The sequence below is a fragment of the Streptomyces sp. 2131.1 genome (assembly GCF_900105515.1).
Lineage (GTDB): Bacteria > Actinomycetota > Actinomycetes > Streptomycetales > Streptomycetaceae > Streptomyces > Streptomyces drozdowiczii.
Window position 1 is genome coordinate 3,470,336 of record NZ_FNSY01000001.1, and the last position, 56,659, is coordinate 3,526,994.

General features: G+C 70.3%; 52 protein-coding genes and 1 riboswitch (1 of these 53 only partly in view). Of the genes, 27 read left to right on the forward strand and 25 right to left on the reverse strand.

Annotated elements, in window-relative coordinates:
- On the forward strand, positions 1–1,144 hold the 3' portion of the coding sequence (locus tag BLW14_RS15450; protein ID WP_093707862.1) for an aminopeptidase P family protein. It extends 317 nt beyond the left edge of the window; only the last 1,144 of its 1,461 coding nucleotides appear in the window; its start codon lies beyond the left edge, outside the window; its stop codon occupies positions 1,142–1,144.
- 36 nt (positions 1,145–1,180) lie between these two features.
- Here the strand turns inward: BLW14_RS15450 and BLW14_RS15455 are convergent, their stop codons facing one another.
- Entirely contained in the window at positions 1,181–1,726 is a 546-nt protein-coding gene (locus BLW14_RS15455; protein WP_093707863.1) for an ATP-binding protein, read from the reverse strand.
- Between the two features lie 268 nt (positions 1,727–1,994).
- Here BLW14_RS15455 and BLW14_RS15460 point away from each other — a divergent pair, with 268 nt between their 5' ends.
- The 9 genes from BLW14_RS15460 (at position 1,995) to BLW14_RS15500 (ending at position 11,905) form a co-directional block, all read left to right on the forward strand.
- Complete coding sequence (locus tag BLW14_RS15460; protein ID WP_177153986.1) at positions 1,995–2,804, forward strand: hypothetical protein; 810 nt, start codon at positions 1,995–1,997, stop codon at positions 2,802–2,804.
- Positions 2,805–2,954: 150 nt separating this feature from the next.
- Complete coding sequence (locus tag BLW14_RS15465) at positions 2,955–3,680, forward strand: YcnI family copper-binding membrane protein (protein WP_093707865.1); 726 nt, start codon at positions 2,955–2,957, stop codon at positions 3,678–3,680.
- A gap of 68 nt (positions 3,681–3,748) precedes the next feature.
- On the forward strand, positions 3,749–4,402 hold the full coding sequence (locus BLW14_RS15470) for an SCO family protein (RefSeq protein WP_093707866.1): 654 nt from the start codon (positions 3,749–3,751) through the stop codon (positions 4,400–4,402).
- Positions 4,399–4,848, forward strand: a complete 450-nt coding sequence (locus BLW14_RS15475; RefSeq protein ID WP_093707867.1) for a copper chaperone PCu(A)C — start codon at positions 4,399–4,401, stop codon at positions 4,846–4,848. The genes BLW14_RS15470 and BLW14_RS15475 overlap by 4 nt, the downstream gene beginning before the upstream one ends.
- Before the next feature lie 14 nt (positions 4,849–4,862).
- On the forward strand, positions 4,863–6,809 hold the full coding sequence (locus BLW14_RS15480; protein ID WP_093707868.1) for a copper resistance CopC/CopD family protein: 1,947 nt from the start codon (positions 4,863–4,865) through the stop codon (positions 6,807–6,809).
- An 8-nt stretch (positions 6,810–6,817) separates the two neighbouring features.
- The gene (efeB, locus tag BLW14_RS15485; protein WP_093707869.1) at positions 6,818–8,113 is read left to right on the forward strand and encodes an iron uptake transporter deferrochelatase/peroxidase subunit; all 1,296 of its coding nucleotides are present in this window, start codon (positions 6,818–6,820) and stop codon (positions 8,111–8,113) included.
- Between the two features lie 160 nt (positions 8,114–8,273).
- Complete coding sequence (gene pheA / locus BLW14_RS15490; RefSeq protein WP_093707870.1) at positions 8,274–9,209, forward strand: prephenate dehydratase; 936 nt, start codon at positions 8,274–8,276, stop codon at positions 9,207–9,209.
- A 603-nt stretch (positions 9,210–9,812) separates the two neighbouring features.
- Positions 9,813–11,102: a serine--tRNA ligase gene (serS, locus tag BLW14_RS15495; protein ID WP_093707871.1), complete on the forward strand. Its 1,290-nt coding sequence runs from the start codon at positions 9,813–9,815 to the stop codon at positions 11,100–11,102.
- Positions 11,099–11,905 (forward strand): HAD family hydrolase, encoded by an 807-nt coding sequence (locus tag BLW14_RS15500; protein WP_093707872.1) that lies wholly within the window; start codon positions 11,099–11,101, stop codon positions 11,903–11,905. Before serS ends, BLW14_RS15500 begins: the two co-directional genes overlap by 4 nt.
- 80 nt (positions 11,906–11,985) lie before the next feature.
- Here the strand turns inward: BLW14_RS15500 and BLW14_RS15505 are convergent, their stop codons facing one another.
- The 5 genes from BLW14_RS15505 to BLW14_RS15525 all read right to left on the reverse strand — a co-directional run bounded on the left by BLW14_RS15505 (position 11,986) and on the right by BLW14_RS15525 (position 16,530).
- Positions 11,986–12,678, reverse strand: coding sequence for a hypothetical protein (locus BLW14_RS15505; protein ID WP_093707873.1), 693 nt, complete (start codon positions 12,676–12,678; stop codon positions 11,986–11,988).
- Positions 12,679–12,966: 288 nt separating this feature from the next.
- Positions 12,967–13,686: an ABC transporter permease gene (locus BLW14_RS15510; RefSeq protein WP_093707874.1), complete on the reverse strand. Its 720-nt coding sequence runs from the start codon at positions 13,684–13,686 to the stop codon at positions 12,967–12,969.
- Between the two features lie 23 nt (positions 13,687–13,709).
- Positions 13,710–14,621, reverse strand: coding sequence for an ABC transporter ATP-binding protein (locus BLW14_RS15515; protein WP_018522030.1), 912 nt, complete (start codon positions 14,619–14,621; stop codon positions 13,710–13,712).
- A complete protein-coding gene (locus BLW14_RS15520; protein ID WP_018522031.1) occupies positions 14,618–15,526 on the reverse strand; it encodes an ABC transporter permease in 909 nt (302 codons plus the stop codon). The genes BLW14_RS15515 and BLW14_RS15520 overlap by 4 nt, the downstream gene beginning before the upstream one ends.
- A complete protein-coding gene (locus BLW14_RS15525) occupies positions 15,523–16,530 on the reverse strand; it encodes an ABC transporter ATP-binding protein (protein WP_371128073.1) in 1,008 nt (335 codons plus the stop codon). Before BLW14_RS15525 ends, BLW14_RS15520 begins: the two co-directional genes overlap by 4 nt.
- A 325-nt stretch (positions 16,531–16,855) precedes the next feature.
- Between BLW14_RS15525 and BLW14_RS15530 the strand changes: the two genes are divergently transcribed.
- From BLW14_RS15530 to BLW14_RS15540, 3 genes are all read left to right on the forward strand, one after another.
- Entirely contained in the window at positions 16,856–18,628 is a 1,773-nt protein-coding gene (locus BLW14_RS15530) for an SDR family oxidoreductase (RefSeq protein ID WP_093710742.1), read from the forward strand.
- Positions 18,625–19,587 carry a MerR family transcriptional regulator gene (locus BLW14_RS15535; protein ID WP_093707875.1) on the forward strand — a complete coding sequence of 321 codons (963 nt, stop codon included), beginning with the start codon at positions 18,625–18,627 and terminating at the stop codon, positions 19,585–19,587. The genes BLW14_RS15530 and BLW14_RS15535 overlap by 4 nt, the downstream gene beginning before the upstream one ends.
- A 172-nt stretch (positions 19,588–19,759) precedes the next feature.
- The gene (locus BLW14_RS15540; protein ID WP_093707876.1) at positions 19,760–20,302 is read left to right on the forward strand and encodes an RNA 2'-phosphotransferase; all 543 of its coding nucleotides are present in this window, start codon (positions 19,760–19,762) and stop codon (positions 20,300–20,302) included.
- A gap of 101 nt (positions 20,303–20,403) precedes the next feature.
- Here BLW14_RS15540 and BLW14_RS15545 read toward each other — a convergent pair whose 3' ends face one another.
- Together BLW14_RS15545 and BLW14_RS15550 are read right to left on the reverse strand one after the other, a co-directional pair.
- Positions 20,404–21,354 (reverse strand): LLM class flavin-dependent oxidoreductase, encoded by a 951-nt coding sequence (locus BLW14_RS15545; protein WP_093707877.1) that lies wholly within the window; start codon positions 21,352–21,354, stop codon positions 20,404–20,406.
- Complete coding sequence (locus BLW14_RS15550; RefSeq protein WP_093707878.1) at positions 21,345–22,235, reverse strand: DUF72 domain-containing protein; 891 nt, start codon at positions 22,233–22,235, stop codon at positions 21,345–21,347. The genes BLW14_RS15545 and BLW14_RS15550 overlap by 10 nt, the downstream gene beginning before the upstream one ends.
- 185 nt (positions 22,236–22,420) lie before the next feature.
- Here BLW14_RS15550 and BLW14_RS15555 point away from each other — a divergent pair, with 185 nt between their 5' ends.
- Positions 22,421–23,287: a Cof-type HAD-IIB family hydrolase gene (locus tag BLW14_RS15555; RefSeq protein ID WP_093707879.1), complete on the forward strand. Its 867-nt coding sequence runs from the start codon at positions 22,421–22,423 to the stop codon at positions 23,285–23,287.
- Positions 23,288–23,334: 47 nt separating this feature from the next.
- Here BLW14_RS15555 and BLW14_RS15560 read toward each other — a convergent pair whose 3' ends face one another.
- The 5 genes from BLW14_RS15560 to hisC form a co-directional block, all read right to left on the reverse strand.
- On the reverse strand, positions 23,335–25,116 hold the full coding sequence (locus BLW14_RS15560) for a GAF domain-containing sensor histidine kinase (protein WP_256332797.1): 1,782 nt from the start codon (positions 25,114–25,116) through the stop codon (positions 23,335–23,337).
- Positions 25,117–25,197: 81 nt separating this feature from the next.
- A complete protein-coding gene (gene cydD, locus BLW14_RS15565; RefSeq protein ID WP_093707880.1) occupies positions 25,198–28,710 on the reverse strand; it encodes a thiol reductant ABC exporter subunit CydD in 3,513 nt (1,170 codons plus the stop codon).
- A 45-nt stretch (positions 28,711–28,755) separates the two neighbouring features.
- On the reverse strand, positions 28,756–29,757 hold the full coding sequence (gene cydB / locus BLW14_RS15570) for a cytochrome d ubiquinol oxidase subunit II (protein WP_093707881.1): 1,002 nt from the start codon (positions 29,755–29,757) through the stop codon (positions 28,756–28,758).
- A gap of 16 nt (positions 29,758–29,773) precedes the next feature.
- Positions 29,774–31,282, reverse strand: coding sequence for a cytochrome ubiquinol oxidase subunit I (locus tag BLW14_RS15575; RefSeq protein ID WP_093707882.1), 1,509 nt, complete (start codon positions 31,280–31,282; stop codon positions 29,774–29,776).
- A 237-nt stretch (positions 31,283–31,519) separates the two neighbouring features.
- Positions 31,520–32,599 (reverse strand): histidinol-phosphate transaminase, encoded by a 1,080-nt coding sequence (gene hisC / locus BLW14_RS15580; RefSeq protein WP_093707883.1) that lies wholly within the window; start codon positions 32,597–32,599, stop codon positions 31,520–31,522.
- Between the two features lie 371 nt (positions 32,600–32,970).
- On the opposite strand from hisC, the gene BLW14_RS15585 reads away from it, so the two are divergent.
- From BLW14_RS15585 to BLW14_RS15595, 3 genes are all read left to right on the forward strand, one after another.
- Entirely contained in the window at positions 32,971–34,083 is a 1,113-nt protein-coding gene (locus BLW14_RS15585) for a LacI family DNA-binding transcriptional regulator (protein ID WP_026242993.1), read from the forward strand.
- A gap of 175 nt (positions 34,084–34,258) precedes the next feature.
- Positions 34,259–35,317 (forward strand): metallophosphoesterase, encoded by a 1,059-nt coding sequence (locus BLW14_RS15590; protein ID WP_093707884.1) that lies wholly within the window; start codon positions 34,259–34,261, stop codon positions 35,315–35,317.
- 181 nt (positions 35,318–35,498) lie between these two features.
- Positions 35,499–36,311 (forward strand): hypothetical protein, encoded by an 813-nt coding sequence (locus BLW14_RS15595; RefSeq protein ID WP_093707885.1) that lies wholly within the window; start codon positions 35,499–35,501, stop codon positions 36,309–36,311.
- 73 nt (positions 36,312–36,384) lie between these two features.
- Here the strand turns inward: BLW14_RS15595 and thiC are convergent, their stop codons facing one another.
- Positions 36,385–38,178, reverse strand: a complete 1,794-nt coding sequence (gene thiC, locus BLW14_RS15600) for a phosphomethylpyrimidine synthase ThiC (RefSeq protein WP_093707886.1) — start codon at positions 38,176–38,178, stop codon at positions 36,385–36,387.
- Positions 38,171–38,306: riboswitch (TPP riboswitch) on the reverse strand. (Overlaps the previous gene by 8 nt.)
- Before the next feature lie 70 nt (positions 38,307–38,376).
- Here thiC and BLW14_RS15605 point away from each other — a divergent pair.
- Positions 38,377–39,708, forward strand: a complete 1,332-nt coding sequence (locus tag BLW14_RS15605; protein WP_177153987.1) for a YibE/F family protein — start codon at positions 38,377–38,379, stop codon at positions 39,706–39,708.
- Between the two features lie 80 nt (positions 39,709–39,788).
- On the opposite strand, the gene BLW14_RS15610 is transcribed toward BLW14_RS15605, so the two are convergent.
- The 4 genes from BLW14_RS15610 to BLW14_RS15625 all read right to left on the reverse strand — a co-directional run bounded on the left by BLW14_RS15610 (position 39,789) and on the right by BLW14_RS15625 (position 42,002).
- Positions 39,789–40,226, reverse strand: coding sequence for an SsgA family sporulation/cell division regulator (locus tag BLW14_RS15610; RefSeq protein WP_026242995.1), 438 nt, complete (start codon positions 40,224–40,226; stop codon positions 39,789–39,791).
- Positions 40,227–40,327: 101 nt separating this feature from the next.
- Positions 40,328–41,098, reverse strand: coding sequence for an IclR family transcriptional regulator (locus BLW14_RS15615; RefSeq protein WP_305614944.1), 771 nt, complete (start codon positions 41,096–41,098; stop codon positions 40,328–40,330).
- A gap of 241 nt (positions 41,099–41,339) precedes the next feature.
- Positions 41,340–41,555: a DUF5326 family protein gene (locus BLW14_RS15620; protein ID WP_026242996.1), complete on the reverse strand. Its 216-nt coding sequence runs from the start codon at positions 41,553–41,555 to the stop codon at positions 41,340–41,342.
- A 129-nt stretch (positions 41,556–41,684) separates the two neighbouring features.
- Positions 41,685–42,002: a cupin domain-containing protein gene (locus tag BLW14_RS15625; protein WP_093707888.1), complete on the reverse strand. Its 318-nt coding sequence runs from the start codon at positions 42,000–42,002 to the stop codon at positions 41,685–41,687.
- Between the two features lie 68 nt (positions 42,003–42,070).
- On the opposite strand from BLW14_RS15625, the gene BLW14_RS15630 reads away from it, so the two are divergent.
- From BLW14_RS15630 to BLW14_RS15650, 5 genes are all read left to right on the forward strand, one after another.
- On the forward strand, positions 42,071–42,448 hold the full coding sequence (locus BLW14_RS15630) for a phage holin family protein (protein WP_093707889.1): 378 nt from the start codon (positions 42,071–42,073) through the stop codon (positions 42,446–42,448).
- 86 nt (positions 42,449–42,534) lie between these two features.
- The gene (locus tag BLW14_RS15635) at positions 42,535–43,665 is read left to right on the forward strand and encodes a cystathionine gamma-lyase (RefSeq protein ID WP_093707890.1); all 1,131 of its coding nucleotides are present in this window, start codon (positions 42,535–42,537) and stop codon (positions 43,663–43,665) included.
- A 224-nt stretch (positions 43,666–43,889) separates the two neighbouring features.
- Positions 43,890–44,786 carry a LysR family transcriptional regulator gene (locus BLW14_RS15640; protein ID WP_093707891.1) on the forward strand — a complete coding sequence of 299 codons (897 nt, stop codon included), beginning with the start codon at positions 43,890–43,892 and terminating at the stop codon, positions 44,784–44,786.
- Positions 44,787–44,849: 63 nt separating this feature from the next.
- Positions 44,850–45,329, forward strand: coding sequence for an NUDIX domain-containing protein (locus BLW14_RS15645; protein WP_020572992.1), 480 nt, complete (start codon positions 44,850–44,852; stop codon positions 45,327–45,329).
- A gap of 159 nt (positions 45,330–45,488) precedes the next feature.
- A complete protein-coding gene (locus tag BLW14_RS15650; RefSeq protein ID WP_177153989.1) occupies positions 45,489–46,370 on the forward strand; it encodes a GNAT family N-acetyltransferase in 882 nt (293 codons plus the stop codon).
- Positions 46,371–46,453: 83 nt separating this feature from the next.
- Here BLW14_RS15650 and BLW14_RS15655 read toward each other — a convergent pair whose 3' ends face one another.
- Positions 46,454–47,665, reverse strand: a complete 1,212-nt coding sequence (locus tag BLW14_RS15655) for an MFS transporter (RefSeq protein ID WP_093707892.1) — start codon at positions 47,663–47,665, stop codon at positions 46,454–46,456.
- Between the two features lie 136 nt (positions 47,666–47,801).
- On the opposite strand from BLW14_RS15655, the gene BLW14_RS15660 reads away from it, so the two are divergent.
- Genes BLW14_RS15660 through BLW14_RS15670 form a run of 3 tightly spaced genes read left to right on the forward strand, consistent with a single transcriptional unit; the run spans position 47,802 to position 49,937 of the window.
- A complete protein-coding gene (locus BLW14_RS15660) occupies positions 47,802–48,263 on the forward strand; it encodes a MarR family winged helix-turn-helix transcriptional regulator (protein ID WP_093707893.1) in 462 nt (153 codons plus the stop codon).
- Positions 48,264–48,294: 31 nt separating this feature from the next.
- A complete protein-coding gene (locus tag BLW14_RS15665) occupies positions 48,295–48,747 on the forward strand; it encodes a GNAT family N-acetyltransferase (protein WP_093707894.1) in 453 nt (150 codons plus the stop codon).
- A 26-nt stretch (positions 48,748–48,773) separates the two neighbouring features.
- The gene (locus BLW14_RS15670; RefSeq protein WP_093707895.1) at positions 48,774–49,937 is read left to right on the forward strand and encodes a winged helix DNA-binding domain-containing protein; all 1,164 of its coding nucleotides are present in this window, start codon (positions 48,774–48,776) and stop codon (positions 49,935–49,937) included.
- Between the two features lie 75 nt (positions 49,938–50,012).
- Here the strand turns inward: BLW14_RS15670 and BLW14_RS15675 are convergent, their stop codons facing one another.
- Entirely contained in the window at positions 50,013–51,395 is a 1,383-nt protein-coding gene (locus BLW14_RS15675) for a serine hydrolase domain-containing protein (RefSeq protein ID WP_093707896.1), read from the reverse strand.
- Positions 51,396–51,454: 59 nt separating this feature from the next.
- Positions 51,455–52,933: a replicative DNA helicase gene (gene dnaB / locus BLW14_RS15680; RefSeq protein WP_018522062.1), complete on the reverse strand. Its 1,479-nt coding sequence runs from the start codon at positions 52,931–52,933 to the stop codon at positions 51,455–51,457.
- A gap of 459 nt (positions 52,934–53,392) precedes the next feature.
- On the opposite strand from dnaB, the gene BLW14_RS15685 reads away from it, so the two are divergent.
- Positions 53,393–54,730 carry an MATE family efflux transporter gene (locus tag BLW14_RS15685; RefSeq protein ID WP_093707897.1) on the forward strand — a complete coding sequence of 446 codons (1,338 nt, stop codon included), beginning with the start codon at positions 53,393–53,395 and terminating at the stop codon, positions 54,728–54,730.
- Positions 54,731–54,860: 130 nt separating this feature from the next.
- Here BLW14_RS15685 and rplI read toward each other — a convergent pair whose 3' ends face one another.
- The 4 genes from rplI to rpsF all read right to left on the reverse strand — a co-directional run bounded on the left by rplI (position 54,861) and on the right by rpsF (position 56,567).
- The gene (gene rplI / locus BLW14_RS15690) at positions 54,861–55,307 is read right to left on the reverse strand and encodes a 50S ribosomal protein L9 (protein WP_018101870.1); all 447 of its coding nucleotides are present in this window, start codon (positions 55,305–55,307) and stop codon (positions 54,861–54,863) included.
- A gap of 18 nt (positions 55,308–55,325) precedes the next feature.
- Positions 55,326–55,562 carry a 30S ribosomal protein S18 gene (gene rpsR, locus BLW14_RS15695; protein WP_003967857.1) on the reverse strand — a complete coding sequence of 79 codons (237 nt, stop codon included), beginning with the start codon at positions 55,560–55,562 and terminating at the stop codon, positions 55,326–55,328.
- A 43-nt stretch (positions 55,563–55,605) separates the two neighbouring features.
- A complete protein-coding gene (locus BLW14_RS15700) occupies positions 55,606–56,202 on the reverse strand; it encodes a single-stranded DNA-binding protein (RefSeq protein ID WP_018522065.1) in 597 nt (198 codons plus the stop codon).
- A gap of 74 nt (positions 56,203–56,276) precedes the next feature.
- On the reverse strand, positions 56,277–56,567 hold the full coding sequence (rpsF, locus tag BLW14_RS15705; RefSeq protein ID WP_018101872.1) for a 30S ribosomal protein S6: 291 nt from the start codon (positions 56,565–56,567) through the stop codon (positions 56,277–56,279).
- Between the last annotated feature and the right edge of the window lie 92 nt (positions 56,568–56,659).

Genomic DNA, 56,659 nt, shown 5'->3' on the forward strand with positions numbered 1-56,659 from the left:
GGACGGCGTCCTCGTCCTGGAGCCGACGGCCGACGGCCACGAGGCGACGATCTACCTGCTGCCCCGCTCGAACCGGGAGAACGGCGAGTTCTGGCTCGACGGCCAGGGCGAGCTGTGGGTCGGCCGCCGCCACTCCCTCACAGAGGCCGGGCAGCTGCTGGGCATCCCGGCCAAGGACGTGCGCGAGCTGCCCGCCGCGCTCACCGAGGCCACCGGCCCCGTCCGCAACGTGCGCGGTCACGACGCCGGCATCGAGGCCGCGCTCACCGACAAGGTCACCGCCGAGCGCGACGAGGAACTGCGGGTGTACCTCTCCGAGGCGCGCCTCGTGAAGGACGCCTTCGAGATCGCCGAACTCCAGAAGGCCTGCGACATCACCGCGCGCGGCTTCGAGGACGTCGTGAAGGTCCTCGACAAGGCCGAGGCCACCAGCGAGCGCTACATCGAGGGGACGTTCTTCCTGCGCGCCCGCGTCGAGGGCAACGACATCGGCTACGGCTCGATCTGCGCCGCGGGACCGCACGCGACCACCCTGCACTGGGTGCGCAACGACGGTGCCGTCCGCTCGGGCGAGCTGCTGCTGCTCGACGCCGGGGTGGAGACCAACGACCTCTACACCGCCGACGTGACCCGCACCCTTCCCATCAGCGGCACGTTCACACCGCTCCAGCGCAAGATCTATGACGCGGTGTACGAGGCGCAGGAGGCGGGTATCGCCGCGGTCAAGCCCGGCGCCGAGTTCCGCGACTTCCACGACGCCGCGCAGCGGGTGCTCACCGAGAAGCTCATCGAGTGGGGCCTGCTCGGCGACCTGTCGGTGGAGAAGGTCCTGGAGCTGGGCCTCCAGCGTCGCTGGACCCTGCACGGCACCGGCCACATGCTCGGCATGGACGTCCACGACTGCGCCGCCGCGCGGACCGAGACGTACGTGAACGGGACGCTGGAGCCGGGCGTCTGCCTCACCGTCGAGCCCGGTCTCTACTTCCAGGCCGACGACCTGACCGTGCCGGAGGAGTACCGCGGCATCGGCGTCCGGATCGAGGACGACATCCTGGTCACCGAGGACGGCAACCGGAACCTCTCGGACAAGCTGCCCCGGCAGGCCGACGAGGTCGAGGCGTGGATGGCCCGCCTCAAGGGCTGACTCCCCGCCCGCCGTACGTACGGGAGGGCGCCCCGCTCAGGACACCATGAGCAGGGCGCCCTCGCGCCGTTTCAGGACCTTGTCGAAGCTCACCACCGCGCCGGAGCACCCCGGGCGGTTGCCGAAGTGGACGTGGTCCGCGAGCTGTTCGATCAGGCACAAGCCCCGTCCCTCCTCGGCGGTGACGGGCGGATACGACGCGTACTGCGGGTCGGGGAGCCCGGTCCCGGGCTGCCGCTTCGACGTGTGCGGCCCACCCGCGGTGGGGAAACCGGGCCCCGAATCGGCGACTTCGATACGGCACTTCTCGCCGTCCAGATACGCGGTGACCCGGTACTGGCCACTGGCCGTGGCCGACGGCTCCTCCCAGACGTCCCGGCCCTCACCGGCGGAGCCCGAGGCGCAGTCGTACTTCCCACCGTGCTCGACCGCGTTCGCACAGGCTTCGCTGAGCGCGAGAGACAGGTCGAAGGAGATGTCCGGGTCCACGCCCGCGGATTCCATCGTGCCGAGCAGGAACCGGCGGGCGAGCGGGACACTCGCAGCATCGCGCCGCAAATGGAGTGACCACCAGATGCTCATGCTCCGGCCTCCTGGCTGCGGCTAGACATACCGATACGTATTGCCGCACCGGGGCGCTCGTAAGCACAGGTGCGCTGTGATACCGCTCAATCGGCGGATAGCCGGATGTGCCACACCGGTGTACCCCCGCTCCACCGGTCCGTTCCGCCTCACCCGCGCCCGTCCTGAATCCGCCCCAACAGCCCTGGTCACACCCAATCCGCACGGAAGACGACCTTCCGGACCTGCCGTACGGGGGCAGGGGGCCAGGTGCGATGATGGGCCCGCCATGTCTGTGTCTGTGGGACGCGCCGGAGCCGGTCTACGGCTACTGAGGGCCGCGGTGTTCGCCGCGGTCTGCGTCGCGTTGTCCGCGGCCGGGCACGCGCTGGCGGCCTGCGCGACGGTCCCCTGGTGGAGCCTGCTCGCCGCTTTCGCCGGCGTCCTCGCCGTCGCCGTCCCCCTCGCGGGGCGCGAACGCTCCCTGCCCTCCATCGCCGTGGCCCTGGCCGGCGGACAGCTCGCCCTGCACACCCTGTTCGGGATCGGCACGCACACCACCACCACGGCCTCCGCGGCCACGGGCGGCGAGGACGCGCTGATCCGGTTCGCGGCGAGCCTCGTCTGCGGCGCAGGACCCCACCAGCTGAACGCCGCCGACGCGCGGCACATCGTCGGCACCGCGGGCATCGACCCGGCGACGGTGACCGCCCAGGCGCACCAGCACCTGGCCGCCGCCCCGGCCGCCGGCATGTCCGGCTTCTCCGGCACGCTGCCCAGCCTGCCCATGCTGCTCGGACACCTGCTGGCCGCGCTGGCCACCGGCTGGCTGCTGCGGCGGGGCGAGGTCGCCCTGTTCCGCCTCGCCCGGCTGTCGGCCCACGGTGCCCAGCAGGTAGCGGCCGGGGCCAGGCTCCGGGCGCTGCGGGACGCCTTCCGTCTCGTCGCCGCCCTGCGCGCCGGACTGCCCGGCGGGCGGACGACCGGGCCGCTCATCCCCCGTACCGCCGTGGACGCGCCGCGCCCCGTCACCGGGGATCCGCTTCAGCACATGGTGATCAGGCGCGGCCCGCCCTTCGCGCTCGCTCTCGCAGCCTGACGCGACACCCTCCACGCGATGCGTACCGGCCTCCCCGTACAGCCACGGGCCCGGTACGCGTTCCGCTCGCACGGAAGTGGTGTCGCGATGTCGGCGCGCATCCGCGCGCCGGAGCACCTCCCTTCGTGTCTCTGTGGAGTGATCCCTGTCATGAACGTTTCCCGCATCGCCCTCGCCGGCGGCGTCGCCGCTTCCACCGTGCTGCTGCTCGCCGGTACGGCCTCCGCCCACGTCAGCGTCCAGCCGCAGGGCGAGGCCGCCAAGGGCGGCTACGCCGTCATCAACTTCAAGGTCCCCAACGAGCGTGACAACGCCTCGACGACCAAGCTGGAGGTCAGCTTCCCGACCGACCACCCGCTGGCGTCCGTCATGCCGCAGCCGGTGCCGGGCTGGAACATCGAGGTGACGACGAGCAAGCTCACCAAGCCGCTGGAGATGCACGGCAAGACGATCAACGAGGCCGTCTCCAAGGTCACCTGGACCGGCGGCAAGATCGAGCCCGGCCGCTTCCAGCAGTTCCCGCTCTCCGTCGGCCAGCTCCCCGAGGACGCCGACCAGCTGGTGTTCAAGGCCGTCCAGACGTACTCCAACAAGGAGGTCGTCCGCTGGATCGAGGAGCCGAAGGAAGGCGCCGAGGAGCCGGAGACCCCCGCCCCCGTCCTGAAGCTGACGGCCGCGGCCGGTGACGCGCACGGCGCGACCGCCGCGTCCGGCTCGGACTCCTCGAAGACCGAGGCCTCGTCCGAGAAGAGCGAAACGACTGCTTCGTCCTCCTCCCAGGACGGCACCGCCCGTGTGCTCGGCATCGTCGGCATCGTCATCGGTGTCGCCGGTGTGGCCTTCGGCGTCCTGGCGGGGCGCCGTCGTACGACCTGACCGGCTCCAAGGGGCCGGGACTCTTCCCGGCCCCACCCGCTCCACCGACCCACCAGGAAAAGTGCTCCATGGTTAAGAAGATCGTGCCGGCCGCGGCGCTCGTCGTCGCGGCCGCGCTCACCCTGTCCGCCTGCGGCGGCAGTGACAACGACAGCAAGAAGCCCATCGCCGACGTGTCGATGGAGGCGAAGACGCAGGCCGCGACGGTGCTCGACCAGCCGTTCACCAAGCCGGCCCTCGTCCTGACCGACACCCACGGCAAGAAGTACGACCTGCGCAAGGAGACCGAGGGCAAGCCGACGCTCATCTACTTCGGCTACACCAACTGCCCCGACGTCTGCCCGCTCATCATGAGCAACATCGCCGTCGCCAAGAAGTCCCTGCCCAAGGCCGACCAGGACAAGCTCCGCGTCGTCTTCGTCACCACCGACCCGGAGCGCGACACCCCCGCCTCCCTCGGCAGCTGGCTCAAGGCGCAGGACCCCTCCTTCATCGGGCTCACCGGCGACTTCCCTGCCATCCAGGCGGGCGCCCGGCAGATCGGCATCGGCATCGACGCGCCGAAGAAGGAGAAGGACGGCACCGTCGTCTCGATGCACGGCTCGCAGGTCATCGCGTTCTCCCCGAAGACCGACAAGGGATACGTGCTGTACAGCGAGGACACCACGCCCGACGACTACACCAAGGACCTCCCCAAGATCGTCAAGGGGGAGAACCCGTGAACCACCGCACGGCCCTCGCCGGCGTCCTGGCCCTGACCACGGGCCTGACGCTCGCGGGGTGCTCGTCCTCGTCGGACAAACCCGAGCTGAAGGTCGTCGGCGGGTTCATGCCGCAGCCCGTCAACGACATGGCGGCCGGCTTCCTCGTCGTGCGGAACAACGGCACCGGGAACGACCGCCTCACCTCGGTCACCAGTCCGCTCTCGGACGACGTCACGATCCACGAGACGAAGGACCAGGTCATGCGCGAGGTGACGTCGTTCGACGTACCCGCGGGCGGCGAGCTGGACCTCGAACGCGGTGGCAGCCACATCATGTTCATGAAGCTCAAGCGGCAGCCCAAGGAGGGCCAGAAGGTGTCCGTGGAACTGCACTTCGAGAAGGCCGGCGCCGTCAAGGTCGACCTTCCCGTGAAGGAGACCACCCACAACCCGAAGAAGCAGTGAGGGACTGACACGCCATGACCGCCACCGCGCCGCCCTCCGGACCGTCCCCGTCCGCCCTGCGACGGCCGCTCACCGCGGCCGGGCTCCTCACCGCCCTGCTCGGCGCGGTGTTCGGGCTGCTGCTGGCCGTCGCGGCCCCCGCGTCGGCCCATGCCGCACTCACCGGGAGCGATCCGCAGGACGGGGCGGTGGTCGCCACGGCACCCCAGCAGGTCACCCTCACCTTCTCCGAGCAGGTCGCCCTCGGCTCGGACTCCATCCGCGTCCTGGACCCGTCGGGCAAGCGCGCCGACACCGACGCAGCCCCGCGCGACCTGCACAGCGGCTCCACCGTGAAGTACGGCGTCGCCCTGCGCGGCGGCCTGCCCGACGGCACGTACACCGTGGCCTGGCAGGCGGTCTCCGCCGACAGCCACCCCGTCTCCGGCGCCTTCACCTTCTCGATCGGGGCGCCCTCCGAAACCAGCGTCGCCCTGCCCGGCAACGCGGCCGGCGGCGGAGTCGTCGGCACGCTCTACGACATCGCGCGCTACGCCGCGTACGCCGGGTTCATCGTCCTCGCGGGCGGCGCCGCCTTCGTCCTGGCCTGCTGGCAGCGCGGTGCGGGAGCGCGTCCGCTGCAGCGCCTGGTCGTACGCGGCTGGATGACGCTCACCGCGGCGACGATCGCGATGCTCCTCCTTCGCAGCTCGTACACCGGCTCCGGAAAGCTCGGGGACGTACTCGACCTCGATGGCCTCAAGGCGGTGCTCGACACCAAGCCCGGCGCGGCGCTGGTCTCCCGGCTCCTGCTGCTCGGCGCGAGCGCGCTGTTCGTCGCGGTGCTGTTCGGTACGTACGCCAAGCGCGAGGACCCGCGCGAGAAGAAGGACCTCACCTTCGGCCTCGTCATCGGCGGCGCGGTCATCGCCGCCGGAATCGCCGGCACCTGGGCGCTGGCCGAGCACGCGTCGACCGGCATCCAGCCCGGCATCGCCATGCCCGTCGACGTGCTACATCTGCTGGCCGTGGCCGCCTGGCTCGGCGGTCTCGCGGCGCTGCTGACCGCGCTGTACCGCACGCCCGACCTGCCCTCGGAAGCCGTACGCCGCTTCTCCGCGATCGCCTTCGTCAGCGTGGTCGTCCTCGTCGCGACGGGGATCTACCAGTCGTGGCGGCAGGTCGGCACGTGGTCGGCGCTGACCGGTACGGGTTACGGACAGCTGCTGCTGGTCAAGGTGGGGCTCGTCGCCGTCCTGGTGGGGATCGCGTCCATGTCCCGCCGGTGGACGGGGAGGCTCGCGGCGGGCGGCGGTGCCTCGGCCGTGGTGACAGCCGAAACCGACGAGGAACCCGGGGCCGGGACAAAGACCGAGGCCGGGGCGGAGACCGCCGAGGACCCGGAGCGCGCCGCCCAGCTCGCCCGGCAGCGGGCCGCCGTGGCCACCGCCGAGAAGAAGCGGATACGTGACGCCGACCCCGGCCGGTCGGGGCTGCGCCGCTCCGTGCTGACCGAGGTCGGCGTCGCGGTGGCCCTGCTGGCGGTGACCACGATCCTCACATCCACCGAGCCGGGCCGTACGGAGGAGGAGGCGGCGCGCTCGTCGTCGGCGGCGGCCGCGCCCGCGCCCGCGCAGGACGGTCCCGTCAATCTCGCCCTGCCCTTCGACACGGGCGGCGAGAACGGCCAGGGCACGGTACGGATGGACATCGACCCGGGACACACCGGCGCCAACGTGATCCACCTGTGGATCGAGGACGCGGACAAGAAACCCATGGACGTTCCCGAGGTGAAACTCGCCTTCACCCTGAAGTCCAAGGACATCGGCCCCCTCCCTGCCGTCCCGGTGCGGCTGACCGAGGGCCACTGGACCGCCACCGGCCTCCAGATCCCGATCGCGGGCGACTGGGACGTCGCGGTGACGGTGCGGACCTCGGACATCGACCAGACGACGGTCACCAAGAACGCGAAGATCGGCTGAGCAGGACCGTGAGCGGAAACAGCACACACAGCAAGGACAGCGGGAACAGTGCGGCCGGGGCCCTCACCCGGCGGCGGCTGCTCGGCACCGCCGGCGCGGCCGGGGCCACCGGCCTGGTGCTCGGCGCGGCGGGCGGCGCCACCGGCTATGCCGCGACCCGCGAGGAAGCGCCGACCGCCCGGTCCACGATCGGCTCCACCGAGGTGATGTTTCACGGGAAACATCAACCGGGGATCACCACTCCGCTTCAGGCCCGCGGCCATCTGATCGCGTTCGACCTCGCCCCCGGCGCCGGACGCAAGCAGGCCGCCGCCCTGATGCGCCGCTGGTCCGCGGTGGCCCAGCGGCTGATGGCCGGCGAAACCACCGACGGCACGGCGGACGGCCCCGGACACGACACCGGTGTCGCGCTGGACGCCGGCCCGTCCTCGCTGACCGTCACCTTCGGCTTCGGCGCCACCTTCTTCGAACGCACGGGCCTCACCGAGCACCGTCCGCCCGGGCTCGACCCGCTCCCGCCGTTCTCCTCCGACCACCTCGACACCGGCCGGTCCAACGGCGACCTGTGGGTCCAGATCGGTGCCGACGACGCGCTCGTCGCCTTCCACGCCCTGCGCGCCATCCAGAAGGAGGCGGCCTCGACGGCCACCGTGCGATGGCAGATGAACGGCTTCAACCGCACGCCCGGCGCCACCGCGAAGCCGATGACAGCCCGCAATCTGATGGGCCAGATCGACGGCACCGGCAACCCGAAGCCCACGGACGGCGACTTCGACAAGCGCGTGTTCGTCCCGGGCGGCCAGGACGCGGCGTACGACTGGCTCGCGGGCGGCTCCTACGCGGTGGTCCGGCGGATCAGGATGCTGCTCGACGACTGGGAGAAGCTGTCGGTGGACCGCCAGGAACGCGTCATCGGCCGGCGCAAGGCGGACGGCGCCCCGCTCAGCGGAGGCACCGAGACCACAGCGATGGACCTCGACAAGGCGGGCCCGGACGGCAAGCTGCTGATCCCGGAGAACGCGCACGCCCGGATCTCCTCCCCCGAGCGCAACAGCGGTGCCGCGATGCTGCGGCGGCCGTTCTCGTACCACGACGGGATCGCCCCGGACGGCACCCCGGACGCCGGATTGCTGTTCATCTGCTGGCAGGCGGACCCGCTGCGCGGCTTCGTCCCGGTGCAGCGCAAGCTCGACCGGGGGGACGCGCTCTCGCCCTTCCTGCGCCACGAGGCGAGCGGCCTGTTCGCGGTACCGGGCGGTGCACCGGCCGGGGAGTACGTGGGCCAGCGGCTGCTGGAGTCCTGAGCCGCGGCGGACGGGGCCGCGGGCCGTCGGAGCCGTCACCGCGCCCGCCCGCCCAGAGCTTCCGGGCCGTCACCGCCCCCGGTCGCCCAGAGCTTCCGGGCCGTCTCCGCCCCCGGTCGCCCAGAGCTTCCGGGCCGTCTCCGCGCACTAGGGTGACGGTATGTCCGCCACGCGCTACGCCTACCTCGGCCCCGAGGGCACCTTCACCGAAGTCGCCCTCCGTACGCTCCCGGAAGCCGCCACCCGCGAACTGGTCCCGATGGTCTCCGTGCCGGCAGCTCTGGACGCGGTGCGCAGCGGTACGGCCGCCGCGGCGCTCGTACCGATCGAGAACTCCGTCGAGGGCGGCATCACCACCACCCTCGACCAGCTGACCAGCGGCGAACCACTGATGATCTACCGCGAGGTGCTGCTCTCCATCACCTTCGCGCTGCTCGTGCGGCCCGGCACCAAGCTGTCCGACATCAAGACGGTCACCGCTCACCCGGCCGCGCAGCCCCAGGTGCGCAACTGGATGGCCGCCCATCTCCCGCAGGCGGTCTGGGAGTCCGCGGCGTCCAACGCCGACGGCGCGCGGCTCGTGCAGGAGGGCCGGTACGACGCGGCGTTCGCGGGGGAGTTCGCGGCGGCGACGTACGGGCTCGAACCGCTGGTGACCGAGATCCACGACGCGGAGAACGCGCAGACCCGCTTCGTGCTGGTGGGGCGGCCGGCCCGGCCCTCGGCGCCGACCGGTGCGGACAAGACCTCCGTGGTCATCTGGCTGGGCGACGACCACCCCGGCGCCCTGCTGGAGCTGCTTCAGGAGTTCGCGGTGCGCGGGGTGAACCTGATGCTGATCCAGTCGCGGCCTACCGGGGCGGGCATCGGCAACTACTGCTTCGCGGTCGACGCCGAGGGCCACATCTCCGACCGCCGGGTCGGCGAGGCGCTGATGGGCCTCAAGCGCATCTGCCCCAACGTGCGATTCCTCGGCTCCTACCCTCGCGCCGGTGTGACGCCGGCCGATGTGCGTCCCCTGCGCGCGGGCACGTCCGACGCCGACTTCACCGAGGCCTCCGACTGGCTGGCGCGCAACCAGGACGGGCGCGCCTGACGGCATACCGTCGCCCGGCCGGCCGGAGCCGGCGGCCGGGCATCCCGCCGACCTCGCGACCGGTGGGATCAGCGGATTGTCCGGACCAGAAAGTTATCCACAGGCCGGAGCCGGAACCTGGGGACAAGTCGACACCACAATCCGACATGGTCGACAAATCAACGCAGCACTCCCAGATCCTTTCACAGGGCTTGGAGTCACCCCCTGTCAGTCCAATTCCATTGATCAACCCTTTAGGGCTATCAATTCCCACCGAACGAGCGCGCGAAGCGGGTTTGAACTCTGAATCCATGCGCGTTCGCCGACCCGCCGGAATGATCTCCTCCGCGTCCACAGACTTCCCCCACAGCCTGTGGATAACTTTGCCGAGCTACCCACTCCTGTGGACAAGCGGCGACCAACTGCCCCGCCACGCGCGGCCGATGCCTCAAGGACCCCGCCCCTTCTGCACCTTTTAGGGGAATAGGGAGTCCTCTCCCGGCCCGCGGCCGATCCCTCGCCTCCAGCCGTCCCCAGAATGCCAAATACTGCCAATTCGGGCAAAACTCCACGCTTGTCCCTATCGGTTCAAGTGGGGGAAGCCGACACCGGTAGCCTGGAACGGTGATTGACCTTCGCCTGATTCGTGAGGACCCCGACCGTGTCCGCGCCTCCCAGCGCAACCGGGGAGAGGACGTCGCACTCGTCGACGCCCTGCTCTCCGCCGACGAACGGCGCAGGTCGTCCGGGGCCGCGTTCGACGAACTCCGTTCCGAGCAGAAGTCGCTCGGCAAGCTCATCCCCAAGGCCTCTCCCGAGGAGCGCGCCGAACTCCTGACCCGCGCCGAGCAGCTCAAGGCCGACGTCAGGGCGGCCGACGCGGCCCAGGACGAGGCCGACGCGGAGACCAGGAACCTGCTGCTCCGGCTCGGCAACATCGTCCACCCGGACGTGCCGGTCGGCGGCGAGGAGGACTTCGTCGTCCTGGAAACGCACGGGACGATCCGCGACTTCGGCGCCGAGGGATTCGAGCCCAGGGACCACCTGGAGCTCGGCGAGGCCCTGGGCGCGATCGACATGGAACGCGGCGCCAAGGTCTCCGGCTCGCGCTTCTACTACCTGACGGGTGTGGGCGCGCTGCTGGAGCTCGCGCTCGTCAACGCGGCGATCGCCCAGGCCACCGAGGCCGGCTTCACGCCGATGCTGACTCCGACGCTGGTCCGCCCCCGCGCCATGGAGGGCACCGGCTTCCTCGGCCAGGCGGCGGAGGACGTCTACCACCTGGACAAGGACGACCAGTACCTCGTCGGCACCTCCGAGGTACCGCTCGCCGCGTACCACATGGACGAGATCATCGACGCGGACAAGCTGCCGCTGCGCTACGCCGGCTACTCGTCCTGCTACCGCCGCGAGGCCGGGACGTACGGCAAGGACACCCGCGGCATCTTCCGGGTCCACCAGTTCACCAAGGTCGAGATGTTCTCGTACGTCGACCCGGCGGACGCGGAAACCGAGCACCTGCGCCTGCTGGACTGGGAGAAGCAGTGGCTCACCGGCCTCGAGCTGCCCTTCCAGGTCATCGACGTCGCCAGTGGCGATCTGGGAGCATCGGCCATCAGGAAGTACGACTGCGAGGCGTGGATCCCGACCCAGGGCAAGTACCGCGAGCTCACGTCCGCGTCCAACTGCGGTGAGTTCCAGGCGCGCAGGCTCTCGGTCCGGATGCGCGAAAACCGCGACGGCAAGAAGGTCATGCAGCCCCTGGCCACGCTGAACGGCACGCTCTGCGCCGTCCCGCGCACCATCGTGGCGATCCTGGAGAACCACCAGCTGGCCGACGGTTCGGTGCGGGTGCCCGAGGTGCTCCGCCCCTACCTGGGCGGGCGCGAGATCCTGAAGCCGGTCGTCAAGTGACCTTTCCCTACAAGCTCGTAGCCACCGACCTCGACGGCACCCTGCTGCGCGACGACGACACCGTCTCCGCACGGACGCGCGAGGCCCTGGACGCCGCCGCCGCTGCCGGTGCGGCGCACATCGTCGTCACCGGACGCGCCGTCCCGTGGACCCGGCACATCCTGGACGACCTCGGCTACGAGGGCCTGGCCGTCTGCGCCCAGGGTGCGCAGGTCTACCACGCGGGTGAGGGCAGGCTGCTGACGTCGCTCACCCTGGACCGGCAGCTCGCCGGGCTCGCCCTGTCGAAGGTCGAGGCCGAGGTCGGTCCGCTGGCGCTGGCCGCGAGCCGTGACGGCCTCGACGGCGAGGTGCTGGTCGGGCCGGGCTACCGCGTTCAGGAGGGGCCGCACCCCGCCGTCTTCGTCCAGGACCCGGCCGAGATGTGGGCGGCTCCACTGAACAAGGTGTACCTACAGCATCCGGAGCTCGACGACGACGCACTGGCCAAGGCCGCACGGGCGGCGGTCGGGAATCTGGTGGACGTGGTCATGGCGGGCCCGGGGGTCGTGGAGATCCTTCCGCTGGGGCTGAGCAAGGCCACCGGCCTCTCGCTGGCGGCGCGCCGGCTGGGCGTGAAGGCGGCGGACACGATCGCCTTCGGCGACATGCCCAACGACATCCCGATGTTCGCCTGGGCCCGGCACGGTGTGGCCATGGCCAACGCCCACGACGATCTGAAGGCCGTCGCCCAGGAGACGACCGCGTCGAACGAGGACGACGGCATCGCCGTGGTGCTGGAGCGGCTGCTCCGCGAGTCGTAGACCGTCCGCTCTCCGCACGCGGCTCAGGGACCGGGGCGCCGCCTCGGTCCCTGAGCCTTTTCCACGTCTGCCGGGCCTGATCAGCGCTGGTTGCGCCGGTTCAGCTCCTTCAGGTTGCGCGCGAGTGCGTCCATGCGCCCATCGAGCCGGCCGACGTCCTCGGTCACCCCGCTCAGCCGTACGCTCATGGCGCCGACGACCTGGTGGGTCGCCTCCAGCCTGCGGTCGAGGCTGTCGAGCCGATGCGACATGCGGTTGAGGACCGGGCCCAGCTCCTGGAGCGCGATGCCCACGCCTGCCAGATGGCTCTCGACCCGGGTGACGCGGTGTTCGAGCGACGCGTACCCGGCGCGCAGGTCCTGCTCGGCGTCGAGCAGATACGTACGCACGCACCGCGCGACGTCGCTGTCGCGAAGAAGCATGGCGACGTTGAGCACGGTCCGGCGGGTGAAGAGACGGAGCTGAGTGGCCGCCTGTGGATAACTTCCGGCATCCTCACCACCCCATAGCGACAGCATGTCGCTATGGAAGTCTCGCAGATCAGAGCCTCGCAGCACCCGCATTCCGTTTTCCAGAAGCTCGCTGTGGTGCCGGTCGGCCAGCCTCCTGACCGCCCTTGTGGATACTTCGAAGTAACGAGCCACGTCCTCTGTGCGAAGGTGAACCCCATCCGGGAGCATGACAAGGCATTTCACCTTGTCCAGGACGTCGACGCGCCCCATCTGTTCGACGCGCAGTGCGCGTGATTCGAGCAAGGCGACTTCCGTCGGCATGAGCTGCCTTCCGTTCGTGAAGAGCTGCGCGGAAATGGACAGCCCTCTCCCCGGGCTTCAGGGGCGGAGGACGCTCACGGTTGCCACTCACTCAAGGAACCGACCGGCGGGTATTCCCTCGCCGCATCGGCCATCTGCTCTTTCACGAACGCTACGACGCCACGGATTCCAGTTGCCTCCACGCACCGTGAACAACGCACCGATAAACGTACAGTTACGCGTAAGACTGTCCGACATGTGAAAACCCCCGGCTGAACGGCCGGGGGCTTTCACAGGGATGGACGGGTCTCACTCCTCGCCGGCGAGCTTCAGCGTGCGCAGCTTCTGCCCCGCGTACCAGGTCGCCGCCACGGTGACCACGGCCAGCAGGACCGTCGCGAGCGGCAGGCCCACGTCCGAGGTGATCGCGCCGTTGCCGCCGGTCTTCTCCGCCAGCGCGAGCGACCACTGCTGCACGCTGAGGGTGCGCGCACCCGGCACCAGGCTGCCGAACAGGGCCTCCCACACCAGCGCGTAGACGAGACCCAGCACCACCGCGTGCCGGCTGACCGTGCCCAGCAGCAGGAACAGCGCGCTGTAGGCGATGGAGGCGACCAGGGCGGCGATCGTGTACGCCACCGCGATCTGCTGGCCGTTGCCGTTCAGGGTCAGACCGGCGAGCAGCGTCGGGACCGCCGAGAACACCATGGTCACCGCGATCGCGACGATCAGCTTGGTGAAGATGATGGTCGGGCGGCTCACCGGCTTGGCCAGCAGGTAGACGATCGAGCCGTCGTCGATCTCCGGGCCGATGGCGCCCGTACCGGCGATCACACCGATCAGCGGCACCATGGTGGCGATGGCGAATCCGCCCAGCACGTCCGAGGCCACCTGGTCGTCGGCCCCCGCGAACATCCGTACCGCGACCGCGATGACGATCAGCAGTGCGGGCAGGACGAAGAGGATGGCGGCGCGGCGCCGGCCGAGCAGCGCCCGGTAGGTGAGCCGGGCGACTGTGGGGTCGTACATGACGTCACAGCTCCTTGTCGGCCTCAGGCCGCTACGAGATAGGAAAAGACCGATTCGAGGGACTCGTCGGACGGTGAAACGGTCAGAAGACGAATGCCCTGCTCGCGTGCGACCTTGGGCAACAGTGTGGTGAAGCGGCCGAAATCGATCGCCTGGATACGCAGGGCGTTCTCGCTCAGGTCGACTTCGATCCCGGCCGTCGACGGATCGGCGATGAGCGCGGCGGCCAGGGCCCGGTCGTCGCTGGACCGTACGAGGTAGCGGTGCGGGCGGTCGGTCATCAGCCGGCGGATGCGGCGGAAGTCACCGGAAGCCGCGTGCCGTCCCGCGACGATCACCTCGATGTGCGAGGCGAGTTGCTCGACCTCTTCGAGGATGTGCGAGGAGAACAGGACCGTACGGCCCTCCGCGCCCATCCGGCGCAGCAGCTCCATCAGCTGCATCCGCTGGCGCGGATCCATCCCGTTGAACGGCTCGTCGAGCAGCAGCACGGACGGGTTGTGGACGAGCGCGGACGCCATCTTCACGCGCTGGCGCATGCCCTTGCTGTACGTCGAGATCTTGCGGTCCTGCGCGTACTCCATCTCGACCGTGGCCAGCGCGGCCGCCGCCTCGGCGTCGCCCAGTCCGTGCAGTTCGGCGTTGGCCACCACGAATTCGCGGCCGGTCAGGAAGTCGTACATCCCCTCGCGCTCCGGCACGATGCCGATCTCCCGGTACACCGCCTCGTTGCGCCAGATCGGCTTCCCGTCGAGCGTGACCGTGCCCGTCGACGGGGCGAGGAATCCGGCCATCATGTTGATCAGCGTCGACTTGCCGGCGCCGTTGGGGCCGAGCAGGCCGGTGACCCCGGGGCCCACGGTCATGCTCACGTCGTTGACGGCGACCACGTTGCCGAACCAGCGGGAGGTGTGGTCGATCTCGATGGTGGTCACAGCCCGACCCTCCGGTAGCGGCGCATCAGCACGGCGTACGAGCCGGCGATCAGCGCGAGAACAACGAGCAGATAGACGACACCGATACCGGCGCCCGGCCCGTTCCCACCGGGGAAGGCCGAGGTGGCCCCGAGGAACGCGGTCTGCACCCCGTCGATCAGCGTGATCGGTGAGAAGAGCCCGAGATACGGCACCGCGCCCTCGGAGCCGGTCGACCAGGCGATGCCCTGGACGGTGGTGACCGCGCCGTACGTGATCGTCAGCAGGGCGATGACCGCCGCGACGCCGAAGCCGCGGCGGGGCGTCAGCGCGGCCATTACGAGACCGAGGCCGGCGAAGAGCACGGAGAGCAGCAGCACGGACACCATCCCCTGGGCGAACCACTTGGTCTGGTCGCCGAAGTCGAACTTCCCCAGCAGCGCGCCGATGTAGAGGATCACGACCGGCGCACCCGTAAGGACGAAGACCGCGGAGGCCATGGCGGCGAACTTGGCGAGGACGTAGTCCCCGTGCTCGATCGGCCGCGAGAAGTAGAGCGGTACGGTCTTGAACCGCAGGTCCCTGGAGACCGCCTGCGGTGCCTGGGCGGCGATGAACAGACCGATGACTGCCTGCAGGTAGATCGCGAACGACGTGTACTTGATCGGAAGTTTCGTCGTCCCCGGTGCGGCAATGGCGACGGCGACGATGATCGCCGCAACGAGGCACATCACACCGAACAGCAGCATGGGCAGCACCTTGGACTTGGCCGAGCGGCCGAGCCCGAAGGAGCCCCGCAGGGTCTGCGAGTACAGCGAGCGGCGGGCGTAGGCGCGGCCGAGCCGCGGGCCGTCGTAGGCGCGGTAGCCGATGTTGTGGATCCGGGAGGTCTCGCTCCCGGCCGCGGCGCCGGTCTCAGTGCTCATCGCGTCCGCTCCCCCTTCTGCAGTACGGGTCCGGCCGGCACGGCCGCGGGCCGCGCCTCGTCGCTGCGGAACACCTCGGCGATGTGGTGACGGCGCTGTTCCATCCGTACGAGGCCGAGTCCGAGCCCCGCGACGCTGTCGCGCACCAGGTCGTACGTCTCCTCGCCGGTCGCCTCGACCAGCAGGATGTGGCCGGCGCCGGGCAGCCCCTGCGTGTCCAGTCCGTCCAGCCCGACGAGTTTGACGCCCGCCTCGGTGAGGGAACGGCGCAGGGCGCCCGTGCCGTCGGGGTGGGTGTCGCTGTCGGTGACCTCGACCGCGAGCGTCGTGGTGGTCTGAGTGAAGTCACTGGTGGAGCTGGAGCGCAGCAGCGTGCCGCCGTCGATGACGACGACGTGGTCGCAGGTGCGTTCCAGCTCGCCGAGCAGGTGCGAGGTGACCAGGACCGAGATGCCGAAGTCGGTGTGGATGCGGCGGATGAGACCGAGCATCTCGTCGCGCCCGACGGGATCGAGTCCGTTGGTCGGCTCGTCGAGCAGGACCAGCTGCGGGTCGTGGACCAGCGCCTGGGCGAGCTTCACCCGCTGCTTCATGCCCGTCGAGTAGCCGCCGATGGGGCGGTAGCGCTCCTCGTACAGGCCGACGTGGCGCAGGGTGTCCGCGGTCCGCTCGCGGGCGGCGGTGGGCGGCAGCCCGGACATGCGCGCCATGTGGACGACGAACTCGGTGGCCGAGACGTCGGGCGGCAGGCAGTCGTGCTCCGGCATGTAGCCGACCCGCTCGCGGATGGCGGCGCCGCTGGTCGAGACGTCGAGCCCGAGCACTGCGGCCCGGCCCTCGGTCGCGGGCGACAGACCCAGCAGGATCTTGATCAACGTGGACTTGCCGGCCCCGTTGGCACCCACGAGCCCGGTCACACCCGGGCCGATGTCCAAGGAGAGCCGGTCGAGCGCGGTCACCCGGGGGAACCGTTTGCTCAGGCCTTCGGCAGCGATGACATTCACAGGTTCGACGGTAGTGGCGCGGACCACAGCGGTCGTCAGACCTGACGGTTGGATCGACGTCAGACTCCAGTTGTAGGGGACCCGTAAGGGGACCTCAGGAAGGACTACCCGGAAGACCCGTCGAAAGCCGCCGCGGCCTGCACGGAGAGTTGTCCACAGGCCATGCACACCCCTTGACGCAGCCGCCGGTCATTGTCACATTCATCAGTGTCACGTTACGAGCACGTACCGCACACGGCAGGGGACGGACGGTCGCATGGCGTCACGAGGAGAGAACCAACGGCCCGCGGACACCGGGGAGTCCGGAGGGAGAGGCGGAGTGCGTCTGCGTGACCTGCCGGGGGCGCGCGAGCGCCGGGTGGCCACGGGCGGCATCGAACTGTGCGTGGTCGAGCTGGGGGACGCCGAGCGGCCGACGCTCGTGCTCGTGCACGGTTATCCGGACAGCAAGGAGGTCTGGACCCAGGTCGCCGCGCGGCTGGCCGAGAAGTGGCACGTCGTGCTGTACGACGTGCGCGGCCACGGCGCCTCGACGGCCCCCAAGCCCCTGCGCGGCGGCTTCACGCTGGAGAAGCTGACCGACGACTTCCTGGCCGTGGCCGACGCGGTGAGTCCGGACCGCCCGGTGCACGTCGTGGGGCACGACTGGGGTTCGGTGCAGTCCTGGGAGTTCGCCACGGTCGCCCGCACGGAGGGCCGCATCGCGTCCTTCACCTCGATGTCCGGCCCGTCCCTGGACCACTTCGGCCACTGGATCAAGCGCCGAGTGAACCGCCCCACCCCGCGCCGGGTGGGCCAGCTGCTCGGCCAGGGTGCCAAGTCCTGGTACGTGTACATGCTGCACACCCCGGTCCTGCCCGAGCTGGCCTGGCGCGGACCGCTCGGCAAGCGCTGGCCGGGCATCCTGGAGCGGCTGGAGAAGGTGCCCCAGGGCGACTACCCGACGTCCTCGCTGCCCAACGACGCCGCGCACGGGGCCTGGCTCTACCGGGACAACGTGCGCGCCCGGCTGCGCAGGCCGCGCGACGACGCGTACGCGCACGTGCCGGTGCAGCTGATCACGCCGACCGGTGACGTGTTCCTCTCGGAGAGGCTCTACGACGAACTCGAACACTGGGTGCCGCAGTTGACCCGCCGCGCACTCCCGGCCAAGCACTGGGTTCCGCGCACCCGGCCGGACCAGCTGGCTTCCTGGATCGACGAGTTCGTGACGGCCACCGAGGCGTCCCGGGAGACGGGCGCTCCGGTGGAGGCCCGGCCGCAGGGGCGGTACGCGGAGCGGTTCAGCGGCCAGCTCGTGCTGATCACGGGTGCCGCGGGCGGGATAGGGCGGGCCACGGCCCTGGCCTTCGCCGAGGCGGGGGCCAGAGTGGTCGCCGTCGACCGGAACGCCGAGGGCGCCGAGCGGACCGCGGAGTCGGCCCGGCAGGCCGGGGCGCCCGAGGCCTGGGCGGAGGCCGTGGACGTGAGCGACGAGCAGGCCATGGAGAAGCTCGCCGCCCGGGTGGCCGCCGAGTACGGGGTCGTGGACGTGCTGGTCAACAACGCGGGCATCGGGCTGTCCGGCCCGTTCCTGGACACCACCTCCGAGGACTGGAGGAACGTCCTCGACGTGAACCTGTGGGGGGTCATCCACGGCTGCCGCCTCTTCGGCCGGCAGATGGCGGAGCGCGGCCAGGGCGGCCACATCGTCAACACCGCCTCGGCAGCGGCCTTCCAGCCGTCCCGTGCGCTGCCCGCGTACAGCACGTCGAAGGCGGCCGTCCTGATGCTCAGCGAGTGCCTGCGGGCCGAGCTGGCCGAGAAGTCGATCGGGGTCAGCGCGATCTGCCCCGGCATCGTCAACACCGAAATCACGTCCACCGCACGGTTCGTGGGGACGGACGCGGCGGAGGAGCAGCGGCTGCGCAAACGGGCGGGCAAGTTCTACGGTGCCCGGAACTACCCGCCGGAGAAGGTCGCGGCCGCGGTTCTCCGGGCGGTGGTGCGCAACCAGGCCGTCGTCCCGGTGACGCCGGAGGCCCACACAGCGCGCTTCCTCTCCCGCGTCGGTCCCGGCGTGCTGCGGGGCGTCGCCCGGCTGAAGCCGCCGCTGTGAGCCGGGCCGGGTCCGGGGACGGCGCCCGCCCTCCGTCCGGGGGGCGGAGCGCTGCCGAGTACCGGATCGATGGCCTGGCGCAGGCCAGCGGCGCCACGGTCCGCACGATCCGCGCCTACCAGGACCGCGGGCTGCTGCCCGCCCCGGAGCGGCGGGGGCGCGCCAACGTGTACGGGGATGCTCATCTCACCCGGCTCCGCCGGATCGCCGATCTCCTCGACCGGGGCTACACCCTGGCCAGCATCAAGGAGTTGCTGGACGCCTGGGACGCGGGGCGCGGCCTCGGCGGGGTGCTCGGGCTCGTCGCCGAGGTGCACGGCCCCTGGACCGACGAACGGGCCGACCGCATCAGCAGAGCCCAACTGGTCGCCAGGTTCGAGGGTGTCACCGACGAACAGGCCATCGCGGAGGCAGTGGAGCTGGGCGTCCTCGAACCCGTCCCCGGAGAGGACGAGTTCGTCGTCCCGAGCCCGCAGGAGCTGGCGGTGGCCGTCGAGTTGTCCGAGGCGGGCGTGCCGCTATCCGCAATCGCCGCACAGCTCAGGGAGGTTCGCGGTCAGGTCGAGCAGATAGCCTCCCGGTTCCTGGAGTTCACTACCGAGCATGTCTTCGCGCGATGGCTCGGTCACCGTCCACCCAGCGACGCGGACGCGGCCGATGCGGCGTCGATGGTGCGACGGCTGCGACCGCTCGCCCAACAGACGGTCGACGCGGAACTCGCGCGTGCGATGCGGCTGTTCGCCACTCGCCACCTGGAGGAGCACCTCACCGCGGACGGGCCTTACACGCCTGGCTCCGTCGACGTTCCGGAGGTGTCCGTCGCATTGCCGGCCGCCACGATCGAGGCTGTGGAGAAGTTGGTTGGCAGCGACCATGTCGCCGCCTTCGTCACGGCTGCGGCGCAACGAGAGGTCCACAAGAGGGCGTTGGATGCGCTGACTCCATCTCCGCGCGAATAGGCCAAAATTGAGCAAACCGCCTATTTCGCAAGTCGCTTGTCCACAGAATTGCCAATCAACCTGTGGATAAGTCGAGTTGGCTGTGGATCAAACCTCTGAGCGACAATCGTTCCGGTGGAGTCCGGACGAAAATGCGGATGCAGCCGGATCATGTCAGGGGCACGCTGAGGACATGGATGAAAGACGCACCGTCAAGGTGTCCAAGTACCTCTCCAAGCACCTGCGGCACCAGCCCGAGCGGATCGGGCTCGCGCTCGACGCCCAGGGGTGGGTGCCGATCGACGAGCTGCTGCGTGCGGCAGCCCGTCATCACTTCCCGATCAGCAGGGCGGAGCTCGACCACGTCGTGGCCGCCAACGACAAGCAGCGCTTCGCCGTGGCCGACGACCGCATCCGAGCGAGCCAGGGGCACACCGTGGCCGTGGACCTGGGCCTGCCGCCGGCCGAACCGCCCGCGTACCTCTACCACGGCACGGTCGGACGGGTCCTGGACGCGATCCGCGCCGAGGGACTGCGCCCGATGAACCGCACTCATGTACATCTCTCGCCCGACCGGGAGACCGCCACCCGCGTGGGGGCCCGGCGCGGCCGCCCCGTCGTGCTCTCCGTGGACGCGGGCGCGATGCACCGCGGCGGCCACACGTTCTGGGTCAGCGCCAACGGGGTGTGGCTCACGGATGCCGTGCCCGCCGAGTATCTGCGCCTGCCGGGCTGAGGCGGGCGGGCCGTGAGCGCGCGGGGACCCGGCCGCCTCGGAGCCGGCCCGCCGGGGAGGCGAGCCGCCGTGGAGCCCGGGCCCCGTCAGCCGGGCCGCCGTCAACCTGCCAGCTGGGCCGCGCCCCGCACCGCGATCTCCTCGAACAGCTTCTCGTCCGGCACCGCCGCGTCAAAACCCGGCCCGTCGGCCGGCACCGGTGCGTGGATGACGATCTCCGTGAATCCCAGCTCCGCATGCCTGCCCGCGAAGTCCACGAGCGCGTCGACCGAGTCCAGGGGCCGGCCACCGTTCGAGGCGAGCGCAGGGTTGAACTCCGGGGTGAACCCGGTGAGCAGGACCTTGTCCAGCTCCGCCACGTCCCGCCCGGCCTCCGCGCAGGCGCGTGCCAGGCCGTCCACCTGCCGGCGTAGGGCGTCGAGCGACTCTGCGGCGCTGCCCGCCTCGTACAGCTTCGGGTCACCCGTGGTCACCCACGCCTGTCCCTGGCGCGCGGCCAGCGCAAGGCCGCGCGGCCCCGTCGCGGCGACGGCGAAGGGCAGACGGGGACGCTGCACACAGCCGGGCAGGTTCCGCGCCTCGGTGGCCGAGTAGGACTCCCCCTCGTACGACTTCCCGGCCGGCTCGCGCAACAGGGCGTCGAGCAGGGTGACGAACTCGCCGAACCGGTCGGCTCGCTGCCGCGGCGTCCACGGCACCTCGCCGCTCCGCAGCAGGGTCGTCGCGTCGAAGCCGTTGCCACCCGCGCCGATGCCGAGAGTGATGCGGCCGGCTGAGATGTCGTCGAGCGTGATCAGCTCCTTGGCCAGGGTGACCGGGTGGCGGAAGTTCGGCGAAGTCACGAGTGTGCCGAGCCGGAGCCGTTCGGTGGCAGCCGCGGCGGCCGTGAGCGTGGGCACCGCGCCGAACCACGGACCGTCCCGGAAGGCCCGCCAGGACAGGTGGTCGTACGTGTAGGCGGTGTGGAAGCCCAGCTCCTCGGCGCGCCGCCAGCGCTCGCGGCCCCCCTCGTGCCAGCGGTGGATCGGCAGGATCACAGTGCTCAGTCGCATGGGGCGACCCTATGAGAGCCGAGAAGGCACCGCATCGACTCGGCCGCGCGGACGGCGGCGTCACCGCAGCAGTTGTTGAACAGCACATGGACCTCGTCGGCCCGCTCGGCCATCTCGTGGACGCGCGGCACCCACTCGCGGAGCTCGTCCGTCGTGTAGGTGTGGCGGAACCTCTCCTCCTTCGTACCGGTCCCCCAGGCGCTGTTGCGGCCGTGCAGCCGCACCACGGCGAGCCCCGGCCGGGTGACCCGTACGACAGGCGGTACGGAGGCGGGCAGCGTCCGGACCATGTCCACGGCCACGGCGGCCGCGTCCACATCGGTCAGCAAGGCGGCCGTCGCGTCGGCCTGCTCCCCGCGCCACCAGCCCGGATGCCGGAACTCCACCGCCACCGGCCAGCCAGCCGCGCGCTCACGGCACCGGCGCACGAACTCCTCCGCCGGCCTCCCCGGTACGAGCCGTGCGGGAAACTGGAAGAGCAGCGTCCCCAGCCGCCCCGCGGCCCGCAGCGGTTCCAGGGCCGCGCTGTAGCGCTGCCACACCTCGTCGAGCAGGCCGGGATCGACACCGTTGCGCCCGGGATCGCGTACGAAGGCCGGACGCAGGTCAGCGGGCAGCGCGTGCGGCCGGGTGGGGTGCCCGGTGAGCAGGGAGAACGCCTTCACGTCGAACCGGAAGCCGTCCGGCGTGCGATCGGCCCACAGAAGGCTGTTGCGGATGCTGGGCAGTCCGTAATACGTGGAGTCCACCTCGACCACCGGGAACCGTGTGGCGTAGTGCCGCAGCCGGCCCTCCGCGTCGCGGCTGCCCGCGGGATACCAGCCACTGGCCACCAGGGCCTTGTCCGTCCACGAGCAGGTGCCGACTCGGATCTCTCCCATCCCGCCCGCTTTCCCCGCACGGGGCGCGGGACACCCGGGGACCGGAAGGGGACGGACCCAGGTCGCCCGCACCCATTCCTCGACCCCGTCATATGCCTGTGGAATGTTCGCCAGGTCAGGGGCGCGTGGTCTCAAATGTGCGCCCCTCCGCACGCCCGTGCACCTACGTACGCGAGAATGTACGGGTGACCTCCGTTATCGAACAGTCCGCCACCGTCGTTCCCCGGCTGATCGCCACGGATCTGGACGGGACCCTTCTGCGCGACGACAAGACCGTCTCGGACCGCACGGTCCGTGCGCTCGCCGCCGCCGAGGAGGCGGGGGTCGAGGTCTTCTTCGTCACCGGGCGTCCCGCTCGCTGGATGGATGTCGTCAGCGCCCACGTCCACGGCCACGGACTGGCGATCTGCGCCAACGGCGCGGCCGTCGCCGACCTGCACGACGGCGGGCGCCTGCTGAAGGTCCGAGGGCTGGAGCGGGAGACGGCCCTCGACGTCGTCCACACGCTGCGCGCCGCCGCGCCCGGCACGTCCTTCGCCGTCGAGCTGGCCACCGGCATCCACTACGAGCCCGCCTACCCGCCCTTCTACCTCGACCCCGGTGCCACCGTGGCGGTCGCGGAGAAGCTGCTGCACGAGCAGGCCCCCGGCGACGGCGCGCCGGTGCTGAAGCTGCTCGCACGCCACGGCGAGCTCGACCCGGACGAGTTCCTGGCACTGTCCCGCGCGGCCGCGGGGGAGCGGGCCACCTTCACCCGGTCGAGCCCCGCCGCGCTCCTGGAGATCAGCGGGCCCGGCGTCTCCAAGGCCAGCACCCTGGAGCTGTGCTGCGCCGAGCGCGGCATCTCGGCGGCCGAGGTCGTCGCCTTCGGCGACATGCCCAACGACGTGGAGATGCTGAGCTGGGCCGGCACCTCCTACGCGATGGGCAACGCCCACCCGGCCGCAATCGCCGCCGCCTCCGGCCGCACCGTCACCAACAACGAGGACGGCGTGGCCGTCGTCATCGAGCGGATCCTCGCGGAACGGGCGGAGAGCCCGGCGGGGCCCTGAGCTCCCCAGCCGCCCGCGTACCACCGCGCCGGACGGCCTCGCGCGCCTCACAGCGGCGCCTGCCACACGACCGTCGTGCCTCCCCCGCCCTCCCCGATGCCGGGCTCGAACCAGCTGGCCCCGCCCAGCGACTCCGCCCGGCGGGCCAGATTCCGCAGACCGCTGCGCCGCCCGCCCTCCGGCATGCCCACCCCGTCGTCGGCGACCGAGAGCCGCACGGCGTCCCGGCCGTCCTCCAGCGTGACGGTCGCGTCGACGACCACCTCGATGCGCGCCGCCCCGGCATGCCGGAACGCGTTGGACAACGCCTCCCGCAGCGCCGCGATCAGGTTCTTGCCCGTCAGCTCGCCCACCAGGGAATCGACCGCCCCCACGAAACGGTGGGACGGCTTGAAGCCCAGCGGCACGGCAGCCATGTTGATCTCACGGAGAACCCGGGTGCGCAGCCCGGACGGCGCCTCGGCCGGCTCCTGCTGAAGCGCGAAGATCGCGGTACGGATCTCCTGGATGGTCACGTCCAGCTCGTCCACCGCCCGGCCGACGCCGGCCTGCACCTCCGGCACGTCCGACCGCCGCTGGGCGCTCTCCAGCATCATCCCGGTCGCGAAGAGCCGCTGGATGACCAGATCGTGCAGGTCACGGGCGATCCGGTCGCGGTCCTCGTAGACCGCGAGGCGTTCCCGGTCGCGCTGGGCGTCGGCCATCATCAGGGCCAGCGCGGCCTGCGAGGCGAACTGGGCGGCGAGCGTGCGCTCCGTCTCCGTGAAGGGCCTGTCACCCCTGGCCCGGGGCGTGGCGAGCGCGCCCAGCACCCGCCCCCCGCTGTGCAGGGGCAGCAGCATGTTCGGCCCGAACGGGTCCGCCAGCCTGGTGATCATGCGGGTGTCGGTGGCCGAGTCGTCGACGAAGACCGCCTCGCCCCCCAGGAGCATCCCCACCACCGGGCTCTGGGCCGGAACGATCAGCCCGAGCGAGTCCGTCGGATCGTCCGCCGAGACGGCGACGATCTCCAGGCCCCCGCCCTCGGCCGGCAGCAGCACGATGCCTGCGGCGGCACCCGCGAGACGGCGGGCCTGCTCGGCGACGACCGTGAGCGCGTCGTCGGCGTCCCCGCCGGAGAGCAGCGCGGTCGTCACGGCGACCGAACCGTCGATCCACCGCTCACGCTGCCGGGCGGCCTCGTACAGCCGGGCGTTGCCGATGGCGATCCCGGCCTCCGTCGCCAGTACGCGCACCAGGTGCAGGTCGTAGTCGCTGAACTCGCCGCCGCCGTCCTTCTCGGCGAGATACAGGTTTCCGAAGATCTCGCCCTGGACCCTGATCGGAACGCCGAGGAACGTGCGCATCAGCGGATGACCGGGCGGGAAGCCGTCGAACCTCGGATCGTCGGTCAGGTCCGCGAGCCGCAGAGGGCGGGGGTCGTGGATGAGGGCGCCGAGCAGCCCCCGGTGGCCGTCCGGCCGTCGGCCGATCTCGCGCGCTACGGGCTCCGGTACGCCGTAGGTGACGAAGTCGGAGAGGCCCTCGCCCTCCTCGTCCACGACTCCGATCGCGGCGTAACGGGCGTGGGCCAGTTCGGCGGCCGTCTCGCAGATCCGGTCGAGCGTGGAGTGCAGTTCGAGGCCGGTGCCCACAGAACGCATGGCTTCCAGCAGACGTGGCACCCGGGCGGTGAGTTCGGTGGACAGGCCCCGCAGGCTCCGCGTCACCTCGGCCGTCTCCGGCACGTCGCCGCCCGCGCCCTGGGCTTCTGTCACGTCGTCGCGCGTGTCCTGCGAGGGCTCCGAGTCCTTCGAAGGCTCTGTTTGGTCCGGATCCTCGGCTGCCATACCCAGAGCGTAATTAGTCCTATTTGCGGGGGAAAGTCGGAAGCCGTATTCCTTCGCGCCCAGACGTGCACGCCCATGCGCTCAGACGTGGACGCCCATCGCCCCGACCGGACCGCCCACGCTCTCACGTTCCCGCGCCAGCATCCGGCGCAGCGGTCCGTCGACCGCCGCCAGTACGTCGTACGCGCCCCGCTGCACGATCCCGCCCGCTTCCAGGACCACCACTTCGTCCACCGCTTCGAGACCGGCGAGCCGGTGCGTGATCAGAACCGTCGCACGACCCCGGGTCGCCGCCAGCAGGTCCCCCGTCAGGGCGTCGGCGGTCGGCAGGTCGAGGTGCTCGGCGGGCTCGTCCAGCACGAGGACCGGGAAGTCGGCGAGCAGGGCCCGGGCCAGGGCGAGGCGCTGGCGCTGGCCCCCGGAGAGGCGGGCGCCGTGCTCACCGACGAGGGTGTCCAGCCCGTCCGGCAGCGCGTCCGCCCAGTCGAGCAGGCGGGCCCGGGCAAGCGCATCGCGCAGTTCCGGCTCGGTCGCGGCGGGGCGGGCGAGCCGCAGGTTCTCCCGGAGCGAGCTGTCGAAGATGTGGGCGTCCTGGGCGCACAGCCCGACGAACCGCCGGACGGTGTCCCCGTCCAGCGCCGAGGCATCGACCCCGCCGAGCCGGTACGTGCCCGCCCGCGCCTCCAGGAAGCGCAGCAGCACCTGGGCCAGCGTGGTCTTGCCGGACCCCGAGGCCCCCACGACGGCGATGCGGCGGCCCGCCTCCAAGGTGAGGTCGACGGAGGTGAGCGCGTCGCGGGCGGCGCCCGCGTACCGGGCCGAGAGCCCGCGCACCTCCAGCGGGAAGGGGCTCGCGGGAGTCGCGGCCGGGGCGGCAGGCTCCCGTACGGGCACGGGGGCGTCCAGCACCTCGTACACGCGTTCCGCACTCCGCCGGACCCGCTGCCGGTACTGGGCGGCGAGCGGCAGGGCGGTCACTGCCTCGAAGGCGGCCAGCGGAGTGAGGACGACGACGGCGAGCTCCACGCCGGCGAGCCGGCCGTCCGCCACGGCGGGCAGGGAGACCAGTGCGGCGGCCACCACGGTGAGGCCGGCGATCAGGGCGATGAGGCCGCCCCCGAGCGCGGTGGCGGTCGCCGCGCTGGAGGCGATCCGGGTGAGCACGGCGTCGGCCGCGCGCGTCCGGGCCACGCGTCCGGGGAGGGCACCCGCGACGGTCAGCTCGGCGGTGCCGGCCAGCAGGTCGGTGATCCGGGTGGCCAGGTCGGCGCGTGCCGGGGCCAGCCGCCGTTCCGCGCGGCGGGCGAAGGCACCGCTGACGAGCGGGACGCCGACGCCCGCGAGCAGCAGTCCCGCCGCCAGGACCAGGCCCGCCTGGGGGAGCAGCCAGCCGGTGAAGCCGACGGTCGCGGCACCCACGAGGACGGCGGTGCCTGCGGGCAGCAGCCACCTCAGCCAGTAGTCCTGGAGGGCGTCCACGTCAGCGACCAGCCGCGCGAGCAGGTCACCGCGCCGGGTGGTGCGCAGGCCGCCCGGCGCGATGCGCTCCAGGCTCCGGTACACGGCGACGCGCAGTTCGGCGAGCATCCTCAGGACCGCGTCGTGCGAGACGAGGCGCTCGGCGTAGCGGAAGACGGCCCGGCCGATGCCGAAGGCGCGGGTCGCCGTCACCGCGACCATCAGGTAGAGGACGGGGGGCTGTTCGGAGGCGCGGGAGATCAGCCAGCCGGAGACCGCCATGAGTCCGACGGCGGATCCCAGGGCGAGGCTCCCCAGCAGCAGGGCGAGCCCGAGCCGGCCGCGCTGGGCGCCTGCGGCGTGCCGGACCCGGGTCAGCACGTGTCCGCGCTCCGCCGCGGTCCCCTCGGGCGCCTCGGCCGCGCGGGCCGGTTCTTCGGTGGGCCGGATGTCCTCGGGCGCGCTCACAGCGCGGGGCCGGGAGGCCAGGCCCTCGTCCGGGGTGGGTGCCGTCAGGGTCACCACCCGGTCCGCGACCGCCAGCAGCGCCGGCCGGTGCACCACCAGCAGCACGGTCCGGCCCGCGGCCAGCCGCCGTACCGCCTCGACGATGCCCGCTTCCGTCTCGCCGTCCAGGCTCGCGGTCGGCTCGTCGAGCAGCAGCACCGGCCGGTCCGCGAGAAAGGCCCGGGCGAGCGCGATCCGCTGACGCTGGCCGGCGGACAGTCCGGCGCCGTCCTCGCCGAGAAGGGTGCGGTCGCCGTCGGGGAGCCCCTGCACGAAGTCGTACGCCCCCGCATCGCGCAGCGCCGCCGTCACCGCGCTGTCGTCGGCGGCGGGACGGGCCAGCCTGACGTTCTCAGCGATGGTGCCCGCGACGAGGTGCGGCCGCTGCGACACCCAGGCGATGTGCTCCCGCCAGCGTTCGAGGGAGAGGCCGGCCAGGTCGGTGCCGCCGATCCGTACGCGGCCCGCTTCGGGGGCGGTGAAGCCCAGCACGACGTTCAGCAGGGTGGACTTGCCGACCCCGCTCGGACCGACCAGGGCGACGGTCTCGCCCTCCTCGACGGTGAGCGAGACGGGGGCGAGCGAGGGCTCGGAGCGGCCCTCGTGCCGGACGGTCACCTCGTCCAGCTCCAGCCGCAGCGACGCGGGGACCTCCCGCGTACCGCCGGCACGAGGCTCCGTCTCCAGGACGGCGAAGACCTCCTCCGCAGCCGAGAGCCCCTCGGCTGCGGCGTGGAACTGCGCGCCGACCTGGCGGATGGGGAGATAGGCCTCGGGCGCGAGGATCAGGACCAGCAGGCCGGTGTACAGGTCGAGTTCACCGTGCACGAGCCGCATGCCGATCGTGACGGCGACAAGGGCCACCGAGAGGGTGGCGAGAAGTTCGAGGGCGAAGGACGACAGGAACGCGATCCGCAGGGTGCGCAGGGTGGCCTGCCGGTACTGCGAAGTGATCCTGCGGATCGATTCGGCCTGGGCCTTGGCGCGGCCGAACACCTTCAGCGTCGGCAGCCCGGCCACCACGTCGAGGAAGTGGCCGGAGAGCCGGGAGAGCAGCTTCCACTGACGGTCCATGCGCGACTGGGTCGCCCAGCCGATCAGGATCATGAAGAGCGGGATGAGCGGCAGCGTGACGACGATGATCGCTGCCGACACCCAGTCCTCGGTGACGACCCTGGCGAGCACGGCCACCGGCACGACCACCGCGAGCCCGAGCTGCGGCAGGCAGCGCGCGAAGTAGTCGTCGAGCGCGTCGATCCCCCTGGTGGCGAGCGTCACCAGCGAGCCGGTGCGCTGGCCGCTCAGCCAGTCCGGCCCCAGCTCGGCCGCCCGGTCGAGCAGCCGGCCGCGCAGTTCGGACTTGACCGCAGCACCGGCCCGGTGGGCGGCCAGCTCCGTGAGCCAGGCGACAAGGGCCCGGCCGAGCGCGACCGCCGCGAGCAGCAGCAGCGGCGTCCGCAGCCCGCCGGTCGTGAGCCCGTCCTCGAAGCCACCCACCACGATCTCGGCGACCAGCATGGCCTGGGCGATGACCAGCGCCGCCCCGGCCAGGCCGAGAACCACCACGGCCACCATGAACAGGCGCGTGGCACGGGCGTGGCGGAGCAGACGCGGGTCGATCGGTTTCACGTGAAACACCCCATGCGGCTCGGCTCGGTCGGAACACTCACTGCGTCAGTGCGCATCGGCGATGTGCTGGGTGCCGATCCGCTTGCGGAACACCCAGTACGTCCACCCCTGGTAGAGCAGCACGACGGGCGTGGCGATCCCGGCGCACCAGGTCATGATCTTCAGCGTGTACGGGCTGGACGAGGCGTTGGTGACCGTGAGGCTCCAGGCGTCGTTCAGCGAGGAGGGCATGACGTTCGGGAAGAGCGTCAGGAACAACATGGCGACCGCTGCCGCGATGGCCACGCCGGAGAGCGCGAAGGACCAGCCCTCACGACCCGCCCCGATCATCACGATCGCTCCGAGAAGCGCTACGGCGGCGACGACCATCGCGACGAGGCTCCGTCCGTTCCCGTTGTCGAGCTGGGTCCAGATGAGGAAGGCGAGCGCGAGGACCGCCGTGACGGCACCCAGCTTCAGGGCCAGGGCGCGGGCCCGGGCCCGGATGTCACCGGCCGTCTTCAGCCCGGCGAACACCGCGCCGTGGAAGGTGAAGAGGGTGAGGGTGACCAGGCCGCCGAGGAGCGCGTAGGGGTTGAGCAGGTCCAGGACGCTGCCCGTGTACTCCATGTGCGCGTCGATCTTCACGCCCCGCACGATGTTGCCGAAGGCCACGCCCCACAGCACGGCGGGGATCAGCGAGGTCCAGAAGATCGCGTGCTCCCAGTTGGTCTGCCACTTCTCCTCCGGCCGCTTCGCCCGGTACTCGAAGGCGACGCCGCGCACGATGAGGCAGAGCAGGATGACCAGGAGCGGCAGGTAGAACCCGGAGAACAGCGTGGCGTACCACTCGGGGAACGCGGCGAAGGTCGCTCCGCCGGCGCTGAGCAGCCAGACCTCGTTGCCGTCCCAGACCGGGCCGATCGTGTTGATCAGTACCCGTCGTTCCTTGCGGTCCCGGGCCAGCAGCTTGGTGAGGACGCCGATCCCGAAGTCGAACCCCTCCAGGAAGAAGTAGCCGGTCCACAGGATGGCGATGAGCACGAACCAGACGTCGTGGAGTTCCATTTCTCGGCTCCCGCTCTCAGTAGGAGAAGGCCATGGGCCGGTCGGCGTCTTCGTGATCGCCGCCGATCCGAGTGGGCGGGTTGAGGTCGTCGTCCGTGAGCTCCGGGGGCCCGGCCTTGATGTACTTCAGGAGGAGCCGGACTTCGATCACGGCGAGCACCGCGTACAGCACGGTGAAGACGATCAGCGAGGTGAGCACCTCACCCTGCGAGACGCCGGGGGAGACCGCGTCGCGGGTCTGGAGTACGCCGTAGACGACCCAGGGCTGACGGCCCATTTCGGTGAAGATCCAGCCCCAGGAGTTGGCGATCAGCGGGAAGAGCAGGGTCCACAGGGCGACGATCCAGTAGCACCGGGCGAGGCGTGGACTGAGGGCCTTGTTCTTGAAGAGGACCAGGTTCGGCACCTCGTCCTCGCCCGTGCGCATCGCCTCCGGCAGCATGAACTTCTTCCGGGTGAGCCACAGCCCGAGGATGCCGAGGCCGAAGGAAGCCATGCCGAAGCCGATCATCCACCGGAAGCTCCAGAAGGCGACTGGGATGTTGGGCCGGTAGTCACCGGGGCCGAAGCGCTCCCGCTCCGCCTTGTTGATGTCGTTGATGCCGGGCACGTACGAGTGGAAGTCGTCGTCGGCGAGGAAGGACAGCACCCCGGGGACGGAGATCTCCACCGAGTTGTGGCCCTTGCTGACGTCCCCGTAGGCGAAGATCGAGAAGGGCGCGGAGTTCTGTCCGTCCCACAGCGCCTCGGCCGCCGCCATCTTCATCGGCTGCTGCTTGAACATCACCTTGCCGAGCTGGTCGCCGCTGACTGCGGTCAGCAGGCCGGAGATCACCACGGTGATCAGTCCCAGGCGCAGCGAGGTCCGCATCACCGGGATGTGCTTCTTGCGGGCCAGGTGGAAGGCCGCGATCCCGACCATGAACGCTCCGCCGACCAGAAAGGCGGCGGTGATGGTGTGGAAGAACTGGGTGAGCGCGGTGTTCTGCGTGAGCACGTGCCAGAAGTCGGTGAGCTCGGCGCGTCCGCGTTCCTTGTTGATGCGGTAGCCGACCGGGTGCTGCATCCAGGAGTTGGCCGCCAGGATGAAGTAGGCGGACAGGATGGTGCCGAGGGACACCATCCAGATGCAGGCGAGGTGGATCTTCTTCGGCAGCTTGTCCCAGCCGAAGATCCACAGACCGATGAAGGTGGACTCGAAGAAGAACGCGATCAGGGCCTCGAAGGCGAGCGGGGCCCCGAAGATGTCACCGACGAACCGCGAGTAGTCGGACCAGTTCATCCCGAACTGGAACTCCTGGACGATGCCGGTGACGACACCCATAGCGATGTTGATCAGGAAGAGCTTCCCCCAGAACTTGGTGGCCCTGAGGTACTTCTCGTTGTTCGTCCGCACCCAGGCGGTCTGCAGGCCGGCGGTGAGCGCCGCGAGAGAGATCGTCAGAGGAACGAAGAGGAAGTGGTAGACGGTCGTCGTACCGAACTGCCATCGCGCCAGGGTCTCCGGCGCCAGAGCTAGCTCCACGTCGTCTTCTCCTTACGTCACCGCCGTCACGTCGGCGATTTGTCCGTGAAATCCAACGGATCACGGGAGGAAGCAGGACACGCTTGTGAACGCGTTCACATTCACAAGCAATTATGGCGCACGCGTTTTCGAGGCGTTCGCCGGGGGTCCCCCTCGCCCGCCGCTCCGGGCGCCGGGCATACGAAAGGGCCCCGCACCTCTTACGAGATACGGGGCCCGGTTGCCGGGAAGCGCCGGTCACAGCTCCCTGCGGAACGACTCCGTCACCTTCAGGAACAGGTCGTTCGCCTCGTTCTCACCGATGGTGACGCGCACGCCCTCACCCGCGAACGGGCGGACCACCACGCCGGCCTTCTCACAGGCCGCCGCGAAGTCCAGGGTGCGGTCGCCCAGGCGCAGCCAGACGAAGTTCGCCTGGGACTCGGGCACGGTCCAGCCCTGCCGCACCAGCGCCCCATGGACCCGGTCCCGCTCGCACACCAGCGACCCGACCCGGCCGAGCAGCTCGTCCTCGGCGCGCAGCGAGGCCACCGCCGCGTCCTGGGCGAGCTGGCTGACGCCGAACGGAACCGCCGTCTTCCGCAGCGCCGCCGCCACCGGCTCATGGGCCACCGCGAAGCCGACCCGCAGCCCCGCCAGGCCGTACGCCTTGGAGAACGTCCGCAGCACCGCCACGTTGGGGCGGTCCCGGTAGATCTCGATGCCGTCCGGAACCTCGACGTCGCGGATGAACTCCTTGTACGCCTCGTCCAGCACCACGAGCACGTCGCCCGGCACCCGGTCGAGGAACCGTTCCAGCTCGGCCCTGCGCACGACGGTGCCGGTCGGGTTGTTCGGGTTGCAGACGAAGATCAGCCGCGTCCGGTCCGTGATCGCGTCCGCCATCGCGTCCAGGTCGTGCACCTCGCCGTCGGTCAGCGGCACCTTCACCGAGGTCGCGCCGCTGACCTGCGTGATGATCGGGTACGCCTCGAAGGAGCGCCAGGCGTAGATGACCTCGTCACCCGGGCCCGAGGTGGCCTGGAGCAGCTGCTGGGCCACGCCGACCGAACCGGTCCCGGTGGCCAGGTGCGACACGGGTACACCGAAGCGGTCGGACAACTCGTTCATCAGACCCGTGCAGGCCATGTCCGGGTAGCGGTTGAAGTGCGCCGCCGAGGCCGTCGCGGCCTCCATCACTCCCGGCAGCGGGGGATACGGGTTCTCGTTGGAGGAGAGCTTGAACGCGGCCGGTCCGTCCGCCGATGCCGGTTTGCCCGGCACATAGGCGGGAACGCCGTCCAGCTCGGCACGCAGCTTGGGGCTCGTCTCGCTCACCGCAGGTCCTCCTCGACCATCCGTACACAGCAATACTGCTCACCTTATGAGGATTGGGCGCCGCTGCGAACGGGTGGACAGCGGATTCGTCCGGTGGACCCCGGAATGAGGGGGAGCGCGCCCCGCCATGGCGCGCGCCGGTGGCGCACTCCGTGGCGCGCGTCCCTCGAAGAGGTGAGTTGAGACCTCTTCGAGACCTCACTCCCCCGGCAGGCCCGTCCCGTCAGATGCGTGACACATGACGGCGGGCCCCACCAACCTCCTTGGTAAGCAAGGGTTTTGGCGCCAAATGACCTTGCAGAAACGTGCCTGTCAATGGGTGCATATGCGACCGGGCCAACTGCCCGTCCGAGCCCTACTATCGGCTCGCCATGACAGCAGCAGGGAAGCACCAGGTGAGCCGGACGGAGACCCCCCGGCGCGGCGGCAGGCAGGGACGTGCCGGTATCCGGGATGTCGCCGCGGCCGCCGGCGTCTCCATCACGACCGTCTCCGACGCGCTCAACGGCAAGGGCAGGCTTCCGGACGCCACCCGCCGCCATGTCCGCGAGGTCGCAGAGCGCCTGGGCTATCGCCCTTCGGCGGCGGCCCGCACGCTCCGTACCGGCAAGTCCGGCCTCATCGGCCTGACCGTGACGACGTACGGGGATGAACCTTTCACCTTCACCGAGTTCGCGTACTTCGCGGAGATGGCGAGAGCGGCCACCTCGGCGGCGCTCGCCCGCGGCTACGCCCTGGTCATCCTCCCGGCCACCTCGCGCCACGACGTGTGGTCGAACGTGGCCCTCGACGGCACCGTCGTCATCGACCCCTCCGACCAGGACCCGGTCGTCACCGAGCTGGTCCGCCAGGGTCTGCCCGTGGTCTCCGACGGCCGCCCCGCGGGGTCGCTGCCGGTCACCGCCTGGGTGGACAACGACCACCGGGCCGCCGTCCTCGACCTCCTCGACCATCTCGCCGCCGCCGGGGCCCGCCGTATCGGACTGCTCACCGGCACCACCACCGACACGTACACCCGGCTCTCCACCACCGCCTACCTGCACTGGTGCGAGCGCGTGGGGCAGGACCCCGTCTACGAGTCCTACCCGGCCCACGACCCCTGCGCGGGAGCGGTGGCCGCCGACCGGCTGCTGGCCCGCCCCGACCGCCCCGACGCCGTCTACGGGCTCTTCGACCCCAACGGCACGGACCTGCTGGCGGCCGCCCGGCGCTACGGCCTGCGCGTCCCCGAGGACCTGCTGCTGGTCTGCTGCAGCGAGTCCACGGTCTACGCGACGACCGAGCCGCCCATCACGACACTCTCGCTGAAGCCGCGGCGCATCGGCACGGCGGTCGTCCAGCTGCTCATCGACGCGATCGAGGGCGTCGACCAGGACGGCCCGGTGGAGCGGGTGATACCGACGGAACTCATCGTCCGGACGTCCTCGCAACGCCGCCCGCCCCGCACCACGGTCAGTGCGCCGCGTTCCCCGGCAGGGGATTGATCAGCCCAATTGGGACCAATCGACCGACGAACCTGGCATGCGGAAGGATTCACCACCCCTGGTGCGTCCCAGAGCACGATCCGCATTCCTATGATGGGCGCACGACACCGCGGACCAACCCGACCAGCAGGGCCCGTCAGGTGTACGGCGGCGCGACGGTGGTGTGGAGGGGTCGATGACACAGGGGGCCGGTCAGGAACCCGTGGTGCGGACGGCGACGTTGCGCGACTTCCGCGTACCGCCCTATGCGCAGTCCCCTGCGCCGCCGGCCTCACCGCACCCGGGAAGCCAGTTCCCGGAGGGCGACGCGCCGGAGGGGTACACGCCGACGGCGCGCGACCTTCCCGTCATCAGTGCCGACAAACCCGCCCAGGTGCAGCCCGTGCCCGAGCCGCGTCCCGCCGCTGCACCGGGTCTCGGCCCGCTGTACGTGGTCGGTGACGTCCACGGGTATCTGGACGAGCTGCTCGCAGCGCTCGGCGAGCAGGGCCTGATCGATACCGACGGACGCTGGGCCGCCGGCAACGCGCGCCTCTGGTTCCTCGGCGACTTCACCGACCGGGGCCCCGACGGCATCGGCGTCATCGACCTCGTCATGCGGCTCTCCGCCGAGGCCGCGGCCGCCGGCGGCTATTGCAAGGCCCTGATGGGCAACCACGAGCTGCTGCTGATCGGCGCCAAGCGGTTCGCCGACACCCCGGTGAACTCCGGCGCGGGCACCGCCACCTTCCAGGCCGCCTGGCTGCTCAACGGCGGCCAGAAGGCGGACATGGAACGCCTCCAGGACGTCCACCTCCAGTGGATGTCCCGGCTCGACGCGGTCGTCGAGGAGGACGGGCACCTCCTGATGCACTCGGACACGACGGCGTACCTCGACTACGGATCCACCATCGAGGACGTCAACGACACCGTGCACGCCATCCTGACGCGCAACGACGCCGACGAATGCTGGGACCTGTTCCGCAAGCTCACCAAGCGGTTCGCCTTCCGGGACGAGCAGGGCGCCGAGGCCGTCCAGGAGCTGATGGCGGCGTACGGCGGCCGGCGCGTCGTCCATGGTCACAGCCCGATTCCGTACCTGACCGGCGAGGTCGGCTCCGAGGACAGCGAGGACGGTGCGGGCCCTCAGGTCGACGGCCCCCATGTGTACGCGGACGGGCTCGCCATCGCCATGGACGGCGGAGTGACCATGGCCGGAAAGCTACTGGTCGTCCAACTGCCGCTGCATGACTGACGGGCGGTGGGGAAGACGCGTCCCGACCTGACCACGCCGAGCGCGGGGCCTATTTCCGGAAACCCTCTGTCACCCCGTGCTGTGCGCGCTCTACCATCGGCGTATCAGTAGCAGGCTCTCCTCCGTTTCCGCCCAACTGCCCGGCCAGAGCGGGCACACAGGCCCGACGGAGCATCGGGGGATGCACATGAACAGCGCTCCGCACCTGCTGACCGAGGACCGGCCCGAGTACGAACGGCTCCTCGACGACGCACTGCGTCACGCTCATGAACGACCGGAACTGGCCGCCGTCGGCGAACGCCTCAACGCCGCGCAGCTGCGCACCATGGCGCTGGCTGCCGTCGCCCTGATCACCGCCGCGGCCGCCACCGAGTACGAGCAGTACGTGAAGGCACGTGACGAACTGCGCGCAACCGGCCGTGACGCGGACCCCGGCACCGCACCGGACGGTCTCGGTCAGTCGGGCGCCGGCATAGGAGCGGTCGTCACCGTTCTGGCGCCGATGCTGGCGGGTACGGCGGCGGCCATCTTCCTGCTGATCGGCTACCTCCTGAAGATGCTGGAGCCACCACCGGCGTTCGCCACGACCATGGTCGGAGCCGGCTGGTTCTTCGCCGCCGCCACCGCCGCCGCGATCCTCGTCGCGGCCGTCGGGCTGCTCATAACCGCCCTGCGCAACGGCTCTACGTCCCTGGCGGCCCGAGAAGCCGGCGAGGACCTGCCCGACGATGTGGCCCTGGCCAGGGAGACCTGGCGGCAGGCACTGCTGGAGCGGGGCATCGTGCCCTTCCTGCGCGACGCACTCACCGAGCCCGCCATCGGCCCCGTGGTCCCCGCCCCGCACCGCCCGGCGGGCCGCCTCCCGAAGATCGGCTACAGCAGACCCGACTTCGCGGGCCCGGACGAGGGCCCGGCCGCCGCGCCCCGCCCCACGTACAGCAGTCCGGACTTCACGAGCCCCGACTTCGGCGGCCCCGAACACGAACTGGACTGAGCGGGGCGGGGGAGGCGTCCGGACGCGGCCCGGTGAAAGGCCGCGTCCGTGTGCTCATCGCGCTGCCACCAGGTCAGTCGGCCAGCGGCAGGTAGACCCGGTTACCGCTCGCCGCGAACTCGCGCGACTTCTGGAGCATCCCTTCCGCGACCTCCTCGGCCGTCGCGTCCGCGCCCGACGCGCCGCCGAACTGCTCGCTGATGCTGTGGCTGATCTTCATCGAGCAGAACTTCGGACCGCACATCGAGCAGAAGTGCGCCGTCTTGGCGGGCTCGGCGGGCAGCGTCTCGTCGTGGAACTCCCGCGCCGTGTCCGGGTCGAGCGCCAGGTTGAACTGGTCCTCCCAGCGGAACTCGAACCGGGCGTCCGACAGCGCGTCGTCCCACTCCTGCGCCCCCGGGTGCCCCTTAGCGAGGTCGGCGGCATGAGCCGCGATCTTGTACGTGATGACCCCGGTCTTCACGTCGTCCCGGTTCGGCAGCCCGAGGTGCTCCTTGGGCGTCACGTAACAGAGCATCGCCGTCCCCCACCAGGCGATCATCGCCGCGCCGATGCCCGAGGTGATGTGGTCGTACGCCGGCGCGATGTCGGTGGTCAGCGGACCGAGCGTGTAGAACGGCGCCTCCTCGCAGATCTCCTGCTGGAGGTCGATGTTCTCCTTGATCTTGTGCATCGGGACATGACCCGGGCCCTCGATCATGGTCTGCACACCGAACCTCTTGGCGACCGTGTTCAGCTCGCCGAGCGTGCGCAGTTCGGCGAACTGGGCCTCGTCGTTGGCGTCCGCGATCGACCCTGGGCGCAGGCCGTCGCCCAGTGAGTACGTCACGTCGTAGGCGGCGAGGATCTCGCAGAGCTCCTCGAAGTGCTCGTACAGGAACGACTCCTTGTGGTGCGCCAGGCACCAGGCCGCCATGATCGAGCCACCGCGGGAGACGATGCCGGTCTTGCGGCGGGCGGTGAGCGGCACGTACGGCAGGCGCACGCCGGCGTGCACCGTCATGTAGTCCACGCCCTGCTCGGCCTGCTCGATGACGGTGTCCTTGTAGATCTCCCAGGTCAGCTCCTCCGCCCTGCCGTCCACCTTTTCGAGGGCCTGGTAGAGGGGGACTGTTCCGATCGGTACGGGTGAATTGCGAAGAACCCACTCACGGGTGGTGTGGATATTGCGGCCGGTGGAAAGGTCCATGACCGTGTCCGCACCCCACCGGGTCGCCCACGTCATCTTGTCCACCTCCTCCTCGATGGAGGACGTCACCGCGGAGTTGCCGATGTTGGCATTCACCTTCACCAGGAACCGCTTCCCGATGATCATCGGCTCGGTCTCCGGGTGGTTGACGTTGGCGGGCAGCACCGCGCGGCCCGCGGCGATCTCCTCGCGCACCACCTCGGCCGCCACGTTCTCCCGGACCGCGACGTACTCCATCTCCGGGGTGATCTCGCCCCTGCGGGCGAACGCGAGCTGGGTGACGGGCTGCCCGTCGCGGCTGCGCCGCGGCCGGCGCGGGCGGCCGGGGAAGACCGCGTCCAGGTTGCGCAGCCCACCCCGCGGCGAGGTGTGCTTCAGCCCGTCGTCCTCGGGACGGGCGGGGAGGCCCGCGTACTCCTCGGTGTCGCTGCGGGCGATGATCCAGTTCTCCCGCAGGGGCGCGAGCCCGCGGCGGACGTCGGTCGCGATGGCGGGATCGGTGTACGGCCCCGACGTGTCGTACAGCGTCACGTCCTTGCCGTTGGTGAGGTGCACCTGACGGACCGGCACCCGGATGTCCGGGCGCGACCCCTGGACGTATCCCTTGTGCCAGCCGATGGACTTCCCGGCCTCGTCGCCCTGATTGGAGGCAGGCGTGCGTGTGTCCGATGTGGTCATGAGACCTACTCCCTACGCCGGCATTACCCGGTAACAGGTTCGGCGGTCGGCGCAGCGGCTCTCCCGTACGGACGTACGGCGGTCAGCGCCCTCTCAGCCCGGTGCTCCGAGCTCCCGCGTGTGCAAAGGTGCCACCACGCTAGCCTCCGGACGGGTGAGCTGAACAGAGGGCCCCTTCCTTCTTGCGATGATCGGCCGGTGACGCCCCCTCATCGCGACCCAGAACCGCAGGGCCAGCAGCACGCCCACGCGCACAGCCATGGCCCGGCCGCGCCTGTATCCACCCATCTGCGCAAGGTGATCGCCGCGGTGCTGATCCCCTTCGCGGCCGCCGTGATCGTCGGTCTCGTCGTGCTCTGGCCGGGTGGTGCGCCGGCACACGAACGGACCGGTGTCGGCTTCGACCGGCAGACCCAGCAGGGAAAGGTGGTGAGTGTCGTCGGGGTGGACTGCAAGGACGTGAACGCCGCCCAGCTGCCCGTCGACGGCGCGACCGACCCGCCCGACGGGGAGCCGAAGGCCGGCGAGGGGCACTGCAAGAAGGCCACCGTCGAGGTGACCAGCGGACCCGATGAGGGACGCCGGTTCGTCGAGGTGGTCCAGCCGGACGCCCCCCGGCAACTGCGGGAGGGTCAAGGGGTGGTGGTGGCGTATGCCCCGGACGCGCCCCATGACCTCCAGTACTCCGTGACGGACGTGAACCGGAAGTTCCCCCTGATGCTGCTGGCCGGGATCTTCGCCCTCGCGGTGGTGCTGGTGGGCAGAATGCGCGGGGTCATGGCCCTGGTGGCGCTCGCGCTGTCGTTCGCGATCCTGACCCTGTTCATCCTTCCGGCCATCCTCCAGGGCTCGAACCCGCTGGTGGTGGCGGTCGTCGGGGCGGGCGCGATCATGCTGATCGCGCTCTACATCTGCCACGGACCGACCGCCCGCACCTCCGTCGCCGTCATCGGCACCCTGATCTCCCTGCTCCTGATCGGGCTGCTCGGATCACTTTTCATCGGCTGGGCGAGCCTGAGCGGGAACACCGACGACAACACGGGTCTGATCCACGGCCTGTATCCGCACATCGACATGAGCGGCCTGCTGCTGGCCGGCGTCATCATCGGCTCCCTCGGGGTGCTCGACGACGTCACCGTCACCCAGACCTCGGCGGTCTGGGAACTGCGCCAGGCGAACCCCACCATGACGGCGAAGCAGCTCTACCGGGCAGGGATCAGAATCGGACGCGATCACATCGCCTCGGTGGTCAACACCCTGGTGCTCGCCTATGCGGGTGCCGCGCTGCCCCTCCTGCTGCTGTTCACGGTCGCGCAGAGCAGCGTCGGCACGGTCGCCAACAGCGAGCTGGTGGCGGAGGAGATCGTGCGCACCCTCGTCGGCTCGATCGGACTGGTCGCCTCCGTTCCGGTGACGACCGCGCTCGCTGCGGTGGTCGTCTCCGCGGACCGCACGGGGCTCGGCTCGGAAGCCGGGCCTTCGGCACCCGTGCGGAGCGGCCGGGGCCGGCGACGGCGGGCGAAGTCCTGACCGGAACACGGAGCGTGATTCACCCGATCGGCAGGTGTCTTGTTCGAGTGGCATGGAGGGTCCGAAAACGCCGGGCCCGTTCAGCCGGCGTTCTGCTCTTCGGCCAGAATGCGCCCCAGCTCCTCCTCCAAGTCACCGTCGAAGTCACCCAGCGTGCACTCCTGCCCGAGCGGCACCAGCTTGTCCGTACGGTCGAGGAAGGCGACAAGAGGTGCCGTGCCCGCGCGGAAGAGCGCACGGTCAGCACCTACCTGCAGCCGGATGTGGACATCGGACAGGCCCTCGGGCTCGGTGGGCGCGATGTGGACATCGCCGTCACCACTGGGGCTGTTGAGGCCGTCGAGCAGCAGCTCGCGGCCGAAGGCCCAGGTGACGGGGGCGTCGCCGGGCAGATGGAAAGTCATCCGGATCGCGTACGGATCGCACACTTCGTACCGGAGCTCCACCGGGATACGGAATGAGAGCTCCTCGGAGACGAGGAAGCTCATCATGACCTCAGCTTGAACCGACTCGCGCATCGTTCAACCCCGCAGTAGATGAATCTGGCCAGGAATGATCCCCCATGGCCCTATTGACGCCATCGTGGTGCACGCGATAGCAGATCACAAGGAGTGATTTTTCAGATACTGATAGAGAACACGAACGAGCGCAAGAGGCTGGCCACTTCACCGCGTAGCCGTTCGACTGCGGGGAGCAACCGTTCTTCCTCATCGAGGGGTACGGAAATGGCCATCGCGGCGGCGGTGAATCCGGCCACGATCGGGATGGCCGCACAGACCGTCCCGAGGGCGTACTCCTGCCGCTCGATGACCGGTTCCGTACGCTCCAGCGACCGCAGCCGCGCGAGGAACGCCGAACGGTCGCGCACGGAGTACCGGGTCAGCGGGCGGACCGGGTACCGGTCCAAGTGGTCCTCGCGGGCCTTCTCGTCGAGCCGGCTCAGCAGACACTGACCGATCGCATGCGCATGGCCGGTCTCGCGGAAGGCCGCCCACTCGTCCACCGCCGGCTGCTCGGGGGTGTCGGCCACGGCGAGGAGTTCGATCTCGCCCTCGCGGTAGATCGCGCAGTACACCGGGGCACCGACCAGGTCCCGCCAGCGGTCCAGCGACTGGGTGATGGTGCCGCGGCGGTTCTTCAGGGCGCCGTCACCCATCAGCCGTTCGGCGGCCGCGCCGAAGAGGAAGACGCCGTTCTCCCGGCGCAGATATCCCTCGTGGGTCAGGGTCCGCAGCAGGTGGTAGGCGGTGGGAAGGGGCAGTCCCGCTTCCCTGGCCAGCTGTTTGGCCGGAGCCCCGTCGCGATGGGTGCCCACAGCCTCCAGCAGCCTCAGCGCCCGCTGCACCGACCCGATGAGCGTCGGAACAGGCGTACTCGATGCCGCGGTCAACGGTCACCCCCAGGCGTGGTGACGGGCGGTCAGCCCGCCCGTGGGGGCCTCCCCCACAGGTCCGCCGCGGACCTGGAGGTCCGGAGGCCGGATCCCGTACAAACCACTGGTCAGGGTGGTGACTTACGGCGCTTTTCCCAGGCGGCGGCAGCGGACTGTCACTGTATCGGCAGCCCTGTGACCGGGTGCCGATTCACGTTTCCCTTAGCTCAGCTGGGCTAATGCCCCGTCGGGCGTACGGTCACCAGCCGCTGCCGGAGGACGACGACAGGAACTTCCGTACGACGAAGACGAGCCCGCCGACCAGGATCACGAAGATCAGGATCTTGAAGAGCAGACCGACCACGAACGCGACCAGGCTGGCGATCAGCCCGCCGAACACGACGATCGCGATTACGGGCACCGCGATCCACTTCACCCACCAGGGCATACCAGCGAATATCTCCCGCACGGCCATCGTCCTACCTCGTCTCTGTGAGTTCCTGCCTCGATGCTAGAGGCGAAGAGGCGGTCGCCGGGCCCCGGGAATCCCTTGTCCTCCCCTGAACGATCCCCTAGGGAACCCGGGGAGACTCCGGGGCCGGGCTCATCCCTCGGGCGGGGAGAAGACCACCATCACCCGCAGATCCTCGGTGATGTGGTGGAACTTGTGGGCCGTGCCGGCCGGTACATACACGACACTGCCTCTTCCCACCTGTGTCGTTTCCATACCGACGGTGATCGACGCACGCCCGCTGACCACGAGGTAGACCTCGTCCTGGCCGTGCGGCTTCTGCGGGTCGAGCTCTCCGGCGTCCAGGGCGTACAGGCCGACCGACATGTTCCGCTCGCGGAGAAACTGCAGGTACGCACCGTCGTTGGCGGCCCGTTCCGCCTCCAGTTCGTCCAGCCTGAATGCCTTCATGGCCCGTCCGTCCCTTGCCTCTGCCCAGCCGGTGTGCGCCACCGATCATGTCTGCCACGATCAGACACATGAAGAATTTCGTAGTCAAGACGATCGCCAACGCGGGTGCGCTGGCCGTGGCCATCTGGCTGGTCCAGGACATCACGCTGACCGGTGGCAGCACCGGCCGCAAGGCCCTGACGCTGATCCTCGTAGCGCTGGTGTTCGGCCTGGTCAACGTCGTGGTCAAGCCCATCGTGAAGCTGCTCACCCTGCCCCTCTTCATTCTCACCCTGGGCCTGATCACCCTCGTGGTGAACGCCCTGATGCTGCTGCTCACCTCCTGGCTGGCCGATGTACTGGACCTGAGCTTCCACGTCGACGGCTTCTGGACCGCCGTACTCGGCGGCCTGATCGTCTCGATCGTCTCCTGGGCGCTGAACGTCGTCCTCCCGGACGAGGACTGATCCGCCCGGCGGGCAGCGGCCCGCGTCCACCTGACACAGTGCGACCAGGACCGGCGACCGGCCGGGGAGAGAAGCGAGGACGAAGCATGAGCAGCAAGGGCGACGGAACCCGGGCGGTACGCGCGGGACTGCCGGAACCGCAGCAGTACGAGCCCACCCTCCCCGGCCCGGTCTTCGCCGCGCACTACCACCTGTCCGGCGAGCCGGCCGGCCCCTACACCTACGGACGGGACTCCAACCCGACCTGGACGCACTTGGAGCGGGCCATCGGGGAGCTCGAAGCGCCGGACGAAGACGTCGAGACCACTGTCTTCGCCTCCGGAATGGCGGCGATCTCGGCCGTTCTGCTCTCCCAGGCACGCAGCGGCGACGCAGTCGTGCTCCCCGACGACGGCTACCAGGCACTGCCCCTGCTGCAGGCCCAGCTGGAGGCGTACGGAGTCGAGGTGCGGACCGCGCCGACCGGCGGAGACGCGCAGCTGGCCGTTCTGGAGGGCGCGAAGCTCCTGTGGCTCGAAACACCCTCCAACCCGGGCCTCGACGTCTGCGACGTACGGCGGCTCGTCGAGGCCGCACACGCCGGCGGCACGCTGGTCGCCGTCGACAACACCCTCGCCACCCCGCTCGGCCAGCGGCCGCTGGAGCTGGGTGCCGACTTCTCCGTGGCCAGTGACACCAAGGGCATGACGGGCCACGGCGACATCCTGCTCGGCCACGTGACCTGCCGCGATCCGGAGCTGGCGGCCGGGGTGCGCCGCTGGCGCAAGGTCGTCGGCGCGATCCCCGGCCCGATGGAGGCATGGCTCGCGCACCGGTCGCTGGCCACGCTGGAACTGCGGAACGAGCGGCAGTGCGCCAACGCCCTCGCCCTCGCCGAGGCGCTCGCCAAGCACCAGGCCGTGTCCGGTCTGCGCTACCCCGGCCTGCCCACCGACCCGTCGTACGCGAACGCGGTACGACAGATGCGGCGCTTCGGCTCCGTGGTGTCCTTCGTGCTGGCCGACCGGGAGACCGCTGAGCGCTTCCTGTCGGCGCTGCATCTGGTCGAGGACGCCACCAGCTTCGGCGGCGTACGCTCCACCGCCGAGCGGCGGGGGCGCTGGGGCGGCGACGCCGTACCGGAAGGGTTCATCCGCTTCTCCGTCGGCGCCGAGGACGCCGCCGACCTGGTAGCCGATGTCGAGCAGGCGCTGGCCACCGCCACCGGCGAGAGCTGATCCCGCTTCCGCCCTCCGTGACGGGGTACGGACAGCCCGAGCCTCCCCCCTCGTGGCTCGGGCCGCCCCGGTCCTTCGCGTTCTCCTCGCGAAGAACCGCCTCGACAAGGCTAGTTGACTCTGCGTCAGTGTCCAATCACAGTAACGACAGCGACCTATCGACATATTTATAGTTGTCGGGTCCGATCGGACACGCCGCTGCGTGAGGGCAGGAGGGACGGGACGTGGATCTGTCCCTGCTGCGTACATTCGTCACCGTCCACCGAGCCGGCTCCTTCACCCGCGCCGCCGCACTCCTCGGCCTCTCGCAGCCCGCCGTGACCTCGCAGATCCGCACCCTGGAACGGCAGCTGGGCCGTCCGCTGTTCCTTCGCCGAGCCCGCGGGGTGACCCCGACGACGATCGGCGACGAACTCGCGCACCGGGCCGCCCCCCATCTGGACGCGCTCGTCGAGATCACAGAGACCGATCTCGACGAGGAGTCGGGCGTACGGACCCTGCATCTGGCGGGGCCCCCGGAATTCCTCTCGATACGGGTGCTGCCCGCGCTCACCCCGTTGATCGCCCAGGGTCTCGCGCTGCGCGGCTCGTTCTCCGCCGATACGGACGAGACCCTGGACGGCCTCGCGGCCGGGCACCACGACCTGGCCGTCGTGACGGCCCGGCCGCGCGGGGAACTGCTCACCGCCACCCCGCTCTGCGACGAGGAGCACGTCCTCGTCGCCGCTCCCCGCTGGGCCGGCCGCCTGGGGCCGGGGACGCTGCGGCACAACGGGCCCGTGGTCCTGGAGCAGCTTCCCGTGGTCGAGGTGCACGAGAGCCTGCCCCTCGTCTCCCGGTACTGGGCCGCCGTCTTCGACAGCTCGCCCGCGGCCGCCGGTGCCGTCATCGCCCCCGACCTCCGGGCGGTGCTCAAGTGCGCCGCCGCCGGTGCCGGGCTCGCCGTGCTGCCGCGCTATCTGTGCGAGGACGCTCTGGAACGCGGCGAGGTGGTGGCCCTCCTCGACCCTCCGGTCCCACCCCTGCGCACGTACTTCCTGGCCGCGCGGACCGGCACCCTCTCCCTGCCCCATCTCACCCGGGCCCACGAGTGGCTGCTGCGGGCCGCGGCCGACTGGTGACCCCAGGGGCGCCCGTCGGAGCCCCGGTGTTTCAGAAGGGCTCGCGCGGGCCACGCTTCTGCCATGACCGAACGTCCTGTGGTCAAACGCACCGCACGCGCCATCCTGCTCGACGGCGACGACCTCATCCTCATCAAGCGCACCAAGCCCGGAGTGGACCCGTACTGGGTCACGCCCGGTGGCGGAGTGGAGCCCGAGGACGCCACCGTCGTCGACGCCCTGCACCGCGAGGTGGACGAGGAGCTCGGTGCGAAGATCACCGATGTGGTGCCCTGCTTCGTCGACACCGTGGAACACATCGAGGAGGGCGGGGTGAAGGGCGTCAAGGTGCAGCACTTCTTCGTCTGCCGCCTCGACTCCATGGACCTGTCCCTGCGCCACGGCCCGGAGATGGAAGCCCCCTGCGGGGACTACGACATCGTGCGGGTGCCGTTCAGCCGGGTCGGTATCGCCGCGGTGCATCTCGTACCACTGTCACTGCGGCACTATCTGGACGGCAACATCGAGGGGGTCCGGGCCCTGCACGCCGCCGACCTGGGCTGATGGACGACCGGTTGAGGGGGAAACGGCTCATGCCGACCGCGCCGTGTTTCACGTGAAACCGTTCGTTCACCTCGCCCGCGCACAATTTTCGGCTGCGGGTCTCGGCCAGATCCGGTAAAGCGGTGGACGGCGATCATCGCGTCGGACAGCCTGGCCCGTATGCCCAGCTCATTGCCCCGCCCGCTGTCCGATCTCCCCATCCGGCGCCTCACCCGGGACGACTTGATCGCCTGTGCCGACCTCAGCGAAGACCGCGGCTGGCCGCGCGACGAGGAGCGCTGGGCCCTGCTGCTCGCCGCCGGGACTGGCTACGGCATCGACGACCCCGACAGCAAGGGCCTGATGGCGAGTTGCGTGGTGGTCTCGTACGGGCCGGGGATGGCCGCCGTCGGGATGCTGCTGGTCGCTGGACGCCATGCTCGGCGCGGGATCGGCCGGTACGTGATGCAGCGGGTGATCGAGGCTGCCGGGGGCACCCCGCTCAGCCTCCACGCGACGTCGGCGGGCCGCCCGCTCTACGAGGAACTCGGGTTCATCCCGTTGGGCCGTGCCGTACGCCTGGGCGGGGTCTTCCAACCTGAGGCGGACACCGGATCGCGGCCTCCCGGCGGCTCTGTGGTCGTCCGGTCTGCTTCCGCGCAGGATCTGCGAGCCCTGGTGCAACTGGACTCCGTCGTCTTCGGCCTCGACCGCACCCATCTGCTGACCCGGCTCCCGACGTTCGCCGATCACATGCGGGTCGCCGAGCAGGACGGGGAGCTGATCGGGTACGCCGTGCTCTCGCCGAGCGCCGAGAACCATGCGGTCGGCCCGCTGATCGCCAGGGACACCACCGTGGCGAAGCAGCTCCTGGCCTCGCTGGCGGAGGCGACGGACCGGCCGTTGCGCGTGGACGTCGACGCCCGCCACGAAGAGCTGCTCGACTGGCTCGAAGCGTGCGGGCTGCGGCCCGCCATGGGGACCACGCTGATGACTCTCGGCGGGCGGCAGCACGGGGACTGGTCCCGGTACTTCGCCCCCTTGAGCCTGGCGACGGGCTGAGCACCCGGCCCTCGCTCCGGGTCACACGTACTGCGACCCGGAGGACGCCGGGGCTGTGGCTCGGAGCCCGCCGGGGCTGTGGCTCAGCTCCGGCTCACCGGAACCGCCACCGGTTCGGGGGCGTGGGTGGCGGCGAGGCGGCCCGGGGTGACCGTCCGGCGCTCCAGCGCGCTGGATACAAGGGCGAGTACCAGCGCCGATGCGGCGAGCGCCGCCCCGACCCAGTTGGGGGCGGTGTAGCCGAGGCCGGCACCGATGACGATCCCGCCGAGCCAGGCCGAGAGAGCGTTACCGAGATTGAAGGCCCCGATGTTCATTGCGGACGCCAGCGTCGGGGCGTCCACCGCCTGGTCGAGCACCCGCTTCTGCAGCGGAGGCACGGTCGCGAAACCGAAGGCACCGATCATGACGAGGGTGACCGCTGCCGCGATCTTGTTGTGGGCGGTCAGCGTGAACAGGGCCAGGACCAGGGCGAGGCCGCCCAGCGACACACGGAGCAGGAGCGTGGGGCGGCGGTCGGCGAACCTGCCGGCGGCCAGGTTGCCGCCGACCATGCCGAGACCGAAGAGGACCAGTAGCCAGGTGACGGCGGGGGTCGAGAATCCGGCGATCTCCGTCATCATCGGCGTGATGTAGGTGATGGCCGCGAAGACGCCGCCGAATCCGAGGACCGTCATCGCCATGGCGAGGAGGACCTGCACGTTGCGGAAGGCGGCGATCTCCTGTCGCAGCCTGACGCCGTCGGAGCGGGGCTGTTCGGGCACGAGCCGGGCCACACCGAGCAGGCCGAGGACGCCCAGCGCCGCGACGACGTAGAACGTGGAACGCCAGCCGGCGTTCTGGCCGATGTAGGTCCCCATCGGCACACCGACGACGTTGGCGACGGTGAGCCCCGTGAACATCAGGGCGATGGCGCCCGCCTTCCTCTCCGGGGCGACCAGATCGGCCGCCACGACCGCTCCGATGCCGAAGAAGGCACCGTGGGCGAGCGAGGCGATCACGCGGCCGACGACCATCACTTCGAAGACGGGTGCGGCCGCGGTGACCACATTGCCGATGATGAACAGGCCCATGAGGATCATCAGCATCCGTTTGCGGCTGACCTTCGTGCCGAGCACGGTCATCAGCGGGGCCCCGAGCACGACGCCGAGCGCGTAGCCCGTGGCCAGGAAGCCGGCAGCCGGGATGGACACCTGGAATTCGGCGGCCACCTCGGGGAGCAGTCCCATGACCACGAACTCGGTGGTCCCGATACCGAATGCCCCGATGGCCAGGGCGAGAAGTGCGAGCGGCATGGGTTCCCTCCAAGATGATTGCTACTGCACCTTACGAGCGTAGACAATAATTGCAGACGCTGCTTAATTGCAAGCGCCGACTATTGCGGCCGTCGGCTACTCTGGACGTAAGCAGCTCCAGCACGGAGGAGAGACCATGACAGCCACGGACCCGGCCCTGACCGCCCTCTCCCAGGGCTGGATCGCGCTCTCCCTGCTCCACGGCAAGATCGAGACGCGCATCGAACGGGCCCTGCAGAGCGGCCACGACCTCAGCGTGCGGGAGTACTCCCTGCTGGACGTGCTCAGCAGGCAGCACAACGGGCCGGGCGGGCACCTCCAGATGAAGCAGGTGGCGGACGCCGTCGGGCTGAGCCAGAGCGCCACCACCCGTCTGGTAACCCGCCTCGAAGACCGCGGACTGCTGACCCGGTATCTCTGCGACACCGACCGCAGGGGCATCTACACCGATGTCACCGACAGTGGGCTGGCCCTGCTGGCCGAAGCCCGCCCGACCAACGACAGCGCCCTGCGCGCCGCGCTCGACGAGGCTGCGGAGAATCCCGAGCTGGCCCCCCTCGTCAGGGCCGTCGAGGAACTGAAGGCCGTACCCGTGTAGCAGCGCCCGCCGACTGCGTAGGCTGCGGATCATGAGCGATCTGGACATACGCCGTGCGACCGCCGAGGACCTGGCGGAGATAGTGGCACTGCTCGCCGACGACCCGCTGGGCGCGCAGCGCGAGTCGCCGGACGACCTCACGCCCTATCGGGCGGCGTTCCGAAGGCTGGCCGACGACCCGAACCAGCACATGAGGGTGGCCGTGCGGGCCGAGCGCGTCGTCGGAACCCTTCAGCTGACCGTGATCCCGGGACTGTCCCGGCGCGGCTCGACCCGTTCGGTGATCGAGGGCGTACGCATCCACGCCGACGAACGGGGCAGCGGCCTCGGCACCCGGCTGATCCAGTGGGCCGTGGACGAATCGCGCCGCCAAGGCTGCCAACTGGTGCAGCTCACCTCTGACGTGTCCCGCACGGACGCGCACCGCTTCTACGAGCGGCTCGGCTTCGTGGCGAGCCACGTGGGCTTCAAACTCGCCCTCTGACCCTGCCGCCCTCCCGAGAGGCCGACGTGCAACACATCACTGACGAACAGCGGCGCATCCGGATCGGCCACCGCCATCTGCTGGCACCCGGAGTACGGGTCTCGTCGCCCGTCGCCGTGGCCGACGCCGTCGTCGGGCTCCATGCGACCGATGCGGCCACCGTCTTCCTCTCCGCCTGCGCCAGGCTCGCCGAGCCCAGCGTCGCCGCGGTGGAGCAGTGCCTCTACGAGGACGTCTCACTGGTGCGGATGCTCTCCATGCGCAACACCCTCTTCGTCGTCTCGGACGAGATGGCTCCCCGGGTCGAGGCCGCGAACGCCCGCGCCGTTGCCGCCAAGGAGCGCCGCAAGCTGCTCAAGCACTTGCGGGAGGACGGCAACGGCCTGGACGAACGCTGGCTCGACGAGACCGAGAAGAGTGCCCTGGCCTTCCTGGAGGGCAGCGGCCCGGCCTCGGGCAGCGAACTGGCCGCCGGGGTACCCGCCCTCCGCACCAAGATCACGATCTTCCCCGGGAAGAAGCAGGAGACGGTGCAGGGCGTCGCGACCCGGGTCATCCGCGTACTGGCTGCGGAAGGGCGGATCCGCCGGGACCGGCCGCGCGGCTCCTGGACCTCCAGTCAGTTCCGCTGGGCCCCTGCCCGCCCCCGGCCGGTGGAAGAAACGGCTCCGGCCCAGGCTGAGCTGGCCCTGAGCTGGCTCCGGGCATACGGACCGGGCACCGAGGCCGACCTCAAGTGGTGGACCGGGTGGGGAACGCGCGAGGCCCGTACGGCGCTGGCGGCGGTCGGAGCCGTGGAGGTACAGCTCGACAGCGGGGCCGTCGCCTGGGTCGCCCCCGGGGACACCGCACCCGAGCCCGAACCGGCCCCCTGGGCCGCCCTTCTGCCCGCGCTCGACCCCAGCGGCATGGGGTGGGCGGACCGCGGCTTCCATCTGCCTGCCGAGCACCGGGCAGCGCTCTTCGACCGCTCGGGCAACATCGGCCCCACAGTGTGGTGGAACGGCGGGGTCGTGGGCGGCTGGGCGCAGCGCGGCAACGGCGAGCTGATCTGGCGGCTGCTGACCGACCCCGGCCGGGAGGCGTCATCGGCGATCGAGGCCGAGGCGGCCCGACTGGCCGCCTGGGTGGGGGACGCGCGGATCACGCCACGTTTCCGGACCCCGCTGGAACGGGAGTTGACTGCCTGAGTGAGAGTTCTCCCGTTTCACGTGAAACGGGAAAACTCGCAACTCCCCATTCAGCGAAGGCCTTCCCGGCCGCGGTCAATCGCCCAGGGCGCGCCAGCCCTCCTCGTCCACGCCCCCGGGCACCGCCGCTTTCGGGTCGTACGGCTCACGCGTGAAGACGAAGGACCCGAGATCGAGGTGGTTCACGCTGCCATCGGCGTTTTGCACGATCCGCAGCGTCTCCCCCGCGTAGTAGCCGTCCAGGCCGACCCACGTGCCGTCGGGACGTGCGGTGAAGCGGGCACCCCGGCCCTGGCCGTTCGCCGGACGCAGCTCAAGACCGCGGTCGGAAGTCAGCCGCAGGACGTGGGGGCGCGTGGCCCAGTACCACTGACCGGTCAGCGCGAGCAGTTCCGCGTCGACCTCCGGCAGCGGGCGCCACGGCTCCGGGATGCGGGGCTCGGCCTCGGCGACGATGTCCACGAGGTCGGCGGCCACCTCACCGATCGCCACACCGGACGTCGCGTTGACGAGCACCACGGCTGCCACGTCGTCCTCGGCGCTGACCCACAGGGCGGCCAGGAACCCGGGCAGCGAGCCCGTGTGCCCGATGAGGGTGCGGCCCTTCCGCCGGATCAGCTGCAGCCCCAGGCCGTAGCCGTTGTCCCAGTCACCGGGCTCCGGAGCGGCCGACGGGCGCTTCATCTCCTCCACCGACGCGGCGCTCAGCACCCGGCCGTCGCCCTCGGCGAGGAAGGCCGCGAAGCGGAGCAGATCCGCGGTGGCGGACCAGAGCTGCCCGGCGGGCGCCATCAGCCCCAGGTCCTCCGCCGGTTCGGGAAGCATGACATCGGCCCACGGGTGGACGGCCCAGCCGCCGGCGTGCGGGACCTGCGGGAGGGAGCTCGTGCGGTGCATGCCGAGGGGCTCCAGCACCTCGCGGCGCAGCACCTCGTCCCAGGACGTCCCGCGGACGGCCTCGACCAGCGAACCGAGCAGTGTGTAACCCGGGTTGGAGTAGTGGTGGCGGTGGCCGGGCGGATGCATGGCGATCTGCTCACCGAGTACGTCCGCGAGGGACGGGCGCACGCTGCCGGGGGTCCGCTCCCACCATGGCGCGGTCGTCTCGGCGCCGAGACCGGCGCTGTGGCCGAGGAGTTGGTGAATGGTCACGTCGCCCGCACCGGTGCCGGGCAGATGCTTCTCCAGCGGATCGGACAGATCGAGCAGGCCCTCGTCCCGCAGTCGCAGCACCAGCACCGCGGTGAACGTCTTGGTGAGGGAGCCGATCCTGAACTGCGTGTCGGAGCCCGGGGCATGGCCTTCGACACAACTGCGCGAACCGTCCCAGACCATCTGCCCCTGCCGCCGAACGGCAGCGACCAGAGAGGGGGTACGGCCTTCGGCCTGGGCCTTGGCAACGCGGTGCAGCAGGGCACGCCGGGTTCCGGGAAGCAGCTGTTCAGCAGGAGAAGTCATCGTCAACAACTACCGCCCGCGTGGACGTATGGCGACTCCATTTCCCGGCCCGCCGCCGGTCAGGTCTGTGCCATGTCCACGAAGCGGGAGTAGTGGCCCTGGAAGGCGACCGTGATCGTGGCGGTCGGGCCGTTACGGTGCTTGGCCACGATCAGGTCCGCCTCGCCGGCACGCGGCGACTCCTTCTCGTACGCGTCCTCACGGTGCAGGAGGATCACCATGTCGGCGTCCTGCTCGATGGAGCCGGACTCGCGGAGGTCGGAGACCATCGGCTTCTTGTCGGTGCGCTGCTCGGGGCCACGGTTCAGCTGGGAGAGCGCGATGACCGGCAGCTGAAGCTCCTTGGCGAGCAGCTTGAGGTTTCGCGACATGTCGGAGACTTCCTGCTGACGGCTCTCGGCGCGCTTGGAACCGCCGGACTGCATCAGCTGGAGGTAGTCGATGACCACCAGCTTGAGGTCGTTGCGCTGCTTGAGGCGACGGCACTTCGCCCGGATCTCCATCATGGAGAGGTTGGGGGAGTCGTCGATGTAGAGCGGGGCCGCGGAGACGTCCGGCATCCGCCGGGCCAGCCGCGTCCAGTCCTCGTCGGTCATCGTGCCGGAGCGCATGTGGTGCAGTGCCACGCGTGCCTCGGCGGACAGCAGACGCATGGCGATCTCGTTCCGTCCCATTTCCAGGGAGAAGATCACGCTGGGAAGGTTGCTCTTGATCGAGCAGGCCCGGGCGAAGTCCAGCGCGAGGGTCGACTTACCCATGGCGGGACGGGCCGCGATGACGACCATCTGGCCCGGGTGCAGACCGTTGGTCAGGGCGTCGAGGTCGGTGAACCCGGTGGGCACGCCCGTCATCTCACCGCTGCGGGAGCCGATCGCCTCGATCTCGTCGAGGGCGCCCTCCATGATGTCACCGAGCGGCAGGTAGTCCTCGCTGGTCCGCTGCTCGGTGACGGCGTAGATCTCGGCCTGCGCGGAGTTGACGATGTCGTCGACGTCGCCGTCGGCCGCGTATCCCATCTGCGTGATCTTCGTGCCGGCCTCGACGAGCCGCCTCAGGACCGCGCGCTCGTGGACGATCTCCGCGTAGTACGAGGCGTTGGCCGCCGTCGGCACCGACTGGACCAGGGTGTGCAGATAGGGCGCCCCGCCCACCTTGGTGATCTCACCGCGCTTGACCAGCTCGGCGGCCACGGTGATCGGGTCGGCCGGCTCGCCCTTGGCGTAGAGGTCGAGAATCGCCTGGTAGACGGTCTCGTGCGCGGGACGGTAGAAGTCGTGGCCCTTGATGATCTCCACGACGTCGGCGATGGCGTCCTTGGAGAGGAGCATGCCGCCGAGCACGGACTGCTCCGCGTCTAGGTCCTGGGGCGGCACCCGCTCGAAGCCCGAGGAGCCGCCTTCCCAGTCGTCGCTCTCCCGGCCTCGGTCGCGGCGCTCGCCGCGGTCCCGGTCCTCGCCCCGGCGCTGGCGGGAGACGGGCAGCCGGTCACTGGGGCCGGTGTCCGCCCAGGGGTCGTCCAGGGGTTCGGGAATGCTCACCCGGCCACCTCCTCCCGTCCGCTCCGCGGACCTAGCCGTGCTTCTCTTTCTTACGGCACGGCACCGACAAACAAGAGCCCCGACTCCGGTTCCGGTGTGTCGAGTTCTGCGTCGTCGCAGAGCCAAAACAGGGTGGGGGCGCCGGACTACGGTAGGCGCCCCGGCACCGTCAGCCAATCTGGTTATCCACAGGCCCTGTGGACGACGGCCCAGATGCTGTGGAGAACTCCGCAGAACCTGTGCACGGACCGGGGGACAGCACTGTGGACAAACTCATAAGGCAGCTGCAAACACGGCCATGACCTGGCCTTTTCCCATCCACGGCCTGTGGGGGAGAAAAAGTTCTGCCCTCGGGCGCGGTTCAGGACGCGTCCCGTGAAGGCGTTACCCACAGGCGAGCAAATGTAAGGACTCCATACTGATTGCATCTCTTACCTGTGGAAGATTAGATTGACTGCCATGATCAAGCCACCGGGAACCCCGTCTTCCCGTCGCCGCCGACACGACCGCGAGATCGTCGCGCTCGCCGTACCGGCCTTCGGCGCGCTCGTGGCCGAGCCGCTGTTCGTGATGGTCGACAGCGCGATCGTCGGCCATCTCGGCACCCCGCAGCTGGCCGGCCTGGCAGTCGCGGCCGCCCTCCTGACGACCGCGGTGAGCATCTTCGTCTTCCTCGCCTACGCCACCACCGCGGCGGTAGCCCGCCGGGTCGGTGCCGGCGATCTGGCCGCCGCGATCCGCCAGGGCATGGACGGCATCTGGCTGGCGCTTCTGCTCGGCCTGGCCGTCATCGCGCTGACGCTCCCCTTGGCACCCTGGCTCGTCGACGTGTTCGGCGCCTCTCCCACAGCGGCCCCCCACGCCGTCACCTACCTCCGGATCTCCAGCCTCGGCATCCCCGCGATGCTGGTGGTCATGGCCGCGACGGGCGTGCTCCGGGGTCTCCAGGACACCCGCACCCCGCTCTACGTCGCCATCGGCGGCTTCGCCGCCAACGCGGCCCTCAACGCCGGCCTCGTCTACGGCGCCGGCCTGGGCATCGCCGGATCGGCCTGGGGCACGGTCATCGCCCAGCTCGCGATGGCCGCCGCCTATCTCGTCGTCGTCGTACGCGGCGCCCGACGGCACGGCGCGTCGCTCCGCCCCGACGCCGCAGGCATCCGGGCCTGCGCACAGGCAGGCGTGCCCCTCCTGGTCCGCACGCTGTCGCTGCGTGCCGTCCTCCTCATCGCCACGGCGGTCGCCGCCCGGCTCGGGGACACCGACATCGCCGCGCACCAGATCATCCTGTCGCTGTGGAGCCTGATGGCCTTTGCGCTGGACGCCATTGCCATCGCCGGGCAGGCCATCATCGGGCGGTACCTGGGAGCGGGCGATACTCAGGGCGCCCGCGATGCCTGCCGCCGGATGGTGGAGTGGGGCATCGCGTCCGGCGTGGTCCTGGGCGTACTGATCGTCCTGGCCCGCCCGCTCTTCGTGCCCCTGTTCACCAGCGACGCATCGGTCCGGGACGCTCTCCTGCCGGCCCTGCTGGTGGTGGCCGCCACCCAGCCGATCGCCGGGGTCGTCTTCATCCTGGACGGCGTGCTGATGGGCGCCGGCGACGGGCCCTACCTGGCCTGGGCCATGCTCGTGACGCTGGCGGTCTTCGCCCCTGCGGCCCTCCTGGTCCCGGCCCTGGGCGGCGGGCTCACCGCCCTGTGGTTCGCGATGGCGCTCATGATGATCGTGCGGATGGCGACGCTCTGGCTCCGTACCCGCTCCGGGAAGTGGCTGGTCACCGGCGCGACCCGCTGACCCGTAACGCCGGATGAGTCCGGGCGCCCAGGAAACCCAGCGACGGTCCCTGCGGCATGTTTCACGTGAAACGGCGAAGGGCCGCACCCAGAGGTGCGGCCCTTCACTGTTCTGCTGAGATGCGGCCCGATCAGGCAGCAACGACCTCGACGCCGAGCTTCGCAGCGACCTCGGGGTGCAGACGGACGGACACCTGGTGCCCGCCGAGCGTCTTGATCGGCGAACCGAGCTCGACGCGACGCTTGTCGACGTCCGGACCACCGGCGGCCTTGATCGCCGAAGCGATGTCGGCCGGGGTGACGGAGCCGAAGAGCCGGCCGGCGTCGCCGGAGCGAACGGCCAGACGGACCTTGACGGCCTCGAGCTTGGCCTTGACCTCGTTGGCCTGCTCGATCGTCGCGATCTCGTGGATCTTGCGGGCGCGGCGGATCTGCGCCACGTCCTTCTCGCCGCCCTTGGTCCAGCGGATGGCGAAGCCACGCGGAACCAGGTAGTTGCGGGCGTATCCGTCCTTGACGTCGACGACGTCGCCAGCGGCACCGAGGCCGGTGACTTCCTGGGTGAGGATGATCTTCATGATTCGGTCACCCTTCCCTTATCGCGCGGTGGACGTGTAGGGCAGCAGCGCCATCTCACGGCTGTTCTTGACTGCCGTGGCGACGTCACGCTGGTGCTGCGTGCAGTTGCCGGTGACGCGGCGGGCACGGATCTTGCCGCGGTCGGAAATGAACTTCCGCAGCATGTTCGTGTCCTTGTAGTCCACGTACTGGGTCTTGTCCTTGCAGAACGCGCAGACCTTCTTCTTAGGCTTGCGCACAGGCGGCTTCGCCATGGTGTTTCTCCTGTGTGATCAAGAAGTGGGGGTGCGAGCTTCCCTAGAAGGGGGGCTCGTCCGAGTAGCCGCCGCCGGAGCCGCCGGAGCTTCCGCCCCAACCGCCTCCGCCTTGCTGGCCCCCGCCCTGGCCGCCGGCCGGCGCGCTCGTGGCCCACGGGTCGTCGGCGGGAGCGCCGCCACCACCCTGCTGGCCACCACCGGGACCGCCGCCCCAGTTACCGCCACCCTGCTGGCCGCCGCCGTATCCACCCTGGCCGCCCTGGCCACCGCGACCGGTGGTCTTGGTGACCTTGGCCGTGGCGTTCTTGAGGCTGGGGCCGACTTCCTCGACATCCAGCTCGTAGACCGTGCGCTTGACGCCCTCGCGGTCCTCGTAGGACCGCTGCTTCAGCCGGCCCTGCACGACAACGCGCATGCCTCGCGTGAGCGACTCGGCGACGTTCTCCGCCGCCTGCCGCCAGACCGAGCAGGTGAGGAACAGGCCTTCGCCGTCCTTCCACTCATTGGTCTGCCGGTCGAAGATGCGGGGAGTGGACGCGACACGGAACTTCGCGACCGCCGCACCGGACGGGGTGAAGCGCAGCTCGGGGTCGTCGACGAGATTGCCGACGACCGTGATGACGGTCTCGCCTGCCATGGATGAACCTCTCGGCGGGGATTGCTTCTGGCTGCTTGCTGCTACTCGAACCCGATGACCACTGAGCTAGAAGCTCAGTGGATCTCGGGACGGAGGACCTTGGTCCGGAGGACCGACTCGTTCAGGTTCATCTGGCGGTCGAGCTCCTTGACGACCGCAGGCTCGGCCTGCAGGTCGATGACCGAGTAGATGCCCTCGGGCTTCTTCTTGATCTCGTAAGCGAGACGACGACGGCCCCAGGTGTCGACCTTCTCAACCTTTCCTTCGCCCTCACGGACGACGGAGAGGAAGTTCTCGATCAGCGGGGAGACTGCGCGCTCCTCGAGATCGGGGTCGAGGATGACCATCACCTCGTAGTGACGCATGTGGAACCCACCTCCTTTGGACTCAGCGGCCACGGTCGTTCCGTGGCAGGAGGGTCGTGATGCGTTGAGCAACGGTGCCGAGTAGAACAGGC

What these genes read in the sequence shown, in the direction of transcription:
- BLW14_RS15660 (WP_093707893.1), top strand. Translation starts at nt 47,802, where the DNA reads ATGACAGCCACGGACCCGGCCCTGACCGCCCTCTCCCAGGGCTGGATC.
- BLW14_RS15455 (WP_093707863.1), bottom strand. Translation starts at nt 1,726, where the DNA reads ATGAGCATCTGGTGGTCACTCCATTTGCGGCGCGATGCTGCGAGTGTC.
- rplI (WP_018101870.1), bottom strand. Translation starts at nt 55,307, where the DNA reads ATGAAGATCATCCTCACCCAGGAAGTCACCGGCCTCGGTGCCGCTGGC.
- rpsR (WP_003967857.1), bottom strand. Translation starts at nt 55,562, where the DNA reads ATGGCGAAGCCGCCTGTGCGCAAGCCTAAGAAGAAGGTCTGCGCGTTC.
- BLW14_RS15685 (WP_093707897.1), top strand. Translation starts at nt 53,393, where the DNA reads ATGATCAAGCCACCGGGAACCCCGTCTTCCCGTCGCCGCCGACACGAC.
- BLW14_RS15540 (WP_093707876.1), top strand. Translation starts at nt 19,760, where the DNA reads ATGGATGAAAGACGCACCGTCAAGGTGTCCAAGTACCTCTCCAAGCAC.
- BLW14_RS15520 (WP_018522031.1), bottom strand. Translation starts at nt 15,526, where the DNA reads ATGAGCACTGAGACCGGCGCCGCGGCCGGGAGCGAGACCTCCCGGATC.
- BLW14_RS15595 (WP_093707885.1), top strand. Translation starts at nt 35,499, where the DNA reads ATGCACATGAACAGCGCTCCGCACCTGCTGACCGAGGACCGGCCCGAG.
- BLW14_RS15510 (WP_093707874.1), bottom strand. Translation starts at nt 13,686, where the DNA reads ATGTACGACCCCACAGTCGCCCGGCTCACCTACCGGGCGCTGCTCGGC.
- BLW14_RS15480 (WP_093707868.1), top strand. Translation starts at nt 4,863, where the DNA reads ATGACCGCCACCGCGCCGCCCTCCGGACCGTCCCCGTCCGCCCTGCGA.
- BLW14_RS15700 (WP_018522065.1), bottom strand. Translation starts at nt 56,202, where the DNA reads ATGGCAGGCGAGACCGTCATCACGGTCGTCGGCAATCTCGTCGACGAC.
- rpsF (WP_018101872.1), bottom strand. Translation starts at nt 56,567, where the DNA reads ATGCGTCACTACGAGGTGATGGTCATCCTCGACCCCGATCTCGAGGAG.
- BLW14_RS15560 (WP_256332797.1), bottom strand. Translation starts at nt 25,116, where the DNA reads ATGGCAGCCGAGGATCCGGACCAAACAGAGCCTTCGAAGGACTCGGAG.
- BLW14_RS15505 (WP_093707873.1), bottom strand. Translation starts at nt 12,678, where the DNA reads ATGCCGACGGAAGTCGCCTTGCTCGAATCACGCGCACTGCGCGTCGAA.
- BLW14_RS15655 (WP_093707892.1), bottom strand. Translation starts at nt 47,665, where the DNA reads ATGCCGCTCGCACTTCTCGCCCTGGCCATCGGGGCATTCGGTATCGGG.
- BLW14_RS15650 (WP_177153989.1), top strand. Translation starts at nt 45,489, where the DNA reads ATGCCCAGCTCATTGCCCCGCCCGCTGTCCGATCTCCCCATCCGGCGC.
- BLW14_RS15460 (WP_177153986.1), top strand. Translation starts at nt 1,995, where the DNA reads ATGTCTGTGTCTGTGGGACGCGCCGGAGCCGGTCTACGGCTACTGAGG.
- BLW14_RS15635 (WP_093707890.1), top strand. Translation starts at nt 42,535, where the DNA reads ATGAGCAGCAAGGGCGACGGAACCCGGGCGGTACGCGCGGGACTGCCG.
- BLW14_RS15625 (WP_093707888.1), bottom strand. Translation starts at nt 42,002, where the DNA reads ATGAAGGCATTCAGGCTGGACGAACTGGAGGCGGAACGGGCCGCCAAC.
- cydB (WP_093707881.1), bottom strand. Translation starts at nt 29,757, where the DNA reads ATGGAACTCCACGACGTCTGGTTCGTGCTCATCGCCATCCTGTGGACC.
- BLW14_RS15590 (WP_093707884.1), top strand. Translation starts at nt 34,259, where the DNA reads ATGACACAGGGGGCCGGTCAGGAACCCGTGGTGCGGACGGCGACGTTG.
- BLW14_RS15675 (WP_093707896.1), bottom strand. Translation starts at nt 51,395, where the DNA reads ATGACTTCTCCTGCTGAACAGCTGCTTCCCGGAACCCGGCGTGCCCTG.
- BLW14_RS15665 (WP_093707894.1), top strand. Translation starts at nt 48,295, where the DNA reads ATGAGCGATCTGGACATACGCCGTGCGACCGCCGAGGACCTGGCGGAG.
- BLW14_RS15585 (WP_026242993.1), top strand. Translation starts at nt 32,971, where the DNA reads ATGACAGCAGCAGGGAAGCACCAGGTGAGCCGGACGGAGACCCCCCGG.
- BLW14_RS15610 (WP_026242995.1), bottom strand. Translation starts at nt 40,226, where the DNA reads ATGCGCGAGTCGGTTCAAGCTGAGGTCATGATGAGCTTCCTCGTCTCC.
- BLW14_RS15465 (WP_093707865.1), top strand. Translation starts at nt 2,955, where the DNA reads ATGAACGTTTCCCGCATCGCCCTCGCCGGCGGCGTCGCCGCTTCCACC.
- BLW14_RS15545 (WP_093707877.1), bottom strand. Translation starts at nt 21,354, where the DNA reads ATGCGACTGAGCACTGTGATCCTGCCGATCCACCGCTGGCACGAGGGG.
- BLW14_RS15620 (WP_026242996.1), bottom strand. Translation starts at nt 41,555, where the DNA reads ATGGCCGTGCGGGAGATATTCGCTGGTATGCCCTGGTGGGTGAAGTGG.
- pheA (WP_093707870.1), top strand. Translation starts at nt 8,274, where the DNA reads ATGTCCGCCACGCGCTACGCCTACCTCGGCCCCGAGGGCACCTTCACC.
- BLW14_RS15470 (WP_093707866.1), top strand. Translation starts at nt 3,749, where the DNA reads ATGGTTAAGAAGATCGTGCCGGCCGCGGCGCTCGTCGTCGCGGCCGCG.
- BLW14_RS15630 (WP_093707889.1), top strand. Translation starts at nt 42,071, where the DNA reads ATGAAGAATTTCGTAGTCAAGACGATCGCCAACGCGGGTGCGCTGGCC.
- BLW14_RS15645 (WP_020572992.1), top strand. Translation starts at nt 44,850, where the DNA reads ATGACCGAACGTCCTGTGGTCAAACGCACCGCACGCGCCATCCTGCTC.
- BLW14_RS15550 (WP_093707878.1), bottom strand. Translation starts at nt 22,235, where the DNA reads ATGGGAGAGATCCGAGTCGGCACCTGCTCGTGGACGGACAAGGCCCTG.
- thiC (WP_093707886.1), bottom strand. Translation starts at nt 38,178, where the DNA reads ATGACCACATCGGACACACGCACGCCTGCCTCCAATCAGGGCGACGAG.